General features: G+C 68.3%; 52 protein-coding genes and 1 pseudogene (1 of these 53 only partly in view). 18 read left to right on the forward strand and 35 right to left on the reverse strand.

Annotation, left to right across the window (positions count from 1 at the left end; all coding sequences use genetic code 11):
- Positions 1–565, forward strand: a pseudogene (locus ACFCV3_RS18785) (hypothetical protein); the annotation flags it as partial.
- Complete coding sequence (locus tag ACFCV3_RS18790; protein ID WP_376031370.1) at positions 562–1,341, forward strand: sirohydrochlorin chelatase; 780 nt, start codon at positions 562–564, stop codon at positions 1,339–1,341. The pseudogene ACFCV3_RS18785 and the gene ACFCV3_RS18790, both read left to right, overlap by 4 nt.
- Positions 1,342–1,431: 90 nt before the next feature.
- Here the strand turns inward: ACFCV3_RS18790 and ACFCV3_RS18795 are convergent, their stop codons facing one another.
- Positions 1,432–2,310, reverse strand: coding sequence for an MFS transporter (locus ACFCV3_RS18795; protein WP_376031372.1), 879 nt, complete (start codon positions 2,308–2,310; stop codon positions 1,432–1,434).
- Positions 2,311–2,570: 260 nt separating this feature from the next.
- On the opposite strand from ACFCV3_RS18795, the gene ACFCV3_RS18800 reads away from it, so the two are divergent.
- Positions 2,571–2,798: a ribbon-helix-helix protein, CopG family gene (locus ACFCV3_RS18800; protein ID WP_376031374.1), complete on the forward strand. Its 228-nt coding sequence runs from the start codon at positions 2,571–2,573 to the stop codon at positions 2,796–2,798.
- Positions 2,798–3,856: a Clp protease N-terminal domain-containing protein gene (locus ACFCV3_RS18805; RefSeq protein WP_376031376.1), complete on the forward strand. Its 1,059-nt coding sequence runs from the start codon at positions 2,798–2,800 to the stop codon at positions 3,854–3,856. Before ACFCV3_RS18800 ends, ACFCV3_RS18805 begins: the two co-directional genes overlap by 1 nt.
- Here the strand turns inward: ACFCV3_RS18805 and ACFCV3_RS18810 are convergent.
- The 3 genes from ACFCV3_RS18810 to zapE are packed head-to-tail and all read right to left on the reverse strand — an operon-like array spanning position 3,853 to position 6,405.
- On the reverse strand, positions 3,853–4,722 hold the full coding sequence (locus ACFCV3_RS18810; protein ID WP_376031378.1) for a PPK2 family polyphosphate kinase: 870 nt from the start codon (positions 4,720–4,722) through the stop codon (positions 3,853–3,855). The genes ACFCV3_RS18805 and ACFCV3_RS18810 overlap by 4 nt on opposite strands.
- Positions 4,723–4,736: 14 nt before the next feature.
- Positions 4,737–5,360, reverse strand: a complete 624-nt coding sequence (locus ACFCV3_RS18815; RefSeq protein ID WP_376031380.1) for a hypothetical protein — start codon at positions 5,358–5,360, stop codon at positions 4,737–4,739.
- 34 nt (positions 5,361–5,394) lie between these two features.
- Positions 5,395–6,405 carry a cell division protein ZapE gene (gene zapE / locus ACFCV3_RS18820; protein ID WP_376031382.1) on the reverse strand — a complete coding sequence of 337 codons (1,011 nt, stop codon included), beginning with the start codon at positions 6,403–6,405 and terminating at the stop codon, positions 5,395–5,397.
- Between the two features lie 30 nt (positions 6,406–6,435).
- Here zapE and ACFCV3_RS18825 point away from each other — a divergent pair, with 30 nt between their 5' ends.
- Entirely contained in the window at positions 6,436–7,362 is a 927-nt protein-coding gene (locus ACFCV3_RS18825; protein ID WP_376031384.1) for an aldo/keto reductase, read from the forward strand.
- 24 nt (positions 7,363–7,386) lie between these two features.
- Positions 7,387–8,361, forward strand: coding sequence for a zinc-binding dehydrogenase (locus tag ACFCV3_RS18830; protein WP_376031386.1), 975 nt, complete (start codon positions 7,387–7,389; stop codon positions 8,359–8,361).
- Positions 8,362–8,461: 100 nt separating this feature from the next.
- Here ACFCV3_RS18830 and ACFCV3_RS18835 read toward each other — a convergent pair whose 3' ends face one another.
- Positions 8,462–11,755 (reverse strand): M20/M25/M40 family metallo-hydrolase, encoded by a 3,294-nt coding sequence (locus ACFCV3_RS18835; RefSeq protein ID WP_376031388.1) that lies wholly within the window; start codon positions 11,753–11,755, stop codon positions 8,462–8,464.
- A 239-nt stretch (positions 11,756–11,994) separates the two neighbouring features.
- Between ACFCV3_RS18835 and ACFCV3_RS18840 the strand changes: the two genes are divergently transcribed.
- Complete coding sequence (locus ACFCV3_RS18840) at positions 11,995–12,972, forward strand: LysR substrate-binding domain-containing protein (RefSeq protein ID WP_376031390.1); 978 nt, start codon at positions 11,995–11,997, stop codon at positions 12,970–12,972.
- 3 nt (positions 12,973–12,975) lie between these two features.
- On the opposite strand, the gene ACFCV3_RS18845 is transcribed toward ACFCV3_RS18840, so the two are convergent.
- Genes ACFCV3_RS18845 through ACFCV3_RS18855 form a run of 3 tightly spaced genes read right to left on the reverse strand, consistent with a single transcriptional unit; the run spans position 12,976 to position 14,663 of the window.
- Positions 12,976–13,311, reverse strand: coding sequence for a YnfA family protein (locus tag ACFCV3_RS18845; protein ID WP_376031391.1), 336 nt, complete (start codon positions 13,309–13,311; stop codon positions 12,976–12,978).
- Positions 13,312–13,320: 9 nt separating this feature from the next.
- Positions 13,321–13,908, reverse strand: coding sequence for an FHA domain-containing protein (locus ACFCV3_RS18850; protein ID WP_376031393.1), 588 nt, complete (start codon positions 13,906–13,908; stop codon positions 13,321–13,323).
- A 50-nt stretch (positions 13,909–13,958) separates the two neighbouring features.
- On the reverse strand, positions 13,959–14,663 hold the full coding sequence (locus ACFCV3_RS18855; RefSeq protein ID WP_376031395.1) for a hypothetical protein: 705 nt from the start codon (positions 14,661–14,663) through the stop codon (positions 13,959–13,961).
- A gap of 89 nt (positions 14,664–14,752) precedes the next feature.
- Here ACFCV3_RS18855 and ACFCV3_RS18860 point away from each other — a divergent pair, with 89 nt between their 5' ends.
- Complete coding sequence (locus tag ACFCV3_RS18860; RefSeq protein WP_376031397.1) at positions 14,753–15,829, forward strand: ATP-dependent DNA ligase; 1,077 nt, start codon at positions 14,753–14,755, stop codon at positions 15,827–15,829.
- Between the two features lie 95 nt (positions 15,830–15,924).
- Positions 15,925–16,428 carry a hypothetical protein gene (locus ACFCV3_RS18865; RefSeq protein ID WP_376031399.1) on the forward strand — a complete coding sequence of 168 codons (504 nt, stop codon included), beginning with the start codon at positions 15,925–15,927 and terminating at the stop codon, positions 16,426–16,428.
- On the opposite strand, the gene ACFCV3_RS18870 is transcribed toward ACFCV3_RS18865, so the two are convergent.
- Both ACFCV3_RS18870 and ACFCV3_RS18875 read right to left on the reverse strand, forming a co-directional pair.
- Positions 16,425–16,601, reverse strand: coding sequence for a hypothetical protein (locus tag ACFCV3_RS18870; RefSeq protein ID WP_376031401.1), 177 nt, complete (start codon positions 16,599–16,601; stop codon positions 16,425–16,427). The genes ACFCV3_RS18865 and ACFCV3_RS18870 overlap by 4 nt on opposite strands.
- A gap of 25 nt (positions 16,602–16,626) precedes the next feature.
- Positions 16,627–18,507 carry an ABC transporter ATP-binding protein gene (locus tag ACFCV3_RS18875; protein WP_376032419.1) on the reverse strand — a complete coding sequence of 627 codons (1,881 nt, stop codon included), beginning with the start codon at positions 18,505–18,507 and terminating at the stop codon, positions 16,627–16,629.
- Positions 18,508–18,653: 146 nt separating this feature from the next.
- Here ACFCV3_RS18875 and ACFCV3_RS18880 point away from each other — a divergent pair, with 146 nt between their 5' ends.
- From ACFCV3_RS18880 to ACFCV3_RS18895, 4 genes are read left to right on the forward strand one after another with little or no spacing between them, the layout of a single operon-like run.
- Positions 18,654–19,085, forward strand: a complete 432-nt coding sequence (locus ACFCV3_RS18880) for an SRPBCC domain-containing protein (RefSeq protein WP_376031403.1) — start codon at positions 18,654–18,656, stop codon at positions 19,083–19,085.
- Positions 19,085–19,417 carry an ArsR/SmtB family transcription factor gene (locus ACFCV3_RS18885; protein ID WP_376031405.1) on the forward strand — a complete coding sequence of 111 codons (333 nt, stop codon included), beginning with the start codon at positions 19,085–19,087 and terminating at the stop codon, positions 19,415–19,417. The genes ACFCV3_RS18880 and ACFCV3_RS18885 overlap by 1 nt, the downstream gene beginning before the upstream one ends.
- 5 nt (positions 19,418–19,422) lie before the next feature.
- Positions 19,423–19,863: an SRPBCC domain-containing protein gene (locus ACFCV3_RS18890; protein ID WP_376031407.1), complete on the forward strand. Its 441-nt coding sequence runs from the start codon at positions 19,423–19,425 to the stop codon at positions 19,861–19,863.
- A gap of 22 nt (positions 19,864–19,885) precedes the next feature.
- Positions 19,886–20,707: an alpha/beta fold hydrolase gene (locus ACFCV3_RS18895; RefSeq protein WP_376031409.1), complete on the forward strand. Its 822-nt coding sequence runs from the start codon at positions 19,886–19,888 to the stop codon at positions 20,705–20,707.
- On the opposite strand, the gene ACFCV3_RS18900 is transcribed toward ACFCV3_RS18895, so the two are convergent.
- Positions 20,688–21,458, reverse strand: a complete 771-nt coding sequence (locus ACFCV3_RS18900; protein ID WP_376031411.1) for an enoyl-CoA hydratase/isomerase family protein — start codon at positions 21,456–21,458, stop codon at positions 20,688–20,690. The two genes, ACFCV3_RS18895 and ACFCV3_RS18900, sit on opposite strands and share 20 nt — an antisense overlap.
- Before the next feature lie 27 nt (positions 21,459–21,485).
- Complete coding sequence (locus ACFCV3_RS18905) at positions 21,486–23,084, reverse strand: ABC-F family ATP-binding cassette domain-containing protein (protein ID WP_376031413.1); 1,599 nt, start codon at positions 23,082–23,084, stop codon at positions 21,486–21,488.
- Positions 23,085–23,180: 96 nt separating this feature from the next.
- Between ACFCV3_RS18905 and ACFCV3_RS18910 the strand changes: the two genes are divergently transcribed.
- Positions 23,181–24,080, forward strand: a complete 900-nt coding sequence (locus tag ACFCV3_RS18910) for a neutral zinc metallopeptidase (RefSeq protein ID WP_376031415.1) — start codon at positions 23,181–23,183, stop codon at positions 24,078–24,080.
- A 49-nt stretch (positions 24,081–24,129) separates the two neighbouring features.
- Here ACFCV3_RS18910 and ACFCV3_RS18915 read toward each other — a convergent pair whose 3' ends face one another.
- The 14 genes from ACFCV3_RS18915 to ACFCV3_RS18980 all read right to left on the reverse strand — a co-directional run bounded on the left by ACFCV3_RS18915 (position 24,130) and on the right by ACFCV3_RS18980 (position 41,363).
- Positions 24,130–29,334: a fibronectin type III domain-containing protein gene (locus tag ACFCV3_RS18915; RefSeq protein WP_376031417.1), complete on the reverse strand. Its 5,205-nt coding sequence runs from the start codon at positions 29,332–29,334 to the stop codon at positions 24,130–24,132.
- Between the two features lie 153 nt (positions 29,335–29,487).
- Complete coding sequence (locus ACFCV3_RS18920) at positions 29,488–32,481, reverse strand: BTAD domain-containing putative transcriptional regulator (protein WP_376031419.1); 2,994 nt, start codon at positions 32,479–32,481, stop codon at positions 29,488–29,490.
- Between the two features lie 24 nt (positions 32,482–32,505).
- Positions 32,506–33,450 carry a hypothetical protein gene (locus ACFCV3_RS18925; RefSeq protein WP_376031421.1) on the reverse strand — a complete coding sequence of 315 codons (945 nt, stop codon included), beginning with the start codon at positions 33,448–33,450 and terminating at the stop codon, positions 32,506–32,508.
- Between the two features lie 102 nt (positions 33,451–33,552).
- A complete protein-coding gene (locus tag ACFCV3_RS18930; protein ID WP_376031423.1) occupies positions 33,553–34,200 on the reverse strand; it encodes a hypothetical protein in 648 nt (215 codons plus the stop codon).
- A gap of 11 nt (positions 34,201–34,211) precedes the next feature.
- On the reverse strand, positions 34,212–35,024 hold the full coding sequence (locus ACFCV3_RS18935; protein WP_376031424.1) for a TadE/TadG family type IV pilus assembly protein: 813 nt from the start codon (positions 35,022–35,024) through the stop codon (positions 34,212–34,214).
- A complete protein-coding gene (locus ACFCV3_RS18940; protein ID WP_376031426.1) occupies positions 35,011–35,457 on the reverse strand; it encodes a TadE/TadG family type IV pilus assembly protein in 447 nt (148 codons plus the stop codon). Before ACFCV3_RS18940 ends, ACFCV3_RS18935 begins: the two co-directional genes overlap by 14 nt.
- A complete protein-coding gene (locus ACFCV3_RS18945) occupies positions 35,454–35,918 on the reverse strand; it encodes a TadE/TadG family type IV pilus assembly protein (protein WP_376031428.1) in 465 nt (154 codons plus the stop codon). The genes ACFCV3_RS18940 and ACFCV3_RS18945 overlap by 4 nt, the downstream gene beginning before the upstream one ends.
- Before the next feature lie 6 nt (positions 35,919–35,924).
- Positions 35,925–36,143 (reverse strand): hypothetical protein, encoded by a 219-nt coding sequence (locus ACFCV3_RS18950; RefSeq protein ID WP_132405931.1) that lies wholly within the window; start codon positions 36,141–36,143, stop codon positions 35,925–35,927.
- An 88-nt stretch (positions 36,144–36,231) separates the two neighbouring features.
- The gene (locus ACFCV3_RS18955; protein WP_376031430.1) at positions 36,232–37,146 is read right to left on the reverse strand and encodes a type II secretion system F family protein; all 915 of its coding nucleotides are present in this window, start codon (positions 37,144–37,146) and stop codon (positions 36,232–36,234) included.
- A complete protein-coding gene (locus ACFCV3_RS18960; RefSeq protein WP_376031432.1) occupies positions 37,143–38,036 on the reverse strand; it encodes a type II secretion system F family protein in 894 nt (297 codons plus the stop codon). Before ACFCV3_RS18960 ends, ACFCV3_RS18955 begins: the two co-directional genes overlap by 4 nt.
- Positions 38,037–38,040: 4 nt before the next feature.
- A complete protein-coding gene (locus ACFCV3_RS18965; protein ID WP_376031434.1) occupies positions 38,041–39,351 on the reverse strand; it encodes a CpaF family protein in 1,311 nt (436 codons plus the stop codon).
- On the reverse strand, positions 39,348–40,133 hold the full coding sequence (locus tag ACFCV3_RS18970) for a hypothetical protein (RefSeq protein WP_376031436.1): 786 nt from the start codon (positions 40,131–40,133) through the stop codon (positions 39,348–39,350). The genes ACFCV3_RS18965 and ACFCV3_RS18970 overlap by 4 nt, the downstream gene beginning before the upstream one ends.
- Entirely contained in the window at positions 40,133–40,867 is a 735-nt protein-coding gene (locus ACFCV3_RS18975) for a hypothetical protein (protein ID WP_376031438.1), read from the reverse strand. The genes ACFCV3_RS18970 and ACFCV3_RS18975 overlap by 1 nt, the downstream gene beginning before the upstream one ends.
- A gap of 52 nt (positions 40,868–40,919) precedes the next feature.
- The gene (locus ACFCV3_RS18980; protein WP_376031439.1) at positions 40,920–41,363 is read right to left on the reverse strand and encodes a hypothetical protein; all 444 of its coding nucleotides are present in this window, start codon (positions 41,361–41,363) and stop codon (positions 40,920–40,922) included.
- Positions 41,364–41,469: 106 nt separating this feature from the next.
- Between ACFCV3_RS18980 and ACFCV3_RS18985 the strand changes: the two genes are divergently transcribed.
- Both ACFCV3_RS18985 and ACFCV3_RS18990 read left to right on the forward strand, forming a co-directional pair.
- Positions 41,470–48,372 carry a hypothetical protein gene (locus ACFCV3_RS18985; protein ID WP_376031440.1) on the forward strand — a complete coding sequence of 2,301 codons (6,903 nt, stop codon included), beginning with the start codon at positions 41,470–41,472 and terminating at the stop codon, positions 48,370–48,372.
- Between the two features lie 46 nt (positions 48,373–48,418).
- The gene (locus ACFCV3_RS18990; protein WP_376031442.1) at positions 48,419–48,985 is read left to right on the forward strand and encodes a hypothetical protein; all 567 of its coding nucleotides are present in this window, start codon (positions 48,419–48,421) and stop codon (positions 48,983–48,985) included.
- Here ACFCV3_RS18990 and ACFCV3_RS18995 read toward each other — a convergent pair.
- From ACFCV3_RS18995 to ACFCV3_RS19035, 9 genes are read right to left on the reverse strand one after another with little or no spacing between them, the layout of a single operon-like run.
- Positions 48,961–49,596, reverse strand: a complete 636-nt coding sequence (locus tag ACFCV3_RS18995) for an acVLRF1 family peptidyl-tRNA hydrolase (RefSeq protein ID WP_376031444.1) — start codon at positions 49,594–49,596, stop codon at positions 48,961–48,963. The two genes, ACFCV3_RS18990 and ACFCV3_RS18995, sit on opposite strands and share 25 nt — an antisense overlap.
- Positions 49,593–49,991, reverse strand: a complete 399-nt coding sequence (locus ACFCV3_RS19000; protein WP_376031446.1) for a metal-sulfur cluster assembly factor — start codon at positions 49,989–49,991, stop codon at positions 49,593–49,595. The genes ACFCV3_RS18995 and ACFCV3_RS19000 overlap by 4 nt, the downstream gene beginning before the upstream one ends.
- Positions 49,984–50,442, reverse strand: coding sequence for a Fe-S cluster assembly sulfur transfer protein SufU (sufU, locus tag ACFCV3_RS19005; RefSeq protein WP_376031448.1), 459 nt, complete (start codon positions 50,440–50,442; stop codon positions 49,984–49,986). Before sufU ends, ACFCV3_RS19000 begins: the two co-directional genes overlap by 8 nt.
- Before the next feature lie 2 nt (positions 50,443–50,444).
- On the reverse strand, positions 50,445–51,701 hold the full coding sequence (locus ACFCV3_RS19010; protein WP_376031450.1) for a cysteine desulfurase: 1,257 nt from the start codon (positions 51,699–51,701) through the stop codon (positions 50,445–50,447).
- On the reverse strand, positions 51,698–52,459 hold the full coding sequence (gene sufC, locus ACFCV3_RS19015; protein ID WP_376031452.1) for a Fe-S cluster assembly ATPase SufC: 762 nt from the start codon (positions 52,457–52,459) through the stop codon (positions 51,698–51,700). The genes ACFCV3_RS19010 and sufC overlap by 4 nt, the downstream gene beginning before the upstream one ends.
- 27 nt (positions 52,460–52,486) lie before the next feature.
- Positions 52,487–52,825 carry a non-heme iron oxygenase ferredoxin subunit gene (locus tag ACFCV3_RS19020; protein ID WP_132414638.1) on the reverse strand — a complete coding sequence of 113 codons (339 nt, stop codon included), beginning with the start codon at positions 52,823–52,825 and terminating at the stop codon, positions 52,487–52,489.
- Entirely contained in the window at positions 52,822–54,024 is a 1,203-nt protein-coding gene (gene sufD, locus ACFCV3_RS19025) for a Fe-S cluster assembly protein SufD (RefSeq protein WP_376032421.1), read from the reverse strand. Before sufD ends, ACFCV3_RS19020 begins: the two co-directional genes overlap by 4 nt.
- Positions 54,021–55,433, reverse strand: a complete 1,413-nt coding sequence (sufB, locus tag ACFCV3_RS19030) for a Fe-S cluster assembly protein SufB (protein ID WP_376031454.1) — start codon at positions 55,431–55,433, stop codon at positions 54,021–54,023. Before sufB ends, sufD begins: the two co-directional genes overlap by 4 nt.
- A complete protein-coding gene (locus ACFCV3_RS19035; protein ID WP_376031456.1) occupies positions 55,430–56,158 on the reverse strand; it encodes a helix-turn-helix transcriptional regulator in 729 nt (242 codons plus the stop codon). The genes sufB and ACFCV3_RS19035 overlap by 4 nt, the downstream gene beginning before the upstream one ends.
- Before the next feature lie 139 nt (positions 56,159–56,297).
- Between ACFCV3_RS19035 and ACFCV3_RS19040 the strand changes: the two genes are divergently transcribed.
- Together ACFCV3_RS19040 and ACFCV3_RS19045 are read left to right on the forward strand one after the other, a co-directional pair.
- The gene (locus ACFCV3_RS19040; RefSeq protein ID WP_376031458.1) at positions 56,298–57,023 is read left to right on the forward strand and encodes an ABC transporter ATP-binding protein; all 726 of its coding nucleotides are present in this window, start codon (positions 56,298–56,300) and stop codon (positions 57,021–57,023) included.
- Positions 57,020–57,090, forward strand: partial view of an ABC transporter permease gene (locus tag ACFCV3_RS19045; protein ID WP_132414634.1) — the 5' portion only. The gene runs 718 nt beyond the window's last position; the window shows 71 of its 789 coding nt (coding positions 1–71); its start codon is at positions 57,020–57,022; its stop codon lies off the right edge, out of view. Before ACFCV3_RS19040 ends, ACFCV3_RS19045 begins: the two co-directional genes overlap by 4 nt.

Genomic DNA, 57,090 nt, shown 5'->3' on the forward strand with positions numbered 1-57,090 from the left:
CTCCGGAACCGTTGCCTCCGGCACCGTCACGGTCGGCGACCAGGTCATCGTGCTCCCCGCCGGACGTCGTACGACGGTCGCCGGCATCGACCGTGCCCTCGTCACCGCGACCGGGACCTCCGTTGCGGAACGACCGAGTGCCGTCGCTGGTGAAGCGGTCACGGTCCGGCTCGCCGACAACCTCGACGTCGCCCGCGGCTCGGTCATCGTCGCGGCCGACTCCTCCCCCGGCACCCGCCGCGAACTCAGCGCGACCGTGGCCTGGCTGTCCGAACGCCCACTGACCGTGGGCGCCCGGCTGCTCATCAAACACACCACCACCACGGCCCAAGCGATCGTCACCAAGATCGCCGGCGTGCTCGATCTGGACACACTCGGCGTCATCGATGCCGCCGGGCTCGACCTGAACGACATCGGCAAGGTGCAGCTCAAAATCGCCGCACCACTCGCCGCCGACCCGTACTCCAGTAACACCATCACTGGATCCTTCCTGCTGATCGACGCCCACGACGGATGGACGCTGGCCGCAGGCATGATCGACGACGAAGAAGGGGAACTGCTGTGACTGCTCCAGCTCTCGTGATCCTCGCCCACGGCAGCCGCGACCCGCGCTCGGCCGCCACCGTCCACTCCCTCGTGAAGTGCCTGCGCGAGATGCGTGACGACCTGCGGATCGAAGCCTCCTTCCTCGACCACTGCCCGCCCACGCCGTACCAGGTGCTCGGCAAGCTCGCCGCCGAGGGCGTCGAAGAGGTCGTCGTCCTGCCGCTGCTGCTGTCGTCCGCCTTCCACGCCCGGATCGACGTACCGGCCGTGATCGACGAGTCCCGCAACCGGTTCCCGAACCTGCGGATCATCGCCTCCGACGTGCTCGGGTACGACGACTCGCTGCTCGACGTCCTCGACCGCCGGATGCGCGCCGAGCTCAAGGACGGCCGGGTGCGCGAACTCGACGCGCTCGTGCTGGCCGCAGCCGGATCCAGCGACCCCCAGGCCAACGCCAGCGTGACCCGCCTGGCACGGTTGTGGGGCCAGCGGCACAAGCTGCCGGTCACCGCCGCGTTCGTCTGCGCCGCGACCCCGTCGCCGGCTGAGGCCGTCCTGCAGTGGCGGCTCGAGGGCCGTCGGCACGTAGCCGTCGGTTCGCTGTTCCTCGCCCCCGGCGTCCTGCCGGACCGCGCGGAGTCCATGGCCCGCAAGGCCGGCGCGGTCGCCGTCTCCCGGCCGCTCGGCGTCAGCGCCGAGGTCGCACGCCTGGTCCTCCTCCGGTACGGCGTCGCCGGCCTCGACCTCCTCACCCTGGCCCCGGCCCCCCGCCCGGTGCTCGTGCAGTCCGCCTAGTACTACCCCTTCCGGGAGCTACGGTCTCGCGCCACAACCGAGCCGTAGCTTCCGGAGGCACACCCGTCGCCGGTCGTGTTCGGGTACGCCTCACACGGCTGGATCGCTCTGTTTCGTTGGGGCGTTGCACCGGATCGTGTGTCCTACCGCCACAACGGTCACCAGGGCTGTCAGCACGCTGCCCGCACCGATCAGCCACGGGACACCGACGCGATCGCCGAGCCACCCACCGATCGGCCCACCGACACCGAGCAGGTCGTAGGTGAAAAGCGAGATCACTGCGGCGGTGTGCCCCGCAGCGAGCCCGTTCAATGCGAGCAGTGACGCGGCCAAGCAGACGAGACCGGCGCTTGCTCTGACCCGGAAGCCCCATCGGCCACCGGCCACGACCATCAGGGCCGAAGCACCCACGGCGCCGACTGCCCCGGCGGCTTGCGCGGCAGCGATGATGCTCGGAGACAAGCCCAACGACCTGGTCCCGTACGTCGGGATGTTGGCGCTGATCGCTGCATTGAGCAGCGCCAGTACGGCGATTCCGCCGCCCACACCGACGAGTCGGCTGGCCGCGAGATGGCGGAAACCCTGCAGCGCGTAGGACAACGTCCCCGCGGGCTCGTCGCTCTTGGTCCCGTGGGTCGCCTTGCGGGCGACGATCAGGGCGCCACCGACGAGATAGGAGAGCGCGTCGATCAACAAGACAACAGGCATCGGGAGGAACTTGATCAGGGTCGCAGCCAGTCCAGGGCCGACCACGTCGGAGACACTGGTGACCGTGCTCAGCATCGCCCCGGCGCTCTCGAACTCCTCCTCGTCGACGAGCTCCGTGAAGTACGGCGCGCTGTAAGCACCGAAGAACGCGCCAAGGAACGCCGACACCACCGCGACGCCGTACAGAACTCCCATCGACAGGAGATCGGCGAACCAGAGACCTGGAATCAGGAGACCGACCGCGAATCGGGCGAAGTCCACCTTGCGGAGTGCTGACCCGCGATCCGGGCTCCGTCACTTCGGTGATCGTCGACCCGACCTGCGACTGCCCACGCGCTGCCAGGAACCGGACGAACGGCCGGTTCCGGAGCAGCTGTCCCCGGCCCCGCGCTGCGGGCTGGCTCACGTGAGCAGCACCTCCATCAGCAGCTTTCCGGCAAGATAGCGCACGATTCCGGTGGTCGCAGGATCGGGAGATCTGAGCTCTTGCGATAGCGTGATATCACGCTATCGTGGTAGCCATGGCGAAAGAGGCGACCAAGAACATCCTGCTCCGGCTCGACCCGGAGCTGGCTGAGCATCTACAGACAGTGGCGGCGGTCGAGGGACGGTCGGTGTCGGACGTGGCGCGTGAGGCGATCGCTGAGCTCGTCGATCGGCGCCGGGCCGATAGTGCCTTCAGCCGGCTGCTCGAGGAGAACCTGTCCCGGCACGAGGAGTCCCTGCGCCGCCTGCGCGGGGACGACTGATGCGGTACCTCGACCTGTACGACGTCCTCGCGATCGCGGCGCGCATTCTGCGCTGCGAGTCCGAGGAGGCCGTCCGGCGAACCGACCTCGACGCGGTCCAGCGCGTGTTGACCGACGTACGCCGTACTGCCGGGCTGGCTGAGGCGTCCGCAGTACTGCTGGCCGGGTTGGTCCGCGGTCGGCCGTTCAGCGGCGCGAACCGGGTGGTGGCGGTGGCGGTCGTGCTGCAGTTCACCGCGCTGAATCACGCAGATCTCCGGCTCGAACCGGTGGCAGAGGTCGATGAGGTGCTGGACCGGATCGCCGCCGGTGACAGCAGTGGGGTGGCGGATTTCGTTCGCGAGCGGCTGGTGCTGCCCGACGTGACCGCGTCACTCGAGGAGCATCTGCGGCTCGACCTAGGGCTCGAAGAAGCGATCGACGAATGGATGTGGAGGCGGGTCGGTATGTACGAACGGTTCACGGAGTTGGCACGCAAGGTGGTCACACTCGCGCAGGAAGAGGCCCGGCAACTCGACCACAGCTACATCGGCACCGAGCACGTGCTGCTCGGCCTGATCGGCACAGCTGAGGGCGGGGCCTCGAAGCTGCTGGCCGGGGCCAGTACGACGGCGGTGCGGGAGCTCGTGGTCGAGATCGTCGGCCGCGGTCAGCGCGCGCCTGACGGAGGCATCCCGTTCACGCCGCGCGCCAAGGCGACGCTCGAGGAGTCCTACCTCGAAGCACGCCGCCTCGGTTCGGAGAACATCGACACCGAGCATCTCCTGCTCGGGCTACTCAAGGACACCGACGGTGTGGCCGCCCAGGTGCTGTCCCGGCTGGGCATCGAGATCGACACGGTCCGCAGCCTCACCGAGCAACGGATCGATCGGCGCCAGCGGTCACGGACGGCGGTCGAGGCAATGGTCGCCGGCGATCCGGACTGGACGGCGTACGGGCGCAGGCATCACCTGGTCGCCGAGCTGCACGCGGTCCTGGACGAGAACGAGCGGCTGCACGAGCAGGTCGCCAAGCTGCGCGACCTGCTCCGAAAGAACGACATCGATCCGGAGGGTTAGGTCGCGGCGAGGCGCTGCTTTTCCTTGGCGACGTCGAAGTCGGCGGCCGGCCACTGCGGGTCGAGGCCCTTCAGGGTCTCCAGGAGCAGGGTGGTGACGGCCCAGTTGCGGTACCACTTGCGGTCGCTGGGGATCACGAACCACGGCGACTGCTCGGTGTTACAGCGCTCGATCGCCGCGTGGTAGGCGTCCATGTAGTCCGGCCAGAGCTGCCGCTCGTCGACGTCGCCCGGGTTGTACTTCCAGTGCTTGGTCGGGTTGTCGAGGCGCTCCTCGAGCCGGACCTTCTGCTCCTCCGGCGAGATGTGCAGGTAGCACTTCAGCAGCGTGACACCGCTCTCGGCGAGCTCGGCCTCGAAGTCGTTGATCTGGTCGTACCGCTTGTCCCACACATTCGGCGCGACCAGGTTGCGGACGCGCGCGATCAGCACGTCCTCGTAGTGCGAGCGGTCGAAGATCCCGATCATCCCGTGGCCCGGGACGGCCTGCCGGATCCGCCAGAGGAACCCGCGGCGTTTCTCGGCCGGCGTCGGTGCCTTGAACGAGGTGATCTTCAGGCCCTGCGGGTCCATCAGCCCGGCACCGTGGCGGATCACACCACCCTTACCGGACGTGTCCATCCCCTGCAGCACCACCAGCACGCTGCGCTCAGCGCCCTTGCGGCCCTCGGCGAACAGGCGCTCCTGCCAGTCCGACACCTCGGCGCCGAGCGCCTCCAGTGCCGCCTTGCCGTCGTCCTTCACACCGACGAATCCCGTCGTCGCCCGCGGATCGTACGTCGTCAGATCCACCGGGCCGGCGGGGACTCGCAACTGCTCGAGCAGCCCCCCGGCCTCCTCCGCCTTAGCCTTCTTCTGCTTCGCCATCTACCCATCCTGCCTTATCGGTGGCGCGGTCCCTGGTAGGGACGACGGCGACGCCACAACACTCCTTCGATCACGGCGATGGCGATCGCACAGACCACGACCGCACCGGCCGCCCAGAACAGCCCGCCCAGCACGGCCAGACAGTCGTTGGATTCACCGCTGCCACACATGGTCCGGTCGTAGTACTCGACCCCGACGCGGAAAGTGCCGTACACCACCACCGTCGTACCGAGGAGGTGGGCGACGAACCGCAGCCACCCACCCGCTCCGGTCCGTGCCGCCTGCGCGGTGGCGACCAGGACGATCGCGAGCAGGATGAGGATGAACACCAAGGCGCCCAGCTCGAACTCGTCGGGCATCCAGACGAACCGGAACCCGGTGTTCACGGCCCCGAGCACGATCAGCAGCACGCTCAGCACAGCCAGCTCGATCCCGAGCAAGGTGCGGGCCTTCGGCAACGGCCAGGCCGCGATCACAGCGGCGATCGCGACCACGGCCGCGACGAATCCCAGCGGCAGGTTCCACTCGAGGAAGCCGTGACCGCTGAAGTCGTCGAAACGGATGAAGCCGCCGGCAGCCAGCAGCACAAGGCCGACCACGAGAAGGGCGGATGCGATGATTCCGCGGTCCTTGAGCATACCCTCAGCGAAGCACGTCCGGAGGTTCAACAGCTCAGGACGTGCGCGACAACGCGATCAATCGAGACAAAGCCCTTAAGTACTTCTTCCGGTAGCCGCCCTTGAGCATCGCCGCGGAGAACAACTGATCCAGCGGTACGCCGCTCGCCAGCAAGGGCAGGTCCCGGTCGTACATGCGGTCGGCCAGCACCACCATCCGCAGCGCGACGTTCTCGTCGTCGAGGGGCCGGATGTCGGAGATCGCGACCGCCTGCACGCCGTCGAGCAGAGCGCCGTACTTGCTCGGATGCAGCTGGGCCAGGTGGTGATGCAGATCGACGAAGTGATCGCAGGAGGTCGCCGGTCGCTCGGCCGCGGTCCGCTCAACGCGCTCGTCGGTCCACGGCTCGGGTGCTTCCGGGAGACCGCGGTGACGGTAGTCGGGGCCGTCGATCCGCCGTACGTCGAAATTCGCGGCCAGCGCCTGGATCTCGCGGAGGAAGTCGATCGCCTGGAACCGGCCCTCCCCCAGCTTGTCGGGCAGCGTGTTCGACGTCGCGGCGAGCTGGACACCGGCGGCGACGAGCTGCCCGAGCAACCGGGTGATCAGCATCGTGTCACCGGGATCGTCGAGCTCGAACTCGTCGATGCAGATCAGCCGGTACGACGAGAGCGCCTCGACCGCCGCGCGCAGCCCGAGCGCGCCGACGAGGTTGGTGAGCTCGACGAACGTGCAATACATCTTCGGACCGGCCGCCTCGTGCCACAGCGACGCGAGCAGGTGCGTCTTGCCGACCCCGAATCCACCGTCGAGATAGACACCGGGCTTGCCGGCCTCCGGCGTACGACCGCGCAGCCGCGACCAGAGGGACGGCGTCTGCCGCGGCTGGGCCAGGTGCTTGGCACGCTCGATCAGTACGGCGAGGGCTTCGGCCTGGGACGGCTCCTCCGGATTCGGCCGGTACGTCGCGAACCTGGCATCGGCGAAGCGCGGGGGCGGCACGCACTCGGAGAGCAGCCGATCCGAGCTGACCTCCGGCCACCGCTCGCTCAGCCGAATCACCATGGCGCCAACCCTAGTCGTAGGGTCGTTGGCATGGACCTACGACCACTCGGCAAGACCGGCCTGACCGTCTCCTCCGTCTGCGCCGGGGGCAGTGGGCTGGGCAGCATGCCCGCCGTCTTCGGGTACGACGTCTCGGCGGAGCAGGCGATCGAAGTCATCCTGCGCATCTTCGACAGCCCGATCACCTGGATCGACACCTCGAACGGCTACAGCGACGGCGAGAGCGAACGCCGCATCGGCCAGGCCATCCGCCAGTACGGCGGTCTGCCGGAAGGGTTCCTGGTCGCCACCAAGGTCGACGCACGTGGTTCCGACTACTCCGGCGCCCGGGTCCGCGCCAGCGTTGCGGAGAGCAAGGAACGCCTCGGCCTCGACGATCTGCCGCTGGTGTACCTGCACGATCCCGAGTTCCACGACTTCGACTCGATGCGCGATGCCGTCGACACGTTGATGCAGCTCCGCGCCGACGGCGAGATCGGGCACGTCGGCCTGGCCGGCGGCAACACCACCGAGCTCGCCCGCTACCTGGACCTCGGCGGCTTCGAGGTCGTCCTGGTCCACAACCGCTGGAGCCTGGTCGATCACTCAGCAGAAACGCTTCGCCAGAGAGCGCTCTCTGAGGAAACCGCTCTCGTGAACGCGGCGATCTACGGCGGCGGCATTCTCGCGAACCCGCACAGCACCACCAAGTACGGCTACCGTGACGCGCCACCGGCCGTACTCGAAGCCGTCGCGAAGATGGACGCCGCCTGCCGCGAGCACGGCCTCGACCTGGCCACCGCAGCCCTCCGCCACTCGGTGGACAACCCCAACATCACCGGCACCGTCGTCGGCATCACCAAACCCGCCCGCATCGACGCTCTTCTGACCGCACTGGACGCCGACCTCCCGCAGGAACTCGTCGATCGGCTGGACGCGCTGCTGCCGGATCCGCAGTACTGGCTTGACCTCAAGTGAAGTTGAGGTCATAGCTTCCTCGTCATGAAGACGATTCAGCTGCATGAGTTCGGTCCGGCGGAGAACCTGCGCTACGAGGACGCACCGGACCCGGTGCCGGGCCCCGGGATGGTGTTGATTCAGGTCGAGGCGGCCGGGGTGCACCTGCTCGACACGTTCCTGCGGGCCGGCGACTTCGAGGACAGCCCCTTCACAGCTCCTGAGTTGCCGACGATTCCGGGCCGCGAGGTTGCGGGGGTCGTACGGGAGGTCGGCCCGGAGGTCGACGACGCGTGGGTCGGGAAGCGGGTCGTCGTTCATCTCGGGATGGTGCCGGGTGGGTACGCCGAACTCGCGGTCGCCAAGGTGGAGTCGCTGTACGAGCTGCCTGATCACGTGGACGGCGTACAGGCAGTCGCGGCGATCGGGACCGGCCGGACCACCGCGGGGATCCTGGCGCAAGCAGCGCTCACCGCCGACGACGTCGTACTGGTGACTTCGGCTGCCGGCGGGATCGGCGCCTACCTGATTCAGGCTGCGCGCAATGTCGGTGCCACCGTGATCGGGCTCGCGGGCGGGCCGGCCAAGGTTCAGTTGGTGCGGGACCTCGGAGCTCAGTACGCCGTGGACTACAACGATCCGAACTGGGCAACCGCTCTGCAGGACGAGATCGGCAGCAAGCGCCCGGTCACCGTGATGCTCGATGGTGTCGCCGGACCGAGTGGCCTGCTCGCGCTGGACCTGGTCGCGGACGGCGGACGGGTGCTGACGTTCGGGTGGTCAGGTGGTGAACCGCTACCGGTGGACTCCCCTGATCTGTCCACCCGCGGCGTCTCGGTGACCGCTGCGCTCGGCGACATCCGCAGCCGGCTCCGGGAATTCGAGAGCGCGGCCCTCGACGAGACCGTCGAGGGCCGCTGGAGAGCGCTCTCGACCACGTTCCCGCTCTCCGAGGCACCCGCCGCTCACCGGGCGCTCGAAGAACGGCGAACCGTGGGCAAGGTCGTTCTCCTGCCTTGATTCACACCACACCGTGGCCTTCTCCCACCTCAACAGGAGAAGGCCACGATGCGGGGACGGGCCGCGGAAGACCTGGTGGGTTCCGCCGCGGCCCAGCTTGTTAATAGATGGTGTAGCTGAAGGTCGCCTTGCCCGTGGCGCCGCCGGAGTCCTTACCGGTCACCGTCGCGGAGTAGGTACCCCGCGTGGTCGGCATCCCGGTGATCGACCCCGAGGAGCTGATCGTCAGGCCGGGCGGCAGACCGGTGGCGGTGAAGGTGATCGGCAGACCGGCGCTCGACGTCGCGCGGATCTGGAGCGGGAAGCTCGACCAACCGACGAACCCGTACTGGCTGCCCGGGTTCTGCACCGTCACGGTGCCGGACTGCGATCCGGTCACCGTCAGCCGGTACGTCGACTCGTGGCTGACCGCACCGGTCCCCTTGACCACGACGTCGTACGAACCGGCCGCCGCCGACGCCGACGCGGCGATCGTCAGCGTCGACGACGAACCCGACGTCACGCTGGTCGGCGAGAACGTCGCGGTCACCCCGCTCGGCAGTCCACTGGCGGCCAGTTGCACCGACTGCGGGTCACCGCTCGTGGTGGCCGTCTTCACGGTCGTCTGCACCGAGTTGCCCGGGGCAACCGAACCGCTGGCCGGGTCGAGGCTCAGGCTGAAGTCGCTCCCCGTCGGCGGCTCACCGACGGCCAGCTTCCAGAGCCCGTACGCCGCCGCGTCGGCACTGCGGTCGAGCACCGTCGCCGAGATGTTCGTCGGGTACTTGTCACAGGCCGCGTGGTAGCAAGGGTCGTACGCCGAGCCAGCGGTGCCGCCCCACTTCTGTGCCTGCGCACTTGTCTTGCGGGCACTGGCCCCGGCGGCGACACCGCTGGTCGGGATCCCGGCATTCTTGAAGGACGCGTCGTCCGAACGTCCGACACCTTCGGTGTTCTCCTCCGGAGCCAGGTTCAGCCCGTCGTAGAACGCCTTCAGTACCTTGCCGGTGTCCGAGGTGATGTTGTTGACGAAGTATCCGGCGTTCGTCGAGGCGACCATGTCGAAGTTCAGGTAGGCCTTGATCTTCGACCGGTCGGCCGACGGCAGCTGGGCGACGTAGAACTCCGAGCCGTTCAGGCCCTGCTCCTCGTCGGTCCACCATGCGAACCGGATGTGCTTGACCAGCGTCGGCTGCTGCTGTGCAAGCGCCAGCGCCACCTCCAGGATCGCTGCCGACCCCGAAGCGTTGTCGTTGCTGCCCGGACCGGCGCTCACGCTGTCCAGGTGCGCACCGAGCATGATCACCTGGTTCGCGTCACCACCGGGGTAGTCGGCGATCAGGTTGTCCGACGGGTACGTGCAGTTCGTGCACCGCTGCTTGACCACGTTGAATCCGGCGTCGCGCAGCTTGCCCTCGATGTAGCTGACCGACGCGGTGTAACCCGCGCTGCCGGCCCGCCGGTGACCACCGTTGTTGACCGCCGCCGTCTGCAGCGCCTGCAGATGTGCCTTCACCTTCTCGACGTCGATATTCGGTACGCCGGCGGGCGGGGCGGATCCGCCGACAGTCAGCCGGTACGTCGCGGTCCGGTCGACGTCCACACCATCACCAGTGATGCGGACGTCGTACGCACCTTCCGGCGTACTCGACGTCGTACTGATCCTCAGCGTCGACGAGTTGCCGGACTGGACCGAGGCCGGGTCGAACGACGCGGTCGCGCCGGACGGAAGACCGGTCGCGGTCAGCTGGACCGTCTGTGCCGACCCGCTGCCGATCACGGTGTTCACCGTGGCGGAGGCGCTTTCGCCCGGCTTCACGGTGCCGCTCGCGGGCGAGACGGACATGGTGAAGTCGTTACCGGTCGGGGCACACGTGGCCTCGCCGGACTGGGCCGGGACCGAGACGGCGTCCCAGGCAGCCTTGACCTTGCCGTGCCAGGCGCAGCTGCTGTCCAGGTTCTTCGCGGCGTTCAGCGTGACCGAGCGCCACTTGCCGTACGACATCCCGGACGTCTTCGACAGCATCGCGTTGTAGAAGATCTTGCCGGCGTCCTTGATGCCGATCCCGGTCAGCGTCGTGTTGTTACACGTCGGGCTGGTGGGCTTGCCGTTACCGGGATTGGTGCCCTCGGCAAGCAAGTAGAACCAGTGGTTCATCGGTCCGGCCGCGGCGTGCACCGAGCTCGGCAGGCTGCTGGAGTTGCAGTCCGGGTGCCCGGAGACCTTCGACGGCTGGTACATGTACCGGATCGGGCCGTTGCCCTGCAGGTTGATCTTCTCGCCGACCTCGTAGTCGGGCGCGTCGTTCGGGTTGTTCAGATACGCCTCGGTGAGCGCTCCCCAGATGTCCGCGACCGCTTCCTGCGACGGGTGCCCGGAGATCCCGCCGGGGGTGTTCGCGTCCAGCCCATGACCGTACTCGTGAGCGACCACGTCGATACCGGTGATCCAGTTGTTCGCGTTGTTGTAGCCGAAGACGACACCGTCGGGGTTGTACTGCGAACCCCAGTAGGCGTTGATGTCGCCGAGCCCGACCAGGGCGTCGGCCCACTTGCCCTGGTTGTCCAGGCCGTTGCGCCCGTACCAGTTCTTCAGCAGATCCCACTCGCCGGCGGCGGTGTTCATGACATCGACACAGCCGGCCTCGCGGTCGGTCTTCGACGTGCTGCCCCAGGTGTCGTCCGGGCCGGAGAACGTCGTACCGGTCGACTGGTTGCCACACCGCAGGGACGGACGGGCCGGGTCGACCATCGTGTACGTCGAACCGGACTGCGTCGTACCGATGGTCAGGTTCGAGCCGTTCCAGATCCCGGTACCGGTCCCGGCCGCGCTCTCCTCGATCGTGTGCACGACCTTGCCGGTGCGCGCGTCGACGTACACCTTCTGGCGGGTCGCTTCACCGTGGTCGCGACCCTGGACGCGGGCTTCCCAGGCGAGCACCGGTTTGGCGCCACCGGCGTACACGACCAACGTCGGTTCGCCAGGAACCGGCTCGGCCTTGTCGATCGACTTCAGCGCCGTCTTCCGGGCGGCCGCCTTGGTGACCGTGGGTGTGCGGTCGAGGGCGATCGGCTGCTGCTGGGCAACGGTGATGCCCTTCGCGTTCCCGTCGGCGTCGGTGGTGACGACGAAGTCACCGCCGATCACGGCCAGGTCCTGGTACGTGCGCTGGTAGGCGACGTACTGCAGACCCCACGGGGTGGTGATGTCCTGCTGGCGGATGAACCGGTCCCCAGAACCGGCTTTGAGCTCAGCGGCCCGGCCTTCGACCAGGCGGTCAGCGGTGCGGATCGCGGCAGCCCGTGACAGTTGCTGATCAGTAGGATGGGGCTTCGCCACAGCGCTCGCGTCGGCATCGGCCGCCGGGAGCTTGGTGGTGACAACAGCGGTGGTCAGAAGCGCGAGACTGAGCACGCCTCCGACCGTCGCTGTACGCAGGGCAGTGCGTTTCACTGGGACACGTCCTCACTAGATGGGGGCGGGGACCCCGCCACCGGCCGCTGGGGCTGCAGTCCGGGCCGGCCGGTGGCGGATGAAGAAGACGCCGGCCGCCGGGCAGGGCGGGCAGGTGAACGTCCGATGTCCTCTGTCCGATGACATTGACACCTCTACGTGATGGCTGTGATATCCCAGCAGGGCATAACCTCGCCGCTATGGAGCTCGAACTTCGCCATCTCCGCGTGGTCTGCCGCCTTGCGGACACCGGCAGCGTCTCCAAGGCGGCCGCGGCACTGGGCGTCTCGCAACCGTCCTTGACCGCTCAGCTGCACCGGATCGAGGAGGCGGTCGGTGGATCGCTGTTCGAGCGCGCGTCGACCGGCGTCGTACCGACTCCGCTCGGGAAGCACGTGCTGAGCAGGTCGCGGGCGATGCTCGCGGACATGGACGAACTGATCGGCTCCAGCCGGCGTTATACCTCCGGATCGGGGACACTCCGGCTCGGATCATCGCGCACGGTCATGTTCGGGGCCTGGCTCTCGCGTCTGGAGAGAGCGCTCTCTGATCGTGAGATCGCGACTCAGGTGGATTCCTCGAGCGCCGTTCTCACCGATCTGCTGGCCGCCGACGTTCTCGACATCGCGATGATCGGACGCGCCGAGGACGCGTACGCGCCGCAGTGCCCGCCCGGGATCCGCGAGCAGACGATGGTCTTCCCGGAGCCGTTCGCGATCGCACTGCCGGCTACACATCCCCTGGCCGGCGTGGACGAGGTGAAGCTCGCCGACCTGGCCGACGATGTCTGGATCTGTCCGCCGGCCGGCAAGGAGGACGGTGAGCTCGCCTATCTCCGTGAGGTCTGCGAGGACGCCGGGTTCACGCCACAGTTCCGGTACGGGAATCTCGACACCACCGAGATCGAGCAGCTGATCGGGGCCGGGCGCGGGATCTGCCTGTGCGCCCCGACCGTCCGCGAACTCCCCCGGACCGTCGTGAAGCCGCTGGCCGGCCAGCCCTTCTCCTGGCGCCGGACCTTGCGCTGGCGCGTCGACCAGGTGAGTCAGGTGACCGTCAACCGGGTTCACCAGACCTTCGTCGACACCTACCGCGAGACCATCGCCGAGAACGCCTCCGCCCGTCCCTGGTGGAACGCCCATCCCGAGGCGCATCCGACGGTCATCGACCCGGTCTGACGCTCAGCTGTTGCGCGGTGCGTACATGATCACCACCACGCCCACGAGACAGATCGCCGCGCCGATCAGATCCCACCGATCCGGCCGGAACCTGTCGACCACCATCGCCCAGGCCAACGACCCTGCCACGAACACCCCGCCGTACGCCGCGAGGATGCGCCCGAAGTTCGGATCGGGCTGGAACGTCGCCACGAACCCATAGGCGCCCAGGGCAACGACTCCCCCCGCGATCCACCACAACCCGCGATGCTCGCGCCACCCCTGCCAGATCAGCCAGGCCCCACCGATCTCAGCCAGCGCCGCCAGCACGAACAATCCCATCGAGCGCGCCACGTTCATGCGCCCACGCTATTCGGGCTCGTCGGTCCAGGTGAGAGTGAAGGTGACCGCGCCGAATCTCAGGTGGTCGCCGGGGCGGACGCGGACCGGGGTGGTGATGCGGCGGCCGTTGTGTTCGGTGCCGTTCATGGAGCCGAGGTCGCGGATCATCCAGCCGTCGCCGACGTGCCGGAGCTCGGCGTGGTGGCGCGAGACGGAGATGTCACCGAGGCGGAGCGTGGCACCTTCGCCGCGGCCGATCCGGACGGTCGGCGAGCCGGCCGCGGGCAGCGCGAGGTTCTGGATCGGTACGGCGGGTGCCTGGCGTTTGGCCAGCGGGATTCCGAGGAAGCCCTCGAGGCGGCGCCAGACGTCGACGCGCGCCAGCCGGGCGCGCGTGGTGCGCACCCAGCCGGCGATGCGAGGTTCGGGGCGGGGCAGATCGGTCAGGACCGAGTCGAGCTCACCGCGGCTCCGGGCGCCCAGGACGAAGTTCATCCGGCGGATGAAGGTGTCGTGGGACAACCGGCCCGAGCCGGCGCCCTCCCGCAGGAGGGCGAGCGCGCGATCGCGCTCCGCGTCGGACGGACGCGCGTTCACCAGCGGGAGCGGACCCATGAACGAAATTGTCGACGCCGATCGGCTCACTGTCCACCGACCCCGCGGGTCTACCGGTACTGCACCCGATCCGCCGCGTGTGCGTCACCCTGGCTCAGACCGATGTTCGACACGCCGACGACCAGCCGGTGCCCGGTGGTGTCGTTCCGGTAGGTGACGTACGTCGAACCAGCGCCGGCATCGGCAGCGACTCGGCGCCACGAAGATCCGCCGGTCTTCGAGATCTTCGTCAATGCCTTGGTGACGTTCGGCGTGGCGTAGTACGCCATCCACTTCGTGTCACCGCGACCCCAGGCCCGGATCAGGTTGTCCGACCAGGCCACCGCACCCCACGCCTTCGGCTCGCCGACGAACTTCGCGCTCGTCGCGGCGTGCCACCCGCCGGATCCCCGCAGGCCGACGTTCTGGACACCGACGGTCAGGTTCCCGCCGCGGGCGTCGTCGTGGTACGTCACGTAGATCGTCCCGGCAGCACCTTCGGTGCCGACCCGGCGCCAGTGGACACCGCCCGGAGTCGCCTGTGCGTTCAGCGCCCGGGCGACCGCCGTACTGGCGTAGCAGGACGTGGTGCCCTGTTCTCCGCTACCCCACGCGCGGACGAGACGATCGGCGTACGTGACGGCGTCGACGTTCGCCACGGACTTGCCGCAGGATGTCGCAGCGGTCGCCGGAGCGGCGCCGGTGAGGATGAAGGGCACGGTCACAGCGAGTGCGGCAGCCGTTCCGAGGAGTTTCTTCTGACCTTTGATGCGCATGATCAACCTCCCGAGTTGGTCAACTGGTGCCTTCACCCGGTGAGACGCATTGGAGGCCAATGGAGTTTGGCATAGGTGAGAATGACCACATGGACCTGCCTGTGATGCCGCCGGTGAAGCCGATGCTCGCGAAGCCTGTGAAGGGGATCCCGCGCGGGGACCTGAGCTACGAACCCAAGTGGGACGGGTTCCGCTCGATCATCTTCCGCGACGGTGACGAGGTGGAGATCGGCAGCCGCAACGAGAAGCCGATGACCCGCTACTTCCCGGAGCTGGTCGAGGCGATCAAGGCGAACCTCCCGGAGCGCTGCGCGATCGACGGCGAGATCGTGGTGATCGGCGAGTCCGGCGACCGGCTCGACTTCGAGGTGCTGCAGCAACGGATCCACCCCGCCGCGAGCCGGGTGAACATGCTGTCGGAGAAGACGCCGGCCCGGTTCGTCGCCTTCGACCTGCTGGCGCTTGGTGATGACGACTTCACCGAGCGGCCGTTCAGCGAACGCCGTACCGCCCTGCTGGAGGCGCTCGCCGGCGCGAAGGCACCGATCCACATCACGCCCGCCACGACCGACCACGACACGGCCGGCCAGTGGTTCGAGCAGTTCGAGGGCGCGGGGCTCGACGGGCTGATCGCGAAGCCGCTCGATGGGCTCTACCTGCCGGACAAGCGGACCATGTTCAAGATCAAGCCGGAGCGTACGGCGGACTGCGTGGTCGCGGGGTATCGCCTGCACAAGAGCGGTCCCGACCGGATCGGCTCCCTGCTGCTCGGTCTCTACAACCCCGACGGGACACTCGCCAGCGTCGGCGTGATCGGCGCCTTCCCACTCGAACGCCGCAAGGAACTCTTCGTCGAGATGCAGGAGCTCGTCACCTCCTTCGACGACCACCCCTGGGCCTGGGCCAAGCAGGAGGAAGGCACCCGAACCCCACGCAACGCCGAAGGCAGCCGCTGGCAAGCCGGCAAGGACCTGTCATTCACTCCCCTACGCCCCGAGCGCGTCGTCGAGGTCCGCTACGACCACATGGAAGGCGTCCGCTTCCGCCACACCGCCCAGTTCGTCCGCTGGCGCCCCGACCGCACCCCCGAGTCCTGCACCTACGAACAACTCGAAGAACCCATCAAGTTCGACCTGGCCGACGTACTCACAAGTGCGACCAGCTAACGAACTCGGAGACTGAAACGATCCAGGTGGGCATCTGGGGGCCGAGTGGGGGCACTATGGGTGCATACCGACTGGTAGTGACCCGGAGGTGCGCGATGTACGACGTCGTACTGCTTGTCGAACAGGAACTCTCGGAGCCGGACGCGAAGCGTGTGGTCGAGTTGCACGAGGACATGCCGGAGCAGGTGAAGTATCACGTGCTCGTGCCGTGCCACAACGCGGAGGCCGGAGTGGAGGCCTCGATCAGCGCACTGGGGACCGCGGATCTGTACGGGCCGGGGCTGGCCACTCAGCGGCAGGATCTGGCTGAGGCGCAGAAGGCGATCGACAGTGAGGCCAAGGGGTGCAGCGGGCGGAGTGTGCAGCGGCTGCGTGACCTCGGGAAGGCGGCTGAGGGCGGGATCTCGCACGAGCGGCCGATCGATGCGCTGATCGCGACCGTGGAGGCGACGCACGGCCAGGAGGTCGTGATCCTGACCCGGCAGCATGTCGTCGCGGAGTTCTTCCACCTCGACTGGACGAACTCGGCCCGCCGGCACCTCAAGGTCCCGGTCCTCCATCTGCTGGAGCAGGACCCGCAGAAGGAGAACGCCTCCTAGTGTCTCAGGAGTGCCGCGTAGGTGATCCCCGCGGCCAGTGCGCCGATCAGCAAGGACAGCGATGTGCGTAGCACGCGGTCGCCGACCTTGCCGTAGTACTCGCCGTCTTCGGAGTGGTAGGCGACCTTGTAGCCCGCGTACCCCGCAACCAGGACCAACGCCAGCTTGATCACGCAGTTGCCTCCCGTTCCTGACGTGTCAGGTCAACGGTAGCGCGGACTCCGCGAACTGGGTGTGATACAGATCGGCGTACTCGCCGTTGCGTGCCAGCAGCTGTTCGTGCGTTCCGCGTTCGACGATGTTGCCGTGGTCAACGACCAGGATCAGGTCCGCGTTGCGGACCGTCGACAACCGGTGCGCGATCACCAACGACGTCCGGCCCTCGAGCGCAGTGTCGAGCGCTCGCTGGACCTGCACCTCGGACTCGGAATCCAGGTGTGCCGTGGCTTCGTCCAGTACGACGATCTGCGGTGCCTTCAGCAACAACCGGGCAATCGCCAGCCGCTGCCGCTCACCACCAGACAACCGGTGGCCGCGATCCCCGACGACCGTGTCCAGGCCGTCCGGCAACGAGTCCACCAGATCCCACACCTGCGCCGACCGCAGCGCCTCGATCATCTCCTCGTCGGACGCGTCCGGCTTCGCATAGATCAGGTTCGCGCGGATCGTGTCGTGGAACATGTGCGCGTCCTGCGTGACATACCCGATCCGGTCGTGCAGGGACTGCAGCGTCACATCCCGTACGTCGGCTCCTCCGATCCGCACGGCTCCCCCAGTGACGTCGTACAGGCGGGCGACCAGGTTCGTGATCGTGGTCTTGCCGGCACCTGACGGGCCGACGAGCGCGACCATCTGGCCGGGCCGCACAACGAAGCTGACGTCATCGAGCACCTGGGCCGACACGCGCTTGTCGAGGACGGCGACCGACTCGAGGCTCGCGAGGGAAACCTCCTCGGCGGTCGGGTACGCGAACGCGACGTGGTCGAACTCGACACTCGCCGCATCGCGCGGCAGGTCTTGAGCGTCCGGCGCGTTCTTGATCATCGGCTCCAGATCCAGCACCTCGAAGACGCGCTCGAAGGAGACCAGCGCCGTCATCACATCGACGCGGACGTTGGACAGCGCGGTCAGCGGGCCGTACAAACGGCCGAGCAGCGCGACCAGGGCGAGCAGGGTCCCGACGGTCAGGGTCTGACGGACGGCCAGGTTGCCACCGACGCCGTACACGAGGGCTGTCGCCAGCGCCGCGACCAGGGTCAGCGCGGTGAAGAACACGCGGCCGAGCATCGCGATCCGGATGCCCAGGTCGCGCACCTGACCAGCGCGCTCACCGAACTCGCGGTTCTCGATCGCGGGCTGTCCGAAGAGCGTCACGAGCAGGGCACCGCCGACGCTGAAGCGCTCGGTCATCGAGGTCGACATACCGGCGTTCAGGTTCATCTGCTCTCGGGTCATCGCGGCCAGCCGCCGGCCGAGGATGCGCGCCGGGATCAGGAACACGGGGAGCATGAGGATCGCGACCAGGGTCAGCTGCCAGCTCAGCAAGAGCATCGCGCCGACGACGAGGATCAGGCTGATCACGTTCGAGACCACACCGGAAAGCGTTGAGGTGAAGGCCTGCTGGGCACCGATCACGTCGTTGTTCAGTCGCGAGACCAGCGCGCCGGTCTGGGTCCGGGTGAAGAAGGCGACCGGCATCTGCTGGACGTGCGCGAACACCTTGGTGCGCAGGTCGAAGATGAGCCCTTCACCGATCCGCGCGGAGAACCAGCGCTGCATCAGCCCGAGCGCCGCCTCGACCACTGCGAGCCCGGCGACCACCAGGGCGAGCGCGGTGACGAGACCGCCGTTCCCCTTGATGATGCCGTCGTCCACGATCTTCTTGAACAGCAGTGGCGAGGCGATCACCAGGAACGCCGCCACGATCACCAGCAGCAGGAACAGCGTGATCTGCACCTTGTACGGCTTCGCGAACGACGCGATCCGGCGCAGCGTCCCCTTGGCCAGCTTCTGGTCCTTGACCGACGAGTCCATCCGCCGCCAGCTGGCGGCACCACCCATCGGCATCCCGCCGCCCATGCCCGACATCCGGACTCCTCCCTGTTGAACCTGGACAACACTTCAGGTCGCCCGGTTCTTCCGATCCGCAACCAACGGTTGCACATCGAGCCCCCGTCCCCTAGAGTCATGTGCAACAAAAGGTTGCGAAAGGAACGGTGGAACCGATGACGCGAAGCATTACACGTGAACTCCGGATCGACGCCTCCCCGGAGGTCGTCTACGAGGTGATCAGTACGCCGGAGCACCTGCGCGAGTGGTGGCCGGACGAGGCGGACGTGAAGGCCTCCCCCGGAGCCGTCGGCACCATCTCGTTCGGCACGGAGAACGTCGTACCGCTGACCGTGGTCGAGGCCGACCCGCCGCGGCGGTTCTCGTTCCGCTGGGCGCACCCGGTGGACGAGGCGGCCAGTGCGGCCAACTCGCTGCTCGCGACCTTCGACCTGATCCCGGACGGCGACGGCACGCTGCTGCGGTTCGCCGAGACCGGGTTCGACGAGGCCGGCCGCTCGGACGACGAGTTCAACGAACACACCACCGGCTGGGACTACTTCCTGCCCCGGCTCACGCCGTACGCCGCGCGGGTTGCCGGCGCGTAATGGCCGTCGACAACGAGCTCTGGTCCGTCATCGGGGACCCGACCCGGCGGGAGATGCTCGACCTCCTGCTGGCCTCCGGCGGCGGTACGGCGACGTCGCTCAGCGACCGGTTGCCGGTCACCCGGCAGGCAGTCGCGAAACATCTCGCCGTACTGGAACGGATCGGGCTCGTGCACGCCACGACCTCCGGACGCGAACGCGTCTACACGGTCGACGAAGACCAGCTCGGCCGCGCGGTAGCGCAACTCTCGACCGTCCGCGACGCCTGGGACGGCCGCCTGCAACGCATCAAGCGGATGGCGGAAACCATCCAGAAGACCCGGAAGAGGTAAGCGACATGGTGGACATTCTGCACAGGATCGGCGTCCAGGCTTCGGTCGACGACGTCTACAAGACCCTCGCGACCGTCGACGGCCTGGCCGCCTGGTGGACCGAGGAAACCCAGGGCGACCCGGCGGTCGACGGCGTCCTGCAGTTCTGCTTCGCCGAAGGCGGATTCGACATGAAGGTGCTCGAGAGTGAGCCCGGCCAACGGGTCGTGTGGGAGGTCGTCGACGGACCTTCGGAGTGGATCGGTACGCACGTCCGGTTCGACCTCAGCCAGGAGGACGAGTTCGCGATCGTCCTGTTCCGGCACGAGGGGTGGAAGGAGCAGGTGCCGTTCATGTACCACTGCAGCACGAAGTGGGCGACGTTCCTGATGAGCCTGAAGCGGCTCGTCGAGACCGGCACCGGCGAACCCGCACCGAACGACGTACGGGTCAGCAACTGGCACTGAACGCTTTGGCTACGGTGGCCTGATGGACCTCAACGAACAGTTCGAGTACGAGGGAGCCACCATCGCCTGCGGTCGCGCGGGGACCGGGCCGAGTGTTGTGTTCTGCCACGGCACGCCGTTCTCGTCGCGGGTCTGGTCGCGCTATGCCGATGCACTGACCGACAGTTTCACCGTGCACCTGTGGGACATGCCCGGCTACGGCCAGTCGACCAAGGCACCTGACCACCCGGTCGACTTCGGCGCCCAGGCCCGCGCTTTCGCCGCACTGCTGCAGCACTGGAATCTCGACCGGCCGCATGTCGTCGCCCACGACTTCGGTGGCGCCGTGTCGCTGCGCGCCACCCTGTTCGAGCAGGCGGTCTACTCGTCGCTGATGCTCGTCGACGTCGTCGCGATCCCGCCGTCCGGCTCACCGTTCTTCCGGTTCGTCGCCGACAATCCGACCACGTTGGACGCGCTCCCGCCGTACATCCACGAGGCCGTGCTGCGCGCCTACATCCAGAACGCCAGCCACCGCGGCCTGGCCGAGGACGACCTGCAGTCGTTGCTGGAGCCGTGGACCAGCGACACCGGGCACCCCGCCTTCTACCGGCAGATCACCCAGTACGACGAGCGCTACCTCGTCGACAACGAGGGCCGGCTGGGCGAGCTGACGTTGCCGGTCCACGTGGTCTGGGGCCGCGAGGACAGCTGGATTCCGCGGCAGACCGGCCAACGGCTCGCGGCGCTCATCCCTGGTGCGGAGTTCACCGAGGTACCCGACGCGGGTCACCTCATCCAGTACGACAACCCCGTCGTACTGGCCAACCTGATCCGGTCCTGGCTCAGCCGAACGCGGCCATGAGCTCCTTCAATCGACGCTCCTGGGCTGCACCCTCAGCCTTCAGCTGATCGGCGTACGAGCGGTCCGCGGCGCCGAGCAGGAGCGCCTTCGTCTCGCGGACGGCACCTGCCAGCGGCGTCAGTACGGCGTCGGTCAGATCCTTCACCGTCGCCGCCAGCTCCTCAGCCGGTACGACGATGTTCGCGAGGCCGATCTCCTTGGCCTCGGCCGCCTCGACCCAGCGGGTGGTCGCGCAGATCTCGAGGGCCCTCGAGTACCCGACGAGCTGGACCAGCGGCTGCGTACCACCGAGGTCGGGCACCAGCCCGAGCGCCGGCTCGCGCATGCTGAACTTGGCGTCGGGGGTGAGGACGCGCAGGTCGCAGGCGAGCGCGAGCTGGAAACCGGCGCCGACCGCGTGTCCCTGGACCGCCGCGATGCTGATGATGTTCGGGTTCCGCAGCCACGAGAAACCCGCCTGGAACTCGGCGACGATCTCGTAGACCTCCTCGGCCGGCTTCGCCCCGAGGCTGAGCAGCGGCTCCTCACCCAGATCGTTCTCACCCATGATGAGCCGCCGGTCCAGACCCGCCGAGAACGACTGGCCCTCCCCCGACAGCACGACCACCCGGACGTCGTCCGGCAGCGACCGGCCGAAATCGGCCAGCGCCCGCCACATCGCCGGGGTCTGCGCGTTGCGCACCTCCGGCCGGTCCAGTACGACGCGCGCCACCGGGCCATCCACCGAGAACCGCAGTCCGAGATCAGTCATGCGCCGTACATTACCCGAGGGTAGCTATCAGGCGAGCGACACCAGGTCGGCGTAGTCGTTGGTCCAGAGGTCCTCGACACCGTCGGGAAGGAGCAGCACGCGCTCCGGCTCGAGCGCCTGGACTGCACCCTCGTCGTGGGTGACCAGCACGATCGCGCCCTTGTACGAGCGGATCGCGTTCAGCACCTCTTCCCGCGAAGCGGGGTCCAGGTTGTTGGTGGGCTCGTCGAGGAGCAGGACGTTGGCCGCGGAGACGACCAGGGTGGCCAGCGCCAGCCGGGTCTTCTCCCCACCGGACAGCACGCTGGCCGGCTTCTCCGCGTCGTCCCCGGAGAACAGGAACGCGCCGAGCACGCTGCGCGCCTGGGTCTCGTTGAGATCCGGGGCGGCAGTCTTCATGTTCTCCAGGACGGTCCGGTTCACGTCCAGGGTCTCGTGCTCCTGGGCGTAGTACCCGAGCTTGAGGCCGTGGCCGTCGATCACCTCACCGGTGTCCGACTTCTCGATCCCGGACAGCACCCGCAGCAGCGTGGTCTTGCCGGCACCGTTCAGCCCCAGTACGACGACGCGCGAGCCGCGGTCGATCGCCAGGTCGACGTCGGTGAAGATCTCCAGCGAGCCGTACGACTTCGACAGCTCCTTCGCCATCAACGGCGTCTTGCCGCACGGAGCCGGCGACGGGAACGAGATCTTCGCGACGCGGTCGGAACGACGCTCGTCCTCGAGCCCCGACATCAGCTGCTCGGCGCGCTTCAGCATCTGCTGCGCCGCCGTGGCCTTGGTCGCCTTGGCCCGCATCTTGTTCGCCTGGTCGACGAGCTGGGTCGCCTTCTTCTCGGCGTTCGAACGCTCCCGCTTACGGCGGCGCTCGTCCTGCTCACGCTGCGTCAGGTAGACCTTCCAGCCGACGTTGTAGACGTCGATCTCGGCCCGGTTCGCATCCAGGTGGAACACCCGGGTGACCGTCTCCTCGAGCAGGTTCACATCGTGGCTGATCATGATCACGCCACCGGCGTACGACTTGAGGAAGTCGCGCAGCCAGACGATCGAGTCCGCGTCGAGGTGGTTGGTCGGCTCGTCCAGCAGCAGCGTCTCCGCCTGCGCGAACAGGATCCGCGCCAGCTCGACCCGCCGCCGCTGACCACCCGACAACGTGCCCAGCGGCTGCCCGAGCACCCGGTCCGGCAGGCCCAGGTTCGCCGCGATCCGAGCGGCTTCCGACTCGGCGGCGTAGCCACCGGCGGCATGCAACTCAGCCTCGGCCCGCTCGTAGCGCCGCATCCCCTTGGCGCGCGTCTTCTCGTCCGCGCTGGCCATCGACTTCTCCGCGCTGCGCATCCGGTGCACGACCTCGTCCAGCCCACGCGCGGACAGGATCCGGTCCCGCGCGAGCACGTCGAGGTCACCCGTCCGCGGGTCCTGCGGCAGATACCCGATCTCACCCGACTTCGTCACCGACCCACTCGCCGGCAACCCCTCACCGGCCAGGATCTTCGTCAACGTCGTCTTACCGGCGCCGTTGCGCCCGACCAGCCCGACCTTGTCCCCCGGCCCCACCCGGAACGACGCCGGGGAAAGCAACTGCCGAGCACCTACACGTACCTCGAGATTGGAAGCAGTAATCATCGCGGTGGCAGATGTCCTCAGGGGTCGGTGTAGCGGTCAGCGGCGCGGAGTCACGACACGGCAACAACCCTCGCTCTGAGGTCTAGTGTATGTGCTGTGAAATTCAATCCGGACGCGGATCTCGATACCAGCGGTATCGAGGACACCCGCGGCAGTGGTGGTGGACGCGGCGGCGGGCTGCCCGGCGGGATGATTCCGGTCGGCGGCGGTGTCGGCGGACTGATCCTGCTCGTCATCATCGTGCTGCTGAACGGCGGCATTCCCGGCCTGGGCAGCGACGGCACCGGCGAGCCCACGAGCCAGAACACCGGCCCCGGCAGCCTGAACGCCTGCAAGAACGTCACCACGAACAAGGAATGCCGCTTCGTGGCCGACCAGAACTCGATCGAGGGCTTCTGGGCCACCGAGCTCCCCCGCCGCGGCAAGAAGTACATCCCGGCGCCCATGCGCGTCTTCGAGGGCCAGGTCAGCACCGGCTGCGGCGCCGCCAGCAGCGCGGTCGGCCCCTTCTACTGCCCGCCGGACAAGCGCGTCTACCTGGAGCTCGGCTTCTTCCGCACCCTGGAGACCGAGCTCGGCGCCAAGGGCGGCGACTTCGCCGAGGCCTATGTGATCGCCCACGAGTACGGCCATCACATCCAGAACCTCTACGGCATCCTCGGCCGCATCAAGACCCGCACCGGCCCCACCTCGGACTCCGTCCGCTCCGAACTCCAGGCCGACTGCCTGGCCGGCATCTGGACCAACCACGCCACCACGGTCCCGGCCAAGAACGGCAAGCCCTACATCCTCGAGCTCACCGACGACGACATCGCCGCCGGCCTCGACGCCGCCGCCTCCGTAGGCGACGACCGCATCCAGTCCAAGACCCAGGGCCAGGTCGACCCCGAGTCCTTCTCCCACGGCACCGCCGAACAACGCATGCGCTGGTTCAAAGCCGGCCTCGACTCCGGCGACATGACCACCTGCGACACCTGGTCCGCCAGCACGCTGTGAGTGGGGCTGGGGTCTGATGGTTCATCCATGAGACCCCAGCACCCTGGTGCTAGCCGAGCTTGCGTCCTGTCGGCCGCAGTGGGAACGCCTGGTTGACCGGCCCGAGTGGCATCCAGGCGACCATCGACCCGTCGGCCGCCATCGACATACCGCTCAACCCTCCGTAGGCCTGCACCAACGGAAGGTTCCACACCGCTGTGGTGGCACCGGTCGTCAGGTTCTTCGTCAGGAACGCCTGGTTCGTGAACGTCGTACCGCATCCGCCCGTGTGCGGACAGCCTGGCCTCCAGGCCACACTGCGTCCGTCGTCACTGATGCCCAGGGTCTCTCCGGGCGCAGCGAAGGAATAGCCGCCTTGGAAGATGTCAGCGTCCGTCACCGGTCCGGTACCGATCCGCTTGGTGACGAAGACGTCTTCGGGATTGTCGAACGAACCGATCCACGCCTGGGCAGTGAAGTACAGCCCGTTGCGGCTCAGGGTGAGGTCCCAGAAAGCCTTGTACGACGTGCTCCCCGTGTTGTAGTAGGGCATTTCGGAGGCGCCGCTCGCGGTGTTGTAGAAGACGTGCTTGTTGTCGCGGTTGTAATACGGACTGGCGTTGTTCGAGGTGTAGAACGAATAGATGACGGTGTTTCCGTCCGCCGAGGTACCGATCAGCACGGCGCCGTCGCAGACCGTGTCAGCCGTGCACATGTCGACGCGCTTCGCAGCGCCGCCCTTCGCCATCCGGAACACTTTGCTCCCATAGCTGGACGTCCCTGCGTTCACCTCCGTCATGGCGGCAACCACGCTCCCACCACCCGTCAACCAGATCTTCACGATGTCTTCGGCAACTCCGGTGGTCGCACTCCACACCGTGTGCTGGACGAAGTCATGAATCATGACGCGCCTGCGGGGGCCCCCGTCGTCCACGACGTAGGCGACAAACCGGCCGTCCGCCGTACTGCTCACCTCGCGCTGAGTGGACGGCCGGTAGCCGGACGACGACTCGGACAGCGGCGCGGAGATGCTCTGCGGGGTGGCACCGTCGGCCTGCACCGAAGCGAGCTCAACCAGTCCGGACTCCAGATCCCGTCGTACCAGGTAGAAGTTTCCGTCGTTGGGAATGCCCGGTGGCGGAACCTCCTCCGGCTGCACGCTCAACGGGAAGAAGGCATAGCGGCCATCGTCCGACAGCTCCGGGCCGATGGTGTTCGACGAGCCGTCGAGGCCGCGCATCAGGTCGTTGGCCAGCGGACTCTCCAGCACCGACGGGCGGGCGACGAACGCGTCCGACGTCGCCGCGTCACCGCGGTCTTCACTGCTGACCGCGTAGACACTCGCCCGGTACGACGTACCGGCCTGCAGGCCGCTGATCGTCAGGTTCCTGGTGGTCCCGGACACGGTGTGTGCTCCGGTGTCAGGCTCGGTCGTCACGACGTACTTGTCGATCGGACGGCCACCGGGCCGGGCCGGAGGCTGCCACGAGACGTAGGCGGACAGGTTGCCGGGGACCGCCGTCAGGTTCGTCGGTTGCGACGGTCCGTGCGGCCCGACCACAACCGGCACCTCAGCCGTCAGCTCCGGCCGCCCGACGCCCGCGGGCACGGTCGCCTTGACCTTCGCCGGCCCTTCCTTCACCCCCGTGAAGGTTCCGTCCGGAGCGATCTGCCCGCCGCCCTCCGCACTCCAGGTCGCCGGGGCGTCGGGATAGTTCCAGATCCTGGGGGTGAACTTCAGCTGCTCGCCGACCGCCACCGCGGCGCCCCCGGGATCGATCTCCAGTCCGGTGAACCGCCCGCCGATGTCGTTGAACTGGTACTCGAAGTGGACCAGATCTTCCTTGTGCCACTCGAGCAGGTTCTTCTTCAGGAAGTCGAGCCGGACGCCGGCGCCGAACTGGATACCGACGAAGAGCTTGATCCAGGGATCTTCCTCGGTGTCGGCGTCGAGCTTCACGTAGGGCCGCGCAACCAGGTCCGGCCCGAGGACGTCGTAGATCTTCAGATAGACCTTGGCGCCGATGCTGACCGTGTTCTCGCTGGATCCGAACACCCGCACGGATCTCTCGAACGGCCCGAGCGGCTCCTGGATCGGCTGCACCGCGGGTACTGGTGTCGTCGGGCTGAAGGTGATGTCCGCACCGATCCGGCGACCGAACTCCGTGTGGATGTCGAGGCCGGCCCGTCCTTCGCTGTCCCACTCGAGATCGACCACGATGCCCGTGTGGATGGTCACCGGAGTCGCGCCGATCGGGACGACGACGACCGGACCAGGGATCGTCCCCAGCTCGATCCGTCGCTGGAACTGCTCGGTGTAGGCGATCTTCAGTTTGATGTCCACCTTCGTGTCCACCGTCGGCCTGAAGTGGGTGAAGATCCCGTCGGACCGGAAGGCGAAGCTCAGATCGCTCCGAAGATCCGCTTCGGCGGTTCCTTCGAGGTTCAGGGCCTTGTTGAGGTCGCCGTCCAGCCCGATGACGACCTTCGAGCCTTTCAGGCTGACCCTGAGCTTCTTGCCTCCCGCCGTCTGAACAGCCGACTGCGCGCCCTCCTGCAGGGACCGTCCGCCGATCGTCGGCCGCTTCAGCGTCACACCGGGCAGCTCGGTGTCGATGGCCTCCGCCTCGGCGCTGTCGAAGGTCAGGCTCCGGTTCAGCGCCCCGCGGGCGAGAACCTGATCGAGGGCAGCGTTCTCGGTCTGCAGTACGAGGCGCGAAGCTGTGCCCTCGACCCGGACCACCTTCCGCAGCAGGCCACGGGGAGTTGTCCGGCTGGGGGTCGCGAGGACGAGGTCGTTCGCCTTCAGGGCGGTCAGCTGTGCGTTCGGCGAGGAGATCGAGATGTACTCCTCGCCCACACTCGCGATCCGGTTCAGCGAATCCGCCGTCAGCACGATCGGGGCCTGCTTCACCTCGACGACAGCCCGCATCGGCTCCGACGGCGCCGTGGCAGTACTCACGCCGGCGGCATTGACAGCCTGAACTGTCACCGAGTAGTCCGTCTCCTGCGCCAGACCGTCGATCTCGGCCGTCGATCCGGTCGCTTCGACCACCCTTCCGCCCGGCGACACCGTGACCCGATAGCCGGTCACGGCCGAGGTCCCCGGATCGCTGGGAGGCTTCCAGGCGACCTTCAACGTTCCGGTCGCTGCCGGTGAGACCTGCAGGTCCGTCGGTACATCCGGCACCCTGGCGGCAACCGGCGTCGCGGTGCGCTCGGACCACGCGCCATCACCTGCCTTGGTCCGGGCCCGGACCTTGACGGTGTAGGTCGTCCCGTTGGTCAGCCCGGCCAGTGCCGCGACGGTGGTGTCCGCCGGAATCACCAGGCGTTGCGAGCCGGGCTCCGCGACCACCTCGTAGTCCAGCACCGGTGACCCGCCGTCCGCCGGCTCGACCCATTGCAGATCAAGCCGCGTGTCGAGCTCGTAGACCTCGACGCTCGCAGGCTTCATCGCCACGTCGGCGGGCGCCGGCGTGACCCGGTCGCCGGCTGACGCGGTCGACCCGTTGGCGTTCTTGGCGGTGACAACGACGGCGTACGTCTCACCATTGGTCAGACCGTAGATGTCCGCCGTCCGGTCGTCCCGAGCCGCCGGCACGGTGGTCGTCGCGGGTACGGTGGAGATCTCGTAGCTCGCGACCTGATCCGGTGCGCCTTCCGGCGCGACCCACGACACCCGCGCACCGCTGTCGCGCGCCACGGTGCTCGTGATGAACGGCTGTCCCGGCGGCTTCGGGACAGCGGGCACGACCGGAGCGGACGCCGCTGAGTACGCGGAGGCGCCGGCTGCCGTGCGAGCGCGGATCTTGAACGTGTACGACGTACCGTTCGTGAGTCCTGAGACGACCACTGAGTTGGTGGCCGTGCTGGTCGTCACCGAGCCTGGAGTGGTGGTGACGTCGTACCCGGCGATCGGCAGATCTCCGGTGTCGGCCGGCGGATCCCAGCGCACCTCGACCGCGCGGTCGCGCGCCCCGCCGGCCAGGTTCGTGGGCGTCTGCGGTAGTCCGGGGGCGACGGCGTAGGCCTGAACGTCGGCGGTCAAGCGCAGGCCGGCGTTCGTGCCGTTGACGATATTGACCGTTCCCGCCGGTCCGACACGCACCCAGACCAGGTTGTACGACGAGTTGCCACTGACCGGCCACGAGACGTCGGTAACTCCGGCCGGTCTGGCTTCGTTCGCCGGATAGGCCACGACCTCACCAGCGGTCGCCGCGCCGCTTGCAGTGATCTGCAACGCCGCGAAGGCAAGGCCGCTGGCCGGCATGCCGGCCAGCCCGCCGACCTGGACGGTCTTGACCGTATTCGGAGCGACGAGAGTGGATCCGCTGTCCAGTAATCGCTGCGACCGGACCGGAACGGTTCGGGTGGAGACGGCGGCCGAACTGGTATCGGCGACGAAGTAGCCGACGACATCGACGGTGTAGTGGGTGGTCCCGGTCGAGGAATTGTAGAGCGCGAGCCGCCCGTCGGCCGAGAGCTTGACGATGCCGGTGTTCGTGTACGGCTTCCCCGGCGCGAAGTTGCCGAAGTACGCGTTCGGCGTCGCGGCGCCACCTGCGGACGCCACCCATCCACCGGCGGCTTGGGCCTCCCAGGCGGTGATACTCAACGCGGCCGAGGCGATCCCTGCCGCTGCGGGAAGGCCGCCCTTCGAGGCGATCGAAACCGTGAGCACGGTCTTGGCCGCTACCGGTGCGATCGCCGGAACACCGAGCGGCTTCCTGGTATCGATCACCCGCGACTGCCGCAGCGGAACGAAGCGGGTTCCGGCAACCTGCGATTCTGCGCTCGTGTAGTAGCCGGTCACCTCGGCAAGGATCCGGAGGGTGCCTTCGCTCGCGTTCTGGAAGACCGCCTCGCCGGTGGCGTTCAGCCGGACGATCGACGCCGAGGACGTGAATCCGGTCGTCTTGTAGAAGTAGAAGTTCGGCACCGGCGGCCGGGTGCCACCGACAGGCCAGGCGAACATCAAGCCGGGTGCGGTCGTGTTGCCCGTGACGATGTTCATCTGCACTGCCGCCACGCCGGTCGGCGGGATGCCGTTCCGGCCGGTGAACTTCACCGGGACAGTGCCCTGCGCCGGCACCGCGGTGACCGCCGGAGTTCCGATGCCTGTCTGGGTGTCCAGCATTCTGACCGGAGCCGCCAGCGGAACGTACCGACCGGCACCGGCATTCGGTGCGCTCTCGACGGCGGCGGCAGACTCCTGCGCACGAGGTAGCTCGGCACTGCTGGTAAGAGCCGTCGAGTTCGTCAGTCCCAGCACGAGACAGAGCGAAAGAAACAGCCGGGAAAACGCATGCACCGCAACCCCCATGTGAGCGCCATCCCCCGATGCAGGCACACCCTAACAACGGGCAGCCGTACGGCGCCGCCGTATTGCACGTTGTTGCAATACGGCGGCGCCGGGGCGCGAAGGTCAGGCGACCTTTGCGGGGCGGTGGTAGCCGGGGAGGAGTTCGTCGACGAGGGCGTCGGTTTCGGACTCGGGGCCTCGGGGGCCGCCGTGTTTGGCCAGGGCGGCGTAGAGCTGGGTGGCTACGTTCGTGACGTCCTGGGTGGTGCCGAAGTGGGCTGCCAGGCGGAGGGTGGCTCGCCAGAGGTCCTCGGAGGCCGGGGAGAAGCTGAGGCCGGTCTGGAGGGCTGTGCGGGCGGTTTGGCCGTCGTTGTGGGTCAGTGAGGCTTCCGCCAGCTTGAGGGCTGCGTCGACGACTGCCTCGACCATGCGGCGTTCGATGCCGGAGGCCGCCAGCCAGGAGTAGCGGCCTGCCGGGATGCCGGCCCAGGCGGGGCCGTGCACGAGGCTGAGGGCCGTGGAGAGGGCTGCTCTCGGGTCCTCCTGCATCGTGGCCTGCTTGGCGAGGGTGCGGAAGACGTCCCAGTCGACGCGGACGATGCTGCGGTTCAGCATCCAGCGTCCGGACTCGTCGGCGTACATGGCGTCGTTGCCGACCCAGCGGCGGGTGTGCTCCAGGGCGGAGTCACGCAGTTCGTCGCTGATGCCGCGTGGCCAGATGGCGCCGGCCAGCACGTTCGGGTGGACGCCGTAGTCCTGGCTGGCCAGGAACGCGATGATCTCGGTGGAGAGCGCGACACGGCCGTCGTCGATCGGGCCGCGGGCATCCACCTCGACCGGGCCGAGCAGGTCGACCTCGACCGGCGCGGGCAGGCTGAGATCGGTGGTCGAGAACTCGTACGCCGGCATGTTCTGCTCGGTACGGCGCTTGTCCAGCGCATCCGACTCGGCCGCGTCGAAGAGGGCCACCAGGTCGCTGACCTGCTCCGGCGTGACCGTGTGGGCCTCGACCTCGAGGCCGAGCAGGCGGCAGACGGCCTGGTTCTTCTCGTCGACGACGAACCGCCACGGCGAGCTGATCACGTCGCCGACCACGACGACGGCGATGCCGCGCCTCTGGTCCGCGGCGAGCCGGTTCAGCTGGTCCTGCTCCTCCGGTGACGGCGGGGCCGAGACGAAGATGATCTCCGCACCCCACAGCGCCGGGTCCGGGTGGGCAGTGCGGGCCTCGGCGACCGAGGCGACGTTCCGGCGTTCGCAGGCCTGGACCTGGGCGTCGGTACGGCGGGCCACCTCGGCGAGCGCGGTGTCGAGCCGGACCCAGTAGCTCAGGCGGCCCGGCGCCAGCGAAGACAGATCGTCACCGAACCCGACCATGCTCACGTGCGCACCCTCGGACCACAGGTTGGTCGCCAGCTCGACGGCCAGCGAACCGACCACGTCGCGCGAGGCGGAGTTGACGCCACCGAAGCTGACGATGCCGTTGGCGGTGTCGAGGTCGACGAGCACGATCGCGCCGTCGGCGTTCTGGCCGATGGTGACGAGCGTCGGGTACGGCGCCGGCGCGGTGATCTCACCGGTCGGGGCGTACGCGCGGCGCAGCGTCCACCGGGTGCCCTCGGCGATCGCCTGCCAAGGACCGGGAGGTGCGGACTGCGCCTCGTACGGGTCGAGGACCAGCGTGAGCGCGCTCGTGGTCACCAGTGCGGCGACCACCTTCGGCATCGGGCGCTGGGACTTGGCCATGTCCGCGCCGAGCTGACGCAGCGCGGCGTCCACGAACTGAGCGGTCGGGATGTCGGACGCGAGCCGCAGACCAACCTCGGTCTGCCGGTGTCCGGCTGCCTTCGGGCCAGGGCCCTGCGCCCAGCCGCGGCGGCGCTTGAGCGCCAGCGCGAGACCGGCGGCCAGCAGCGTCCCGCCGAAGCCGTAGATCCCAGCCTGCGTCAGGTCGAAGCCCTGGTCGGCCGCGACCGGGACAACCTCGGGCACCTTGGTACCGCCCGCGGCCGGGTCACCCGGCTGGGACTCCCCCACCTTCGGGTCGTGCGCGGGAATCCCGGTGTTCGGGTCGCCCGGCTTGATGTCCTTCGCGCCCGGATCGCCCGCGACGCCGCCGATCGTGACCGACGAGCCCTTCTCGATACCCTGCTCGGCCCAGCGGCTCCCCTGTTCGGGGGTCGCGACCTTGGTGGGCTTGCTCGTCGCGGTCTTCGTGGCGACCTTCGTCGGGGTCTTGACCACCGGCTTGACCTCGTGGGACTTGCCGGTCTGCTCGATGTTGACCCGGACCGTGTGCACGCCCGGACCCTTGGCGTCGGCCGGCAGGCGCACCTGCCAGCCCGGCATGATCAGATCCGGGTTGGTCAGGCGGCGGCCGTCCGGCTGCAGCTTGTTCTTGTTGAGGTCGTAGATCTCCTTGTACCGCCGGCCCTCGCCCAGGTACCGCTCGGCGATGTCCCACAGGCAGTCGTAGTTCCGCCCCTGCGGCGGCTTGACCTCCGTGTACTTGACGACCTGACCCTTCTGGTCGTTGTTCGTCCGTACGCCGGTCGCTGTCTTCGTCGTCTGCTGCGCGGAACCGGACAGCACAGAGCTCCGCTGCTCGGTCTGACGGAAGGAGGAGCCGGACTCGTGCTCACCGCCCTGTACGACGGACACCGAGGTCGGAACCGTGCCGGGGCTGGTGGTGACCGCACTGGCCACCGGAAGGCTCACGCTGGCGGCACCGGCGATCAGTACGACGGTGGAGATCAGGCGACGGGCCAGTGTCTGCGAACCGCCGCCGAGTGGGATCCGTGGTGACAACCCGTGCCCGCGGATCTCGGAGACCGCCTCCACCAGCAGGCAGACCACGAAGTGCAGCCACGCCACCCAGATGAAGAACGCGAAGATCCCGAGCACCGCCCGGATGTCGAGCTCGTCGAACAGAACGTTCCACTTCGGCATCTGGTCCGGCCACGGCGTACCGAAGAAGCGCAGCAGCACATACGGCACCCCACCGACGATCGCCACGATCGCCAGCAGCGCCCCGAACCCCTTCAGCCGATCCGCCGCCGTACTGGCCGACCGTTGCTGCGGCAACCGCGCCCGCACCGGCTCACCGGTCTTCACCATGCTCGCTCCTCCGTCCCCACCAGGTCACCCACCGATAGCCTGCACTTCCTGCACAGGCAACCGCTGCACCGCATGCACTTCCGCCGACGCGAGGTACTTCCAGTCCGGCGGGCCGACCCAGTACGACACATCCCAGGTGATCGTCAGCTTGACCGTGTACATCCCGTCCGGCTGGCTCGCACTCGACTTCTTGTAGGTGTGCCTGCACGTGCTCATCTGGGTGAACGGGTCGCTGTTCTCGTCGTACCCGTCGGTGTCACCGGCCGGCACCACACCCATCGGGCAGGTGATCGGCGGCGTGCCGTCGCCCGGATCGACGATCATCTTCCCGACCAGCCCACGCATCACGAAGTCGTGACTACCGCCCCAGTACATGTCCTGGTAGTCCTTCTGGGACTGGTTCTTCAGGATGTACGAGGTGTCCGGAGTCAGCGAGAAGTACGCCGGCACGTTCACGCGCGGCGTGTACGTCGGCTTGATCTGCAGCACCGGGTCCGGGTAGCTGTTGTGGAACTCGTCCCAGAACTCGTCCATGTACCCCCTGTCGGGGCACTGGTTCTGCTCCTCCGGGCCGACCGGGACGATCGCGCGCTCGATGTGGACATCCCTGCCACCGTCTTTGGTGTTCAGGTTGTAGTCGACGATCGTGAGCCGCAGCCGCCACTTCTTGCCCTCGGGCGCCGGCGGCAACGCGATCCCCTGCGGCACGTCCAGGTCGCGGCACGGGATGAACACGTTGTTGCCGAGCCGCTCCTTCCAGGTCGGGATGGGCTGGCCGCTGCCATAGGTCACCAGGCCGTTGCTGCACCAGGCACCGAAGCCGATGGAGTTGACGTACATGCTGCAGCTGCGAGTCCCCTGCTGTACGGTCTCGCCACCGCCTGCGACGGCAGTGGTGACACCAGGGAAGATCAGCAGCGTGAGCACGGTACCCAGGGCGATCAGCCCGCGTCCCACGCGATTGCGCATTCTCACTCCAGAAGTCGTCCTAGCGGCAGATTATCTTCGACCCAGGGCATCGTGCCCGTTATCCGGTTCCCCGTCACCTATTCGGAATCTCCCAATACAGGTCTAGGCCGGATATTTCACGCCCGCACAGCTGATCCCGGCCGAGGGGCCGATCCGGTACGGCCGCCAGCCCAGTCCCGTCTTGATCATGTCGATCGCCTGCGGCTGACCGCCCGGTGCCTTCAGGGTCCAGCCCTTGACCTTCGGGTCCCAGTACTGCGTCTTCTGCGACCGGCAGGTCTTCACCCGGACCACGCCCAGCGGCTGGTTCGAGACCCCGCGCACCACCACGCTTCCCGGCGGTTTCATCACCCAGCCGTTGACCTTGGCATCGACGATGACCTGACCGGCGTCCGCGTAGAAGTAGGCAGGGAACTTGTTCTTCACGATGTCCACGTTCTTGGTGACCAGTGCTTCGTAGTACAGCGGCAGTGACTGCACGAGCCCTTGGACGGCGGGCGTGCTCGCGAAGTTCCCCGGAACGACGATGACGTTGGTCTTCTTGGCCGCGGTCGACGCCGGAGCGCTGGGCTGCTTCGTCGGTGCCGTGCTCGGCGGCGTCGAACTGCCCGCGGACGGCGTCGGCGTGCTGGAGGACTCGGAGCCGCCACCCTCGGGGACCGGGCGGCCGCCGTCGGTCGAGTTGCCGCCACAGCCGGCCAGCATCACGACGCCGACCAGTGCGGCGACCGTCAGAGAAGCACTACGCACGGTCATGATCCTTAACGTCCGAGGCTTGGTGGGAGGGAGTTCTTCGGCGGCACCAGGACGACCGGGGCACCGCCGCCCGGCGGCTTGCTGGTCACCGTCCCGGGCGACCCTGTCGGGCTCTCCTCGCCATCCGTCGGAGTCGGAGTCGGTGACGGCGTGATGCTCGGCGTACAGGTCGCCGGGAACGGGATCGGCGGGAACAGGGTCCAGGTCGGGGTCGGCGATCCGATCGTCCACTCCGGGCACGGCACGTTCAGGGTCGGCGGCACCGCCGTACTCGAGATCGTCGCGCCGGGCCCCTGGGGGCCGGTGCTCACGAAGATCGGCGGGATGGTGGGGCTGTCGTTGTTCTTCTCGACACCCTGTTCGGCGTGGGCGGTGCCGGTGCCGGTGGATTTGAGGGTGGTTTTGCCGATCAGGCCCAGGAACGTTGTTTTGTTGGCGATTCCCACCGAGATGTCCACCTGGTCGGTGGTGAGTTTGGTGGGGGCGCAGGAGGTCACTGTGGGGTCGTTGGAGGAGACCTGGGCGCAGAAGCCGGCGATGGCGACGGCTGCTTTCGCGGTGTCGATCTTGGCTTCGGCGGTGTTGAGCTCGATGGTGGCCGCGCCTACGCGGGCCGCTTCCTGGGCGTAGCCGACGGCTCGGGAGCGGGCGCCGAGCTGGCGGCCGCCGTCGATGACGAGGCCGGCCAGCGTGAAGATCATCACGGCGAGGATCGCGACGGCAGGGCTGAGGGCACCGCGGGGCACGGCGCGGTGGTTGCCGGGGGCATCGATGCGGAAGAAGTCGACCATGCGGGAGCGGTGGTTATCCGGAGCCATCACGGACTCCTCGGTACGGGTCGACGCTGGAGGTGAAGCGTTTGGTGACGGTGGTGTCGCCGCCGAGGCCGAGGAAGCTGAGATCGCGGTAGTCGATGGTGCAGGTGACCTCGACGGACAGCGGGGCGCCGGCGGCCAGGGTGGTGGTGATGATGCCGGAAGCGGATTCCTTGCAGGACTTGACCGCCTGGCCCATGGTGCGGGTGACGGCGTCGTTGACGCGGACCTGGGCGTCGGTCTGCGAGCGGGACATGCTGGCCGCGCGGGCGCCGTCGCGGGCGGCGCTCTCGGCCAGAGCTGTGGTCTGGAAGTAGCGGCCGGCGGCGAGCAGGAACATGAACAGGAGCAGCAGGATCGGCGCGAGCACGACCATCTCGAGCGCCATCGTGCCGCGGTCGCCGCGAAGGCGCGCCAACAACTGAGGCCGCCTCACTTGTCCGCCTCGAACTGCTCGATCGGCCCGGTCGCCGTCCGCTCGACGTGCAATTCCAGCCCGGGGACCAGTGAAACCGTGTCACCGCTGACGGTGAACGAGACCATGCCGACCGGGTTGTTGTACGTCGGTGACGTCACCGACGCGTTCTGTAACGTCGTGCCGGCCAATTGGTTGACGTACGCCTCGATGTCGACCCGGACCTTCTCCCCCACCGCTGGGTTGTACACCGGCGGCTGCACGAGCCGCAGCCGGGAAACGCCTTCCTGGGCGGCGTTCAGCGCGACCGAGCGGCCGTACAGGTAGAGCGCCGTCTGGATCGAGACGAAGATCAGCGCCATGATCGTCGGCGCGAGGATGGCGAGCTCGAGCGAGCTCGCCCCACGCTCGGACCGGCGCCCGTACAGACGCCTGGTACGGCGCCGGCGGGCGCGCGCGGCGGTCGGGGGGCGGACCGGCACGATGGGTCAGCCGTTCTCGATCTCGCCGGTGCGCTTGTCGATGACACGCCGCACCACGAGGCCGATGGCCAGCGCGGCCGCGACCAGGATCGCCGAGATGATGGCCCACTCCAGTGCGGAGGCGCCGAGCTCCGTGCGGCCCTGCTTGGCCCGCGCCCGCTGTGCGTGCGCCCGGGCGACCGCGTAGCCGGTCATCGCGCGCCAGAACTGCAGTTCGGTGTTCATTCGCATGCCTTCCAACTCATGAGGCCGGGGCTGGCCTCAGTATGCCCTGTACGACGGACAGAACCCTGATCCGGATCCGTACCCGTTTTCAGCTGCCAAGGATCGCGATCGCGGCCGGGAATCCGAGGAACAGCATGAACGCCGCGCACATCACCAGCTGGGCGACCAGCATCGACTGCGACCGCTCACCCGCCTTGCCTTCCACATCGGCAAGCTCTTTGCGGCGCAGCGACGCGGCCCGGGCCAGCAGCGAGGCGCGGATCTTCGCGCCCTCGTCACCGGCCAGCGCGAGCGCCGACGCCAGGTCCCGCAGTTCCTCGACGCCCAGGTCCTCGCCCAGGCGGGCCATCGCGTCCCACGGCGTGATACCGATCAGGCGCGCGTTGGCCAGTGCCTGCCGGATCCGGGCCATCGCCCAGTGGTCGCCGATCGTGGAGGCCGTCATCAGCGCCTCGGGCAGACCGCGGCCGCCGGCCAGGTTCATCGCGACCAGGTCGAGGAAGCTGCCGACCACGTGCCGGAAGTCCCGCCGCCGCGCCTCCGCCTCCTGGCGCAGCGCCAGGTCCGGCAGGAAGAACGCGAACGCCATCGCGCCCAGCGTGACGATCGCCGGTGTCGCTCCGGGGACGCCGAAGCCGAGCGCGCCGAACAAGAACAGCACGATCGGGATGAAGATCATCGCTCCGAGCGCGAAGAACACCTTGGTGGCCAGCATCGCGGCGAACGGCTGGTTCATCACCGCGAGGTCGCGGCGCAGCTTGCCGAACGCCCAGCCGCGCGCGTTCGCCTCGGCCTCGAGCCGCTGGCCGAGCGTGTGCCGCGCCTTGTCGATGCCGCCGAGCACACGCTCCCCGGCCGCGCTCGTGGTGACACCGCCACCACCGCGGCCGGCGTCGATCCGGGCGATCGTCGAGAGCACGTTGGCCCGCGGCCGGACCAGCATCCGCACCAGCAGGTACACGCCGAGCCCCACCAGGGCACCGGTGAAGAAGGCCCACATCATCCGCCCACCACCTCCATCCGCTGGTCGACCGGCTTCTGGCTGCCACCGATCAGGAACCGCTCGGGGACCTCGATCTTCGCCAGCCGGCGCAGCCAGACCAGGCCGACCGCGTAGAGCGCGATCACGATGAACAGCACGAACTGCCCGATGAAGCTCGTGTACGGCGCGACGTACGCCGGGTTGAACAGGACCAGCGCGGCCGCGACCAGCAGGGTGATCGCGACGACCACCTGCACCGACCGCCGGGTCGACCGCCGTTCGGCCGCGACCTTCCGCCGTACGTCGAGCTCCTCGCGGGCGGAGTCGGCCAGCGCGCTGAGGACCTCCCGCAGACCGGGACCGCGCAACCGCGCGTTCAGTACCAGGGCCGCCACGATCAGGTCGGCGGACGGGTCGTCGAGGTCGTCGGCGAACCGCATGAGTGCCGAGGGCAACGGTTCGCGGATCCGCAGCCGGTCGACCAGCAGGTTCAGGCCGGGCTTGATCGCGGGGGCCGCGTTCACCGCGGTCGCCGGGATGGCCTGCTCCAGACCGACCGCACCGGCGATGGTGTCGCGCAGCGCCTCGGTCCAGGTGGCCAGTGCCTCGAGCCGCTCGATCGCACGCCGCTCCTCACCGGTACCGCCGAAGAAGCGGTCGGCCAGCGCGGCCAGCAGCCCGAGAGCCGCGGCCAGGACCAGCCAGCGCGTCACAGCCAGTACGACGAGGCCGACGCCGATGCCGGTGCCGAAGCGAATGAGGTTCTTCCGATTGTCGACGCTTCCGCCACGGCGGAACATCGACGGTGTCTCGTCACGCGGCTCGGTCCCGCGGATCGCCACGATGAGCAGCAGTACGGCGCCGCCCACGACCGCTCCGCAGAGCAGGGCCAGCAGGGTCTCGTTGCTCATCTCGTCACGCCCACGTTCCGTGCACCATGGGCTGGTACCCGTAGTGCTCGAGCTCGTCCATACAGGCGATCGGAGCGTGCGCTGCGGCCCGGCCGTCCGGTCCGGGAGCGAACACCTCGCCGGACAGCACCCGGCCGTCCCAGCCGGTGACCTCGCGGATGCTCTCGACGTACCGGGTCAGGGTGCCGCCGTGCTGGTAGTCGTTCTGCTTGCGGACGAAGACGACGAAGTCGAGCGCGCCCGAGATCAGCATCTGGGTGGCCTCCATCGGCAGCCGCTCGGTCGCCTGGATGGCGTAGGTGCTGATCCGGTTGAACACCTCCATCGAGCTGTTCGAGTGGATCGTCGACAGCGAGCCGTCGTTACCCTGGCTCATCGCGTTCAGCATCGTCACGATCTCGTCACCCAGCACCTCACCGACGATCACGCGGGACGGGTTCATCCGCAGCGAACGACGGACCAGGTCGGCCATGTGGACCGCGCCCATGCCTTCGGAGTTCGGCAGCCGCTCCTCGAACGCGACGACGTTCGGGTGCAGGTCCTTGAACTCCCCGAGACCGAGCTCGAGCGAGCGCTCGACCGTGATCAGGCGCTCGTGCGGCTGGATCTCGTTGGCCAGTGCCCGCAGCAGCGTCGTCTTCCCGGAGTTCGTCGCCCCGGCGATCATGATGTTCTTCCGCGCCGCCACCGCGGCGCTCAGGAACGAGGCAACGTCCTGGGAGAAGGTGCCGTTGGCCACCAGATCGCGGAGGAAGACCCGCCCGAGTCGTGCGCGCCGGATCGAGACCGCCGGCCGTGACGTCACGCCCATCACGGCGGACAGACGCGAGCCGTCCGGCAGCCGCAGGTCGAGCTGCGGGTTCGCCGAGTCGAACGGGCGGCTGGTCAGACCGGCATGGGCAGCCAGCACCTGGATCAGCTCGACCAGTTCGTCATCGCTCTCGGCGACCGGGCCGGGTGTCTCCTCGCGGCCGTCGCCGTACTGGACGAAGACCTGGTCGCAGCCGTTGATGTCGATGTTCTCGACCTCGGGGTCGTCGATCAGCGGCTGCAGCCGCCCGACCCCGAACAGTGCGGAGTGGATGGCACCGGCGATCTGCGCGTCGTCGTCCGGGGTCGGCGGCGTGCGGCCCTCGGCCAGCTCGTAGCGGGCGTGGTCCTCCAGCACCTGCACGATCAGCGACCGGGCGTACTCACGCTCGTCCTCGGCGCTCATCGGCGGTACGCCGTTCACCTGGTCGCGACGGCGTTGTTCGTTCAGCCGATCGGCGACCTGGGCACGCAGCCGCCGGACCAGCTCCTGATCGGCGCTCATGCCGTCGGGAAGGCCGCTTGGGCCATGTCGAAGTCGTGGGGTGTGGCGACCAGTGCGGCCATCTCCGCGGTGATGTCGGTCGCCGAGCGGATCAGCTGGGTCTTCTCGAGCCGGCCGTGCCCGCGTCCGTCGAAGAACGCCGCACCGGTCGGGTCGTAGGCCAGATGCCAGCGGTGCCGCACCGGCACGGACATGGCGTCCAGGACAGACCACACCTGCTTCACGCTGTCACGCCGCTTCGGGTCCGCCACGACGATCACACCGAGCTGTGCGTCGACGTGGTGCACCAGTGCGGCCAGCCGCTCTCGCAGGTGCGCCACCGACGAACCTGTGGCCGAACACACCATCACGATCAGGCGTGCGGACTGGATGATCGGCAGCTGCGGCGAGGTGGCACCAATGCGTCCGCAATCGGCCAGTACGTCGGTCTGCTGCATCTGGTTGAACGTGATACCCAGCGGATGCCACAGACCGCCCATCCCGCCGACCTGCTCGGGTGAACGCACACCGAGCAGTACGTCGAGCCCACCGTCGAGCTGCTGGCTGTGCCCGTGGATGACCTCGTCGCCAAGGCCCTTGCGGCTCGCAGCCGCCAGACTGACCAGACCGCGGTCGGAGTTGAGCGGCGCACCGCCCGGTGCCGTCATCCGGATCGCCACGTCGCTACCGGACGGGTCACACTCGGCCAGCAGCACCTGCCGCGGCCAGAGCGCACCCAGCACCAGACCTGCGGTGGTGACCCCGGGAGACCCCTTGGCACTCGCAAGAGCTACGAGCGCCATCAGCCACCCCCGTTGGTCTGCGGAACCTCGGTCTTCGTGCCCGGGTTGAGTTTCACCAGCACCAGCGTCTTGGACGCCGCCGCGGCGGCGACGGTGGTCACTCTGCCGGTCGGCACCAGGATGGTCACGTTCAGGGTGCTGACCGTGGAGCCTGTGTCGGCCACGACGGTGCCGGATGCATTCGTCACCAAGGCCGCCGTGACGATCGTCGACGCGGCAACGCTGTCCTGGCTCGCAGTCGGCACCCGGACGACCGCGACGATGTCGCCCTGCCTGATACCGCCGGACGGGGCCCGACCGGCGTCGAGCACCACGCCGACCTGGGCACCGCCGGACGGGATCGGCGAATCGGTGGTCACGTTCCGAAGGGTGAAGTACTGGTCCTTGTACATCCAGCCTGTCGTGTACTGGCCCACAAGCTTGTCCCGATCGGACCACTTGATCAGGGGTTCGGTCGCGCCGGCCAGGTCGCCACGGGAGAAGTCGTTGCCGTCCAGCTTGTGGCCGGGCGGGAGTTCCTTCAGCTTGACCGCGACATAGCCTTCGCGGTTGCCGCTGTTCACGGCGATGAGGGCGGATCCGGCGGCGCCGAGCAGGATCAGGATGACCGCCAGGGCGGCCAGTGCCGGACGGCGCTCTCGGCTGTTCGGGAGGCGGTTCGCGCCACCGCCCGCCGACCGGCCCGTACCGCGGGCGTTGGGGGCAGGAGTACGCGTGGAGGACGAGAGACTCACGCGCCTACCGTAATGGCTGTCAGGTGCCATCTTCGCCACCCGGTGCGGGCTGTTACCGGCTCGCGACCCGGTTGCGCTCCTCAGAGGTCAGAAGCTCGGTGAATGCACCCGGTCCGCCGTACAACTGGTCTAGGTAGGTGTAGAGCGCCTGCAAGGCCAGTCCTAGCTGGTGTTGCCAGCCATCCGCGCTCTCCAGGGCAGCTGCGAGCGCACGACCCTCAGCGAGCGTGACCGCAGAGTTCACCGGCTGTTCCAGCCGCTCTCCCGCTCCGGCGCGTCGTGACCGCTGCTCACGAATTGCTCCGGCCAGCCCTTCACCCACCAGCAGTACGTCGAAGCCGTGGCCGCCGTACAGCTGGTCCAGGTACTCACACAGGGCGAGGAAGAGCTCGACGCCGTCGTACTCAGGGCCCTCGGTGGCGACGTGCCGCAGTTGCGCGATCACTCCGCGCGCTTCGGCCACTGTCCACCCGGAGGATCCCAACTGCTGGCTCATAGCTCGACTCTAGGGCGTAAATCGTTAACAGAACGGGTGCTTCGAGTAGCTGGCGAGTAACCGAAAGTTTGCTAGCGTCCCGGCCAGACGACCCTTCGGAGGTGTGGTGCCCGACCCGCAGAGCCGTGCCCGGACAGCGATTGCCACTGCATTGGGGATCGCCTGGCCCACTGCTGTCCCGCTCCGCGACGGCAGCGTCTGGCTGACCAGCCGGTACGACGTCCTGCCCGCGCGGGTCACCTCCGACCTGCAGGCGTACCTCGCCCGCCGGGCCACGGACAAGGTGCACGACGACCGGATGCTGGCCGAGGCGGTCGCCCTGCTCGGCGCCGAGCGCGCCCGCAACCGTGACGAGGATCCCGGCCTCGGTGCCGCCGCTGCGCTCGACCGGCTGCTCACGGTGCCCGGATTGGACCAATCGCGGCACGACGAGGCCCGCGCCATGCTCCGGGTCGCCCTGCGCAGTGCCGCCCAGACCTCCCCCGAAGCCGCTACCCGGCTGGCCGCGCTTCCCGGTGCCACCCGGCCGCCTTCGCTGACTGCGGCCGTCTCCGGTGCCGCCACGATCAGCCAGGCCGCACGCAGCCTCGGCACCGCGGCCCCGGTGACACCGCCGCAGCGCCGCCTCCATCCGCGGCGCATGCTGACCCGGGCGATCGGCACCCCCGGTCGCCCAGCCGACGCACCTGCCCTGACTGCCGACTCCGCCCTGGCTGCGCTCGGCCAGCTGCCCGATGCACCAGCAGTCGCCGGCCCGGGACTCGCGGTGATCGCAGGCTCGCAGTACGTCCGCGTCGAGGTCGACCGGACTGTCGGCACGCTGCTCGCCCAAGGCCGTCTGGCAGCCGGTACGGCGGAAGACCCGCACGTACTGCGGATCTCGCCCACCGTCGCCGACGGGCAGCTCGCCCAGGTCTGGACGCACCAGATCAGCCAGCTGACCCAGCAACTCGCCACTCCCGAGCCCAAGGGGATGTTCGGCCGACTGCGCGCCCGCTTCGGCGTCGAGCAGCGCGATATCCGGACCCGTGCGGACTATGCGACGTACCAACTGCTCGCCAAGGAGTGGCGGGATCCGAACGGCAGCCGGAGCAAGGCTGAGATCCGCACCGAGCTCGAAGGTCTGGCCGGTGCGATCAAGCGCCGCGGCGGTGCACTGCCCGAGCTGCCCTGGTCACCCGACGCGCGGTCGGTCCCGGAGGCGATCGAGCTCGGCCGCGCGGCCGAGCGGCTGCTGACCGAATCGGCAACCCCGAACTCCCCCGCGGCCCTGCGTGAGCAGGTCGTCCGGCAGATCGACGAGTTGGAGACGGCCGTCGCCGGCTTCACGCTGCAGGCCGACACCAAGGTTGCTTCGGCAGTGGCGGCCACCGTCGAAGCGGCCGATCTCGAAGGCAAGGCTGTGACCGAGCTGGGGCTGCGGGATCTCGGCGCCGCCGAGCGAGCCCGCGTGTTCCGGGTCCAGTCCGTTGCCGCGAGCAACAAAGCAGGCCGGCACACCCAGCTCGCGACGGGGTACCAGCAGGTCGCCGACGACGCTGCCCACGCGCTGACCGGCTACCGCGATCTGTTGACCGCGATCGACGCCGGCTCGCCCGAGGCGCAGCTGACCGCACTCGCCGACGAAGCGACCGACCGCGTCGAGATCTACGAAGCCGCCAGCGCGCGAGCCCTACCGGCTCCGGAGCTGCTGGAGACCGGCGTACCGACGGGTGCGGCACTCCTCGCCCCGGTCGGCGACATCAACCGGATCATCAAGGCTCGCGGCGGCAAGCACGGCATCGACGCGACTGCTCCCCGGCCGATCCCGACCGCTGAGTACCGGCTGCTGATGTCGGAGGACGGCCTGGTGATCCCGGTCGGCGGCGGCCCCACTGAAGACGTCAAGCAGGTCGGTCAGGTCCGGCTGCGGATGGAGCGGACCGACCTCAGCGAGATCGTCGACCGCGACCACGACCTGGCCCAGCAGATGAACGGCTGGATCGGCGCCGGCGGGCAAGGCATCGGTACGGCGAGCACCCGCTCCAGCAGTACGTCGTTCGGCGTGAATCTGCAGCCGATCATGGCGATGGCGCCTCCCGGCAGCGCGATGCACACCGCGAGCCAGGTCGCCGCACCCCGCGCCGACGTGAACCGCGGGCAGTCCTTCACGCAGGGGTCCGGTCTGTCGACGCATGAGCAGGACGGCGAGGTCGACGACGCCCACGGCGAGTCGCTGCTGTACCGGTCGCAGTGCAAGTGGCTGATCGAGTACCGCAGCTCCCCCACCGCGGACTGGTCGCCGGTCGAGACCGTCGACGCCGGTGAGCACCTCACCTGGATTCCCAGCGCCTACACCGTCCAGGCGCCCACTGCGACGGTGACGCTGGAGCAGCTGGGCCGGGGCAACGAGTGCAGTCCGGAGTTCCCGCCGCACACCGTGACCCGGATCAACGGCGTACAGGACATCAGCGACCGCTTGACCAGGCAGCTGCGGGACCGCGAGGGCGCGCTCGACCGGGTCGCCTACGACCACCTGAACCTGATGGTCACCCGTGACACCAGCAGGCTGCTGCACGAGTTCACCAAGCCCGGTGGGCTCACGCGGCCGATCTCGATCGACGGACGGCCGGAGTACGAGCTGACCATCGAGATCGAGCCGGTGTGGAGTACTGCGACGCTCAGCGGCGAGCCCAGCACCGAGGTGGGTAAGGAGGGCGTCGAAGTCGACTTCTCCGGCATCAACGCCGCCGAGACCTACGGCACCTCGCTGACCGGCACTGTCGGCGCCACGGCGTTGACCGTGCCGACCGCTTCGGCCGGCCGCAGCGTCAGCCGCTCCGGCGGCCAGAACGTCAGCAGCACCGCCATCACTCCGGTGGTTCATCGGGATCGCGGCCCGACGCAGGGCGTGGTGGTCGATTTCAAGGTCCGGGCCACGCTGCGCAAGATCGCCGACCGCAAGGCCGCGCCGATCGTGGTCGAGGACACTTGCAAGGCACGACTCCGGATCACCGAGAACGACCTGCTCCGTGCGGGTGGACCGGCCGCCGCCGACGCCGTACGGCGGGAGGACGACGGCAGCCTGCGGTTCGACCAAGACGGCCGGGTCCTGCTGCGCGGCGACGCCGAACCGCCAACCGGACCGCAGACCGTGCCGCCCTGGCTAGGTGCCGGGCCGAACCAGCTGCGTGGCCCGGGCAAGGCACTCGCGGAGGACCTGCAGGGCGCCGACGAGGCTCGGCAAAAGGCCCTGACAAAGCTGAGCGAGATGGACCTGGTGCCACCACTCGACGCAGACTTCCAGCCGCGGATGGACGCACTGTCGAAGGATCCGTTGCGGCGCGCCGGACAGCTCGCGAACTACGACCGGGTGATCCAGAACATCACCCAGCACCGCATCCAGGCCGGGATCAACCAAGCCTGCCAAGACGGTCTGCCGGTCACCCTGGTCGATCAGCGCACCGGACGGACACCGCACTACCGCCACTTCCGCCTCGGCGTGGAGCAGGACTTCGACGACCAGAACGGGCGCGGTACGACGCCTGCGCGGATTGTGGTCCGGCTCGGCATCACCTCCGACGCGACCAGTCGCAGTACGACGCGATCGACCTCCCTGCCGCTGTCCGCCGGTGCAACGGTCAGCGACGGCCCCGACAAGGGCCTGAGCGGGCTGGCGGGCAAGTTCGGGATCAAGCTCAACCGGAACGCAGTTGGCCGCAGCGTCACCACGACTTCGGGCCGCCGGGTCAACCGCGTCACGCTCGCCGAGAGCACCGAGCCGCTCGACCAGATCCGGCAGGGCATCCGGATCACGTTCGCGGAGCGCACCGGCCGCGGCCTGGAGACGCCGATCGCCGATGTCCCCGGCACGGTCGACCTGTTCTACGAGCAGTCCCTGACGCGCGCCGAGGCGCCGGTCATCGAGCCGAACCCGAAGGCGCCGACGGCTGCGGCGGTCCGCGACGGAATCACGGTGGCCGTCGATGCGGCGGACCCGGCCTATCAGATCTTCAGCCAGGTCGAGGCCTTCAGCGCCGTCGCGCAACTGCACGCCTTCTCCTCGGAGAGCGAGGCCGAGGCGGCCGCCCGGGACGACGCGAGCACCATCGCGCTACTGGACGCCGCCTTCTCCTCGGACAGCCTCGTCGCGCACCCGGACTGGATGAACGGCGACTTCGAGGTCCCGATGGTGATCACCCCACCACCGCCGAACCCGGCTCAGGCGATCGCGGACCGCAGCGTCCTCTCCCAGCAGTACAAGGTCGTCCTGCGCGGCCGCGCGGTCAGCCAGGCCTTCCTGGCGGTCACCCAGCAGAACACCGCGAACATCAACCTCACCCTGACCGACGCCTCCTTCACCTCCGGTACGTCGACCTCCGGCGGCGCAGGTGCCGAGGGCGGCGGCGGTCAGACCGATGCCGATGCGTCGTCGGTGGCCGGCTCGGGCTCCATCGGCCGGAACGCCGGGTCGTCGCAGTCCACGACTGTGAGCCGGGCGACCGGGCAGGAGTGGCTGCTGGTCAACACCGGAACGCATTACGAGTTCCTGGAGCGCTACGAGCTCGAAGCGGACATCGTCGACTCCACCGGCGCCGTCATCCAGACTGTCCAGCTCGACGACGCGCTCGCCCAGAAGGCGATGGCCGAGCGGCGTGCCCTCGCGCTCTACGCGAAGAATCAGCTCGACCTGCCGCTGCCGGTCGTGGCCGATGTCGCCGAGCGCTACCTGCATGACCGCGTCACGATGGATCCGCAGGTCGCCATCGGGTTCCGCCGCCGCTACGAGCTCGAACGGGCCGGCGCCACCACCGGCCTGGCCGCCGAGCACGATTCCGAGCAGCTGGCCGCGAAGGTGTTCGAGAACGCCGGCACCTCGGCACCCAGCCAGACGGCGACGGTCGACGAGCAACTCCTCGCCACCGAGAAGCTGGCTGCTCAGCGACGCGCGGTCGACCCAGGGCCGTCGTACCGGGAGAGCCTTGCATCCGCTCAGATCGACTCGCTCACGATCCTCGGGCAGGACGGCGAACCGGTGGACCTCTTCGAGCTCGTCCGGCCGCAGTTCGAGGAGATCGCGCCGGGTGTGCTGACCGAGAGCAAGTTGCTGGCGCCCGCGCTGCGGGTCAACCTGGCCGCGGACGCCCATCAGGGTGAGCTCGAGAACATGCTCGGTGCACGTGGCTTCGTCGCGACGATCGAGGTACCGATCGAGGGACAGCAGCGGCCGGATCTGTACGAGGTCCAGATCACCGCGGAGATGCTCGGCGAGTACACCGTCGACGGCACGCCGGAGATCCCCGGTGTCGAGGCGATCGGGCTCGACCAGGGGTACGGCTATCACGGGCAGGATCGGTCGGTCGGCCACAGTACGACGTACTCCGCGGAGCTCGGCGGAAATGCCGCGGCCGGTGATTCGGGCAACGTGGGCGCCAAAGTCGCGCGCGTCGGGTCGAAGGAGGCCGGCAGCAACACGACGAACACGATCGTGAATCGAAGCGGACACTTCGACATGGCCGAGGTGAAGCGCTCGATCGTCTACACCTCCAAGGTGACCCGGATCCAGGGCGCCGGCGCGGCCGCGCTGACGAGTGCGCGCTGGAAGCTGGACCGGACTACACCGGACGAGCTCTCTCTCGCGGCGACCCCGCGACAACTGCAGGCCGAGCTCACTCTGCTGGTCCCGAAGGAGCTACTCCGCGAGCCCGGGACCCGTCCGCAACTGGCGGACCACACCGAGCACCGGCCGATCCGGGTCACGGAGAGCGCCGTCCCCGAGAGCACGCAGCCGTACGGCCTGGGCGACTCACGGACCAACCAGCTGTACGACGTCCTGAGCGCGGAACTGAGTGAGCCCCGAGTGCTCGGGCCAGCCGGGTTCGCCGAGCATCGCGGCGCACTGGAGGGGCACCTCAAGGCCACGGCGATGAAGGCGTACTTCCACGAGCTGATCAGTGACGGCGGACTGCGGCTGCCGCCGATGGTTGCTCGCGGCAACGGCCGGACCACGATCAGCACCACGATCAAGGCGCGGATGACCGGTCTCGAGCTGGTTGAGGGCCCGATCGGTGACGCCCAGACCGGCGCGGTGTCGCGGCGCGAGACCTCCGCCCGCTCGGGCAGCTCAGGGAGCCATGTCGGCCCTGGCACGGTGACCGCGGGCGCGGAGGGTGGCCCGGTCTCGGTCGGCGGCTCGGTCGGTGAGCAGGTCAAGGAACAGAGCTCTACCGCCTATGGCAGCCGGCTGGAGACCAGCAAGTTCGAGGAGGGCGAGGTCGTCACGGTCCGGATCCCGGTGAGCTACGACGTCGGCATCGAGCAGGTGCGCGACAACGGGCGCGGGACACCGGAAACCAAGCGGACCAAGGCGATTCCGGACGCTGCGCGCGGTCAGTTCTACGTCAAGATGCTCAAGCACGAGTACCTCGCCGCCCTGCAGGCGATGGAGACCGGAGTGACGGTCGACGCCGCACTTGCCGATACCCGACTGACTGTCACACCGGACGGCGTCGGACGGCCCGACATCGAAGCCTCCGAGACGGTTATCGATGCTGCTGGCAACGAAGTGCACGAACCGTACCGGCCGCTGGTGGCGGCGCTGGCCCAGGCACAGCAAGAGCGGCAGACACTCGTGGTGTCGCTGCGCGACCGGGACGACCACGAGCAGCTCTATCTCGCGGTGTACAACCCGGGCGATGGCACCGCACGGCTGGAGGGCGTGGCCGACGGCGGCTTCGGCGCGGCACTCGGCAGCCTGGACGGCCGGATCGCCTTGATGGCCCAGGGGCGGGTCGACCTTCGCGAGCTGTACAACACGATGGGCCCGAACGACGACTTCGCCACGAAGGCCGCCGACGCGCTGGTCCAGAACGGCGTACCGGCCAGCATGCTGAAGGGTCTCGACTACGGCTCGACGGCCCAGCAGTTCAACCCGGGTGTGGCACCGCCTCCTCCGCAGCCGGCACCTGCCGTGACGACCGGCCGGGCGATGTCGCCGACCGGTCAGGGACCGGCGATCTCGGGACCTTGATGACGGTAGGGTGCAGGCGATCTAGTGAACAGGAGCGCGGGAACTGATGCTGACTGCCAGGACCTTCATCGAGGCGCAGGTCTACACCAGCGTCCAGACCGCCGCCGACATGTCCGCTCCGGCGGTGCCGCCGGCGGATCTGCAGCCCGGTGTCAACGTCACCGAGGGCGAGACCGCCTGGACCTACGCATCGCCATCCGGCGACATCGAGATCCCGTACGCGAGTGAGGACGCTTCCCGCAAGGTCGGCGTGCCGTTCGGGCTCGGCGTCTCCACGCTGATCGACGCAGCTCAGTGGGCCGTGCTGGCGGCGACGTTCGCTCGGCGCGCGCTGACCGCCGACATGGCGTACACCGGTCAGCCCGGCCAGGACCGCTCGGTCGTCGAGCTCAACTGGGAGTACGCCGCTTACGCCGTACGGGAGGCGTTGAAGTTCCTCCCCGAGGACGCGGACGAGGTGCCGGAGTCAGCGATCTGGTCCGAGTTCGGGCGACAGGCGCTGGCCGAGAGCCCGCAGCTGGTCCACCGCGCCAAGCTCTTCGACGACCTGCAGTACTACGAGGGCACGCTGTCGGACTTCCGCGCGCTCTACGACGGCCCGTCGTCGTCCTGAGGTTCGGTCAGCTCGATCCGGATCGCGCGCGCGTCCACACCCGCGGCCTCCAGCACCTTCTGCTTCGGATCCGCCACCCCGAGAAACGGCGGCCGCACGAGCCTCGCGATCTCCTTCAGCCGCGGATCCTCCAGCACGGTCTCGATCGCCCGCCGGTCTCCCCCACACACGAGCGCATCCAGCCGAGCCCCGGCCAGGATCCGTACGGCGACCTCCGTGGCCGCCGCGAACGCCTCCCGCGCCTGGTTGTCCCGCCGCCGGGCGAACCGCTGCTGCGACCACCCACCAGCCTTCGTCGTCCCCTGCACATGACGTGACCCGACCTTCGAGTCCACCAGCCGCGGTCCCACGAAAACCCCCGCGCCATACCCACCCCGCCGTACCAGCAAGAGCCCGAGCCGGTGCTCACCCAGCACATGCGAAACCAGCCCCTCGCGGCTCAAGTCCACGAGAGGCTGGAAGGGCACATTCACCACGGCGACCGCCCCGTCCGACGCAGTCACCGTCACCTGATGCGGTGCTGCGTCGAACGAGGCGTCGCCGTGGCGTTCACCGAAGCCGCTCAGCCACCTGTCCAGGCGCTCCGGTGCGACTGAAACGACTCTGGTCACACGTTGAAGCCGAGGGCGCGGAGCTGGTCGCGGCCGTCGTCGGTGATCTTCTCCGGGCCCCACGGGGGCATCCAGACCCAGTTGATGCGGAAGTCGTTGACCAGGCCTTCGAGGGCCATCCGGGTCTGGTCCTCGATCACGTCGGTGAGCGGGCAGGCCGCGGACGTCAGGGTCATGTCGATGATCGCGGTGGAGGTGTCGTCGACGGTGACGCCGTAGATCAGGCCGAGGTCGACGACGTTGATGCCGAGCTCGGGGTCGACGACGTCCTTGAGGGCCTCGGTGACGTCCTCGACCGGCGGCGGAGTCGTGCCGGGACCGGCCGCCTGGGCCGCCGCGGCTGCTTCGAGGTCGACCTCGGGCAGCTCGATCTTCTCGTCGGTCTGGTCAGGCATTCTTCACTCCTTGGTTGGCAGCCAGCGCCTGGGCGGTGGCGTCGCGCCAGGCGGACCAGCCCAGCAGCGCACACTTGACGCGGGCAGGGAACTGCGCGACCCCCGCGAAGGCGACGCCGTCCTCCAGAACTTCTTCGTCGGGCTCGATGTTCCCACGGCTCTGCATCAGCTCGAGGAACTTCTCGTACGTCGCCATCCCCTCGGTGACCGGCTTGCCGATCACCAGGTCCGACATCACCGACGTCGCCGCCTGACTGATCGAGCAGCCGACGCTGTGGTGGGTGACCGCCTTCACGATGTCACCGTCGAGCTCGACGCGGAGCGTGACCTCGTCCCCGCAGGACGGGTTCACGTGGTGCACCTCCACGTCGTACGGGTCCGCGAGCCCGGCGTGGTGCGGGCTGCGGTAGTGATCCAGGATGATCTCCTGGTAGAGACTGTCGAGCTGCATTATCAGTCCACCTTGAAGAAGCTACGGACGAATCCGAGTCCGTCGACGAGTGCGTCGACCTCCCCGGGAGTCGTGTACAGGTAGAAAGACGCTCTGGTCGACGATTGCATTCCGAACCGCTCGTGCACCGGACGCGCACAGTGGTGACCAGCCCGTACGGCGATGCCCCGCGTGTCCAGCACGGTCGACACGTCGTGCGGGTGCACGCCGTCCAGCTCGAAGCTGATCGCGCCACCGTGATCAACAGCATCCGTCGGACCGAGAAGCTTCAGCCCCGGCACCGTCTTCAGGCCCTCGAGCGCGTACTCCACGATCGCGTGCTCGTGCGCCGCGATCTTGTCCATCCCGATCCCGGACAGGTAGTCCAGGGCCGCGCCGAGACCGACCGCCTGCGCGATCGGCGGCGTACCGGCTTCGAACCGGGCCGGCGGCGGCGCGTACGTCGACCCCGTCATCCGGACGACCTCGATCATCTCGCCACCACCGAGGAACGGCGGCAGCTCGGCGAGCAGATCGTACCGGCCCCAGAGCACGCCGATCCCGGTCGGGCCGACCGCCTTGTGCCCGGTGAAGACGAGGATGTCCACGCCGAGCGTGGAGACGTCGACCGGGAACTGCGGAACCGCCTGGGAGGCGTCGACGACCACGGTCGCGCCGACCGTGTGCGCCTTGGTCGCGATCTCCGTGATCGGGTTGATCGTGCCGAGCGCGTTCGAGACCCAGGTCAGTGAGACGATCTTGGTCCGCTCGGTGAACAGCTCGTCGATGTTCGACAGGTCGAGCCGGCCCTCGTCGGTGACGCCGAACCACTTCAGCGTCGCGCCGGTCCGCTCACACAGCAGCTGCCACGGGACGATGTTGCTGTGGTGCTCCATCTCGGAGATCACCACGACATCGCCCGGCTGCAGCGACGCGCCGAGTGAGTGCGCGGCCAGGTTGAGCGCCTCGGAGGCGTTCTTGGTGAAGACGATCTCGTCCCGGTTGGTGGCGCCGATGAACGCCGCCACCTTGTCGCGACCACCCTCGTACGCCGCGGTCGCCTCCGCGCCGAGCTGGTGCATGGCGCGGGCAACGTTGGCGTTGTGCTTCAGGTAGTGATCCGAGATCGCCTGGACCACCTGGGTCGGCTTCTGCGAAGAGTTCGCCGAGTCCAGGTAGACCAAGGGGAATCCACCCGCGAGCTCACGGCTCAGGATGGGGAAGTCCGCCCGGACCGATTGCAGGTCCAGGGGACTGCTGAACGTCCGGGCGTCGGTCACTTGGCGGCTGCCTTCAGGAAGCGCTCGTAGCCGTTCGCCTCGAGCTCGTCGGCCAGCTCGGCGCCGCCCTCTTCGGCGACCTTGCCGTCGACGAAGACGTGCACGAAGTCCGGCTTGATGTAGCGCAGGATCCGGGTGTAGTGGGTGATCAGCAGAACGCCCTTGTCGCCCTTCTCGGCGAACCGGTTGACACCGGTGGAGACGATCTTCAGCGCGTCGATGTCGAGGCCGGAGTCGGTCTCGTCGAGGATCGCGATCTTCGGGTCGAGCAGCTCCAGCTGGACGATCTCGTGGCGCTTCTTCTCACCACCGGAGAAGCCCTCGTTCACGTTGCGGTTGCCGAAGTCGGAGTCCATGTCCAGGTCGGACAGCGCCTTGTTGACGTCCTTGACCCAGGTCCGCAGCTTCGGGGCCTCGCCGTCGATGGCGGTCTTGGCGGTGCGCAGGAAGTTCGACACCGACACACCGGGGACCTCGACCGGGTACTGCATGGCCAGGAACAGGCCGGCCCGGGCGCGCTCGTCGACGGCCATGTCCAGCACGTCCTCGCCGTCCAGCGTCACGGTGCCGCTGGTGACGTTGTACTTCGGGTGACCGGCGATCGAGTACGCCAGCGTGGACTTGCCGGAACCGTTCGGGCCCATGATCGCGTGCGTCTGACCACCGGCGATGGTCAGGTCGACGCCGCGCAGGATCTCCTTCGGGCCGTTCTCGGTGTCGACCGACACGTGCAGGTCGCGGATCTCGAGTGTCGCCATGAGGTTTCTTCTATCTCCGTCTGGTGTTTACAGGGCTGGCTGGTTGAGAGGGTTCTTCACGTCGACGAGTACGTCGTCGCCGTCGAGGCGGACCGGATACACCGGGACCGGGTCGTAGGCCGGCAGGCTGGTCGGCTCGCCGGTGCGCAGGTCGAAGCGGGACCCGTGCAACCAGCACTCGATCTCGCACCCACCGACGTCACCCTCGGACAGCTGGATCTGCGCGTGCGAACACTCGTCCCGCACCGCGAAGTACTGTCCTTCGCTCTTCACGACCGCGACCTCGACGCCACCGATCTCCACCGAGACGACTCCCTCGTCCGGTACGTCGGTGGCGGCGCAGGCGCGCTCAAAACTGTCGCTCACTGGCCGAGGGCTGCCTTTGCAGACGCGCTCAGCTCGGCAGTGCGGGCCAGCTTGGTTTCGATCACCTCGTGCAGGTGCTCGACGACCTCGGGGACACCGATCTTGCCGATGATGTCGTTGAAGAAGCCGGACACGACCAGCCGGCGGGCGGCGTCCTCAGGGATACCGCGCGCCTGCAGGTAGAACAGCTGCTCGTCGTCGAACCGGCCGGTCGCCGACGCGTGTCCCGCGCCCTCGATCTCGCCGGTCTCGATCTCCAGGTTCGGCACCGAGTCGGCGCGGGCGCCTTCGGTCAGGACCAGGTTGCGGTTCAGCTCGAAGGTGTCGGTGCCCTCGGCCGCGGCGCGGATCAGTACGTCGCCGATCCAGACCGAACGGGCGTGGTCACCGGCCAGCGCACCCTTGTAGAGCACGTTGCTCTTGCAGTTCGTGGCCTCGTGGTCGACGAACAGGCGGTGCTCGTGGTGCTGGCCTCCCTCGGCGAAGTACACCCCGAGGAATTCGGCGTCGCCACCAGGACCGGCGTACCGGACGTTGGCGTTGATCCGGACGACCTTGCCGCCCAGCGTCACGACGACGTGCTTCAGCTTGGCGTCGCGGCCGACCAGCGAGTCGTGCTGGGCCAGGTGCAGCGACTCGTGGTCACCCTGCTGGATGCTCACGACGCGCAGCTCGGCGCCGTCGCCGACCTTGATCTCGACGTTGCTGGCCAGCTCACCGGCACCGGTGTGATCGATGATCACCAGGCCGCGGCTGTGCCGGCCGGCCTCGATGATCAGGTGCGTGTACCCACGGCCGCCGAGGCTGGCCACGTTCACGTGCACCGGCTCGGTCAGCTCGGCCTCGTTCGGGATCCGCACGGCCAGGGCCGACGGGGACTGCTTCCAGGCGATCGCGGACGGCCGGTCCTGCGGGGTGAGGACCTTGAGCGCGTCGGCGACGACGGTCTCGATCTCGACCCGCTCGGGGCCGAACGCCTCGACCTTCGGCGTCTCGGTGCCTTCGCTGTCCTCGAACAGCGACTTCAGCGCCTTGATCGGCGTGAAGCGCCACTCTTCCTCGCGCCCGTTCGGCACCGGAAAGACATCGACGTCGTACGACGTCGGCCGCTCGCTCCTGGCCTGCAGCGGGACCGGGGAGCCCGGCCCGTGCGAGTGCGCCTTGTTGCCAGTGGCAACCAGAGTTTCGGTCGACATCAGCCGACGGCCCCTTCCATCTGCAGCTCGATGAGCCGGTTGAGTTCCAGCGCGTACTCCATCGGGAGCTCGCGGGCGATCGGCTCGATGAAGCCGCGGACGATCATCGCCATCGCCTCGTCCTCGGCCATCCCCCGGCTCATCAGGTAGAAGAGCTGGTCGTCGCTGACCTTGGAGACGGTCGCCTCGTGCCCCATCGCCACGTCGTCCTCGCGGACGTCGACGTACGGGTAGGTGTCGGAACGGCTGATGGTGTCGACCAGCAGCGCGTCACAGCGCACCGTGGACTTGCTGTGGTGCGAACCCGGCGCCACCTCGACCAGACCGCGGTACGACGTCCGGCCGCCACCGCGGGCCACGGACTTCGACACGATCGAGCTCGACGTGTACGGCGCGTTGTGCACCATCTTCGAACCGGCGTCCTGGTGCTGGCCCTCGCCCGCGAACGCGACCGACAGGGTCTCGCCCTTGGCGTGCTCACCCATCAGGTAGACGGCCGGGTACTTCATCGTCACCTTGGAACCGATGTTGCCGTCGATCCACTCCATCGTCGCGCCGGCCTCACAGGTGGCGCGCTTGGTGACCAGGTTGTAGACGTTGTTCGACCAGTTCTGGATCGTCGTGTAGCGGCAGCGGGCGCCCTTCTTCACGATGATCTCGACCACCGCGGAGTGCAGCGAGTCCGACTTGTAGATCGGCGCGGTGCAGCCCTCGACGTAGTGCACGTAGGCGTCCTCGTCGACGATGATCAGCGTCCGCTCGAACTGACCCATGTTCTCGGTGTTGATCCGGAAGTAGGCCTGCAGCGGGATGTCCACCTTGACGCCCTTGGGCACGTAGATGAACGAGCCGCCGGACCAGACCGACGTGTTCAGCGCGGCGAACTTGTTGTCGCCGACCGGGATCACGGAGCCGAAGTACTCCTGGAACAGCTCCGGGTACTCCTTCAGGCCGGTGTCGGTGTCGACGAAGATGACACCCTGCTCCTCCAGGTCCTCACGGATCTGGTGGTAGACGACCTCGGACTCGTACTGCGCGGCGACACCGGCGACCAGGCGCTGCTTCTCCGCCTCCGGGATCCCGAGCTTGTCGTAGGTGTTCTTGATGTCCTCGGGCAGCTCTTCCCAGCTGGTCGCCTGCTTCTCGGTCGACCGGACGAAGTACTTGATGTTGTCGAAGTCGATCCCGGACAGGTCGGCACCCCACGACGGCATCGGCTTGCGGTCGAAGAGCTTCAGGCCCTTCAGCCGCAGGTCGAGCATCCACTCGGGTTCACTCTTCAGCGCCGAGATGCCACGCACCACGTCGGCATTGATGCCGCGCTGGGCCACCGCGCCGGCGGCGTCGGAGTCGGACCAGCCGTACTGGTAGTTGCCGAGGCCTTCCAGTTCGGGGTGAGCGGTTTGCGTCATCGTGCAGTCCTCGCAGATTCGCCGTCGGATACAGAGGAAACGGGGCTGGTCGGCCCCGGGATGTGCGTCGTACAGACACCGTCGCCGTGGGCGATGGTGGCCAGCCGCTGGACGTGCCGGCCGAGCAAGGTGGCGAACACCTCGGTCTCGGCCTCACACAGCTGGGGGAACTGCTCGGCCACGTGCGCGACCGGGCAATGGTGCTGGCAGAGCTGAGCGCCCTGACCCCGCTCCGCGGTGGACGCGGCATAGCCGTCCGCCGTCAGCGCCTGGGCCAGCGCCTCCGCCTTGTCACTCTCCGGAGCCGCGTCGACCAGCTCCCGGTACCGCTGTCCCACCTCGACAGCGCGGCGGCGCGCGAACTCCGCCACCGCCTCGTCCCCGCCGGCCTCCGCGATGAAGTGCAGCGCGGTGGCCGCCAGGTCGTCGTACGCCTGGTGGAACGCATGCCGGCCGGAGTCGGTCAGCACGAAGACCTTCGCAGGGCGCCCGCGGCCACGGGGACCGTAGACGCGCTCCTCGCGGGACTCGACCAGCCCCTCCTCGAGCAGGTGGTCGAGGTGCCGCCGGACGGCGGCAGGCGTCAGCTCCAGGCGCTCAGCGAGCACCGCGGCGCTGGACGGGCCGTTGGTCAGAATGGACCGAGCCACCCGGTCCCGGGTGGACTCGTCCCGCGCACTGCCGGTACCGGCAGGCGCCGCTCCGGATGTCGCGGAAGTTTTCACAACATCAGTGTCGCGTAATTCGGGGTGCCCTTCAAATAAGGCTGCCCTAACCGGTTCACGCCTTCTCCGCGCACTCACGCTGGACCAAAGGGCAGGGCGTGAGCGAGGTCACGTTCACCTGTTCTCTATGCTGCGGTTTGTGCCAGTCGCGGTGGAGATCGACAACCTCGTCGTGCGGTACGGCGAGAAGGCCGCGGTCGACGGTCTCAGTCTCACCGTAACCGGCGGCACAGTCACGTCTGTGCTCGGCCCCAACGGGGCGGGCAAGACCACGACCGTGGAGAGCTGTGAGGGGTTCCGGCGGCCGGATTCCGGCCGCGTCCGGGTGCTCGGGCTGGACCCGATCGCCGACCACGACGAATTGATGCCGCGGATCGGCGTGATGCTGCAGGACGGCGGCGCCTGGTCCGGGGTCCGCGCGCTCGAGATGCTGAAGTACGTCGCGACGCTGCACTCGCATCCGCTCGACCTCGACACCCTCGTCGACCGGCTCGACCTCGGGACCTGCGGACGGACGCCGTACCGACGGTTGTCAGGTGGCCAGAAGCAGCGGCTGTCGCTGGCGCTGGCGATCGTGGGGCGGCCGGAGATCGCGTTCCTGGACGAACCGACCACGGGGCTCGACCCGCATGGGCGCCGCGAGATCTGGCAGCTGATCCGCGACCTGCGGGATGACGGGGTGACCGTCGTACTGACCACGCATGCGATGGACGAGGCCGAGCAGTTGTCCGACCAGGTGCATGTGATGGCGGCCGGGAAGCTGATCGCCTCCGGCACTCCGGACACGCTGACAGAGCACGGCACCAAGTCGCTGGAGGACGTCTACCTGGCGCTCACCGCGCCGCCCGCACGGGAGAAGAGATGAGCACCGAGACCGCCACCTACGCGCCACAGCCGGGCAGTGCGCCCTGGCGGCACAAGGTGCTGGCTCA

It is taken from the genome of Kribbella sp. NPDC056345 (assembly GCF_042262745.1).
In the GTDB taxonomy this organism is placed as follows: Bacteria; Actinomycetota; Actinomycetes; order Propionibacteriales; family Kribbellaceae; genus Kribbella.

What these genes read in the sequence shown, in the direction of transcription:
- ACFCV3_RS18800 (WP_376031374.1), top strand. Translation starts at nt 2,571, where the DNA reads ATGGCGAAAGAGGCGACCAAGAACATCCTGCTCCGGCTCGACCCGGAG.
- ACFCV3_RS18805 (WP_376031376.1), top strand. Translation starts at nt 2,798, where the DNA reads ATGCGGTACCTCGACCTGTACGACGTCCTCGCGATCGCGGCGCGCATT.
- ACFCV3_RS18810 (WP_376031378.1), bottom strand. Translation starts at nt 4,722, where the DNA reads ATGGCGAAGCAGAAGAAGGCTAAGGCGGAGGAGGCCGGGGGGCTGCTC.
- ACFCV3_RS18815 (WP_376031380.1), bottom strand. Translation starts at nt 5,360, where the DNA reads ATGCTCAAGGACCGCGGAATCATCGCATCCGCCCTTCTCGTGGTCGGC.
- zapE (WP_376031382.1), bottom strand. Translation starts at nt 6,405, where the DNA reads ATGGTGATTCGGCTGAGCGAGCGGTGGCCGGAGGTCAGCTCGGATCGG.
- ACFCV3_RS18825 (WP_376031384.1), top strand. Translation starts at nt 6,436, where the DNA reads ATGGACCTACGACCACTCGGCAAGACCGGCCTGACCGTCTCCTCCGTC.
- ACFCV3_RS18830 (WP_376031386.1), top strand. Translation starts at nt 7,387, where the DNA reads ATGAAGACGATTCAGCTGCATGAGTTCGGTCCGGCGGAGAACCTGCGC.
- ACFCV3_RS18840 (WP_376031390.1), top strand. Translation starts at nt 11,995, where the DNA reads ATGGAGCTCGAACTTCGCCATCTCCGCGTGGTCTGCCGCCTTGCGGAC.
- ACFCV3_RS18845 (WP_376031391.1), bottom strand. Translation starts at nt 13,311, where the DNA reads ATGAACGTGGCGCGCTCGATGGGATTGTTCGTGCTGGCGGCGCTGGCT.
- ACFCV3_RS18850 (WP_376031393.1), bottom strand. Translation starts at nt 13,908, where the DNA reads ATGGGTCCGCTCCCGCTGGTGAACGCGCGTCCGTCCGACGCGGAGCGC.
- ACFCV3_RS18855 (WP_376031395.1), bottom strand. Translation starts at nt 14,663, where the DNA reads ATGCGCATCAAAGGTCAGAAGAAACTCCTCGGAACGGCTGCCGCACTC.
- ACFCV3_RS18860 (WP_376031397.1), top strand. Translation starts at nt 14,753, where the DNA reads ATGGACCTGCCTGTGATGCCGCCGGTGAAGCCGATGCTCGCGAAGCCT.
- ACFCV3_RS18865 (WP_376031399.1), top strand. Translation starts at nt 15,925, where the DNA reads ATGTACGACGTCGTACTGCTTGTCGAACAGGAACTCTCGGAGCCGGAC.
- ACFCV3_RS18875 (WP_376032419.1), bottom strand. Translation starts at nt 18,507, where the DNA reads ATGGGCGGCGGGATGCCGATGGGTGGTGCCGCCAGCTGGCGGCGGATG.
- ACFCV3_RS18880 (WP_376031403.1), top strand. Translation starts at nt 18,654, where the DNA reads ATGACGCGAAGCATTACACGTGAACTCCGGATCGACGCCTCCCCGGAG.
- ACFCV3_RS18885 (WP_376031405.1), top strand. Translation starts at nt 19,085, where the DNA reads ATGGCCGTCGACAACGAGCTCTGGTCCGTCATCGGGGACCCGACCCGG.
- ACFCV3_RS18890 (WP_376031407.1), top strand. Translation starts at nt 19,423, where the DNA reads ATGGTGGACATTCTGCACAGGATCGGCGTCCAGGCTTCGGTCGACGAC.
- ACFCV3_RS18895 (WP_376031409.1), top strand. Translation starts at nt 19,886, where the DNA reads ATGGACCTCAACGAACAGTTCGAGTACGAGGGAGCCACCATCGCCTGC.
- ACFCV3_RS18900 (WP_376031411.1), bottom strand. Translation starts at nt 21,458, where the DNA reads ATGACTGATCTCGGACTGCGGTTCTCGGTGGATGGCCCGGTGGCGCGC.
- ACFCV3_RS18905 (WP_376031413.1), bottom strand. Translation starts at nt 23,084, where the DNA reads ATGATTACTGCTTCCAATCTCGAGGTACGTGTAGGTGCTCGGCAGTTG.
- ACFCV3_RS18920 (WP_376031419.1), bottom strand. Translation starts at nt 32,481, where the DNA reads ATGGTGAAGACCGGTGAGCCGGTGCGGGCGCGGTTGCCGCAGCAACGG.
- ACFCV3_RS18925 (WP_376031421.1), bottom strand. Translation starts at nt 33,450, where the DNA reads ATGCGCAATCGCGTGGGACGCGGGCTGATCGCCCTGGGTACCGTGCTC.
- ACFCV3_RS18935 (WP_376031424.1), bottom strand. Translation starts at nt 35,024, where the DNA reads ATGGCTCCGGATAACCACCGCTCCCGCATGGTCGACTTCTTCCGCATC.
- ACFCV3_RS18950 (WP_132405931.1), bottom strand. Translation starts at nt 36,143, where the DNA reads ATGAACACCGAACTGCAGTTCTGGCGCGCGATGACCGGCTACGCGGTC.
- ACFCV3_RS18955 (WP_376031430.1), bottom strand. Translation starts at nt 37,146, where the DNA reads ATGATGTGGGCCTTCTTCACCGGTGCCCTGGTGGGGCTCGGCGTGTAC.
- ACFCV3_RS18960 (WP_376031432.1), bottom strand. Translation starts at nt 38,036, where the DNA reads ATGAGCAACGAGACCCTGCTGGCCCTGCTCTGCGGAGCGGTCGTGGGC.
- ACFCV3_RS18965 (WP_376031434.1), bottom strand. Translation starts at nt 39,351, where the DNA reads ATGAGCGCCGATCAGGAGCTGGTCCGGCGGCTGCGTGCCCAGGTCGCC.
- ACFCV3_RS18970 (WP_376031436.1), bottom strand. Translation starts at nt 40,133, where the DNA reads ATGGCGCTCGTAGCTCTTGCGAGTGCCAAGGGGTCTCCCGGGGTCACC.
- ACFCV3_RS18980 (WP_376031439.1), bottom strand. Translation starts at nt 41,363, where the DNA reads ATGAGCCAGCAGTTGGGATCCTCCGGGTGGACAGTGGCCGAAGCGCGC.
- ACFCV3_RS18990 (WP_376031442.1), top strand. Translation starts at nt 48,419, where the DNA reads ATGCTGACTGCCAGGACCTTCATCGAGGCGCAGGTCTACACCAGCGTC.
- ACFCV3_RS19000 (WP_376031446.1), bottom strand. Translation starts at nt 49,991, where the DNA reads ATGCCTGACCAGACCGACGAGAAGATCGAGCTGCCCGAGGTCGACCTC.
- sufU (WP_376031448.1), bottom strand. Translation starts at nt 50,442, where the DNA reads ATGCAGCTCGACAGTCTCTACCAGGAGATCATCCTGGATCACTACCGC.
- sufC (WP_376031452.1), bottom strand. Translation starts at nt 52,459, where the DNA reads ATGGCGACACTCGAGATCCGCGACCTGCACGTGTCGGTCGACACCGAG.
- sufB (WP_376031454.1), bottom strand. Translation starts at nt 55,433, where the DNA reads ATGACGCAAACCGCTCACCCCGAACTGGAAGGCCTCGGCAACTACCAG.